The following is a 57,671-nucleotide window of genomic DNA, read 5'->3' as shown; positions in this document are numbered from 1 at the left end:
ACGGATGAATCACCCCTTTTGCCGCACCACCCGCACCGATTAACAGAATTTTTGCGCCCTGCAAAGGCACCTGATACTGCAATAAATCCTGAACCAAGCCTGCACCATCAGTATTGTCGCCGAGAATACCTCCGTCATCGAGCTTCTTGAGCGTATTGACCGCACCGGCAATTTTAGCCCGCTCGGTCAGTTGATCAGCAAACGCATAGGCTTCTTCTTTAAAAGGCACAGTGACATTACAGCCTTTTCCTCCCTGAGAAAAAAAAGTATCCACTGCCGTTTCAAACCCATCAACAGGCGCAAGCTCAGCCGTATAAACCATGTCTTGATTGGTCTGGCGAGCAAACAACGTCTGTATAAAAGGAGATTTACTGTGACCGATTGGGTTGCCGAATACCGCATACTGTTCCTGATAAGCCATGTCCCTGCCTTCACTCAAAGAAAATAGAAAAGAATCATTTGACCCTATCACTCCCGATGAAAACTGTCACCAGTCTCTTGGGGTCAAATATTCCGTCAGTCTTGCTTCTGCACTGCCGGGAGCCGGCTGATACCCATACTCCCAACGCACCAACGGTGGCATCGACATCAGAATCGATTCGGTTCGTCCGCCCGATTGCAGTCCAAACAACGTTCCTCGGTCAAACACCAGATTAAATTCTACATATCGTCCACGTCGGTATAACTGGAACTGGCGTTCACGTTCCGAAAACTGGCAGTCCTTTCGTCGCTCAACAATCGGCAGGTAAGCGCGAGTATAGCCTTCACCAACCGCACGGATATAAGCAAAACAGGTCTCGAAATCCCACTGATTCAGGTCATCAAAAAATAGTCCGCCCACACCACGTGTTTCTTCCCGGTGCGGTAAGAAAAAATATCGGTCACACCATGCTTTATGTTGCGGGTATACCTCCGGTCCAAATGGCTGGCAAATCTCTTTTGCCACTTGATGCCAGTGACAGCAATCATCATCAAACGGGTAGAATGGGGTTAAATCAAAACCACCACCAAACCACCAGACAGGAGACTCCCCTTCTTTTTCGGCAATGAAGAAACGTACATTCATATGAGAGGTAGGCACATAAGGATTATTAGGATGCATCACCAAAGAAACGCCCATCGCTTCAAATCGTCGTCCTTTTAACTCAGGTCGGTGTGCTGTCGCTGACGCAGGCATTTCATGACCCGTCACATGAGAAAAGTTAACCCCGCCCTGTTCAAATACATGACCATCGCGCATCACGCGGCTACGTCCACCACCGCCCAAGCGTTCACCCGGTTCACGATGCCACTCATCTTGCTCAAACTGCGCCAAACCATCAGTCGCCTCAAGCTGTTGACAAATAGCGTCCTGTAGTTGCAATAAAAAAGTTTTAACGGCCTGTTTATCAATCCCACTCATCACGATGTTCCTCGTTGCTACCCTTGTCTTAATATTTCGAGCGTGCGCGCATCTCGAATCTCACTGGGTTTATCCCGCCCACCGGTCTGCCCGGCTAAAATTGCATCCAGACAGTGACCAAGTTGTTGTTGCACCGATTCTGTCGTCATACAAGGCGGTTGCCCGGTTAAATTAGCACTGGTTGAGGTAATCGGTTTGCCATAAGCCTCGCACAATTGCCGGACTTGTGGATGATCAGTCACCCGAACCGCGATGGTCTCAAATAATCCCCGAAGCCAGACTGACGCATACTCACTGGCAGGCATCACCCAAGTAACCGGCCCCGGCCAGCTTGCTTGAACATGCGCCAGTTGCTGTGCGGAAAGCTGACTCTCATCAATGTAAGGCTGTAACTGTTGATAGCCGGATGCTATCAGAATCAACCCCTTTTCAACCGGACGGTTTTTGATTTCCAGTAACCGTTGAATGGCATCCGCTCGATCAGGGTCACACCCGACGCCAAAGACGCCTTCCGTCGGGTAGGCAATCACACCACCTTGATGCAACACATCAAGCACCTGCTCAAAATTATTCACAATACTTCTCATTATGCTTGGATGACGATGCCACTAGTGTACAAACGATCATGCCAGAAAACGAAATCAATTTTGCACGAAAACAAATGATCGAGAAACTCTCTCGACGCAAACGTTTTCCTTAAGCATATTTCCCCGTATAATGCGCGCAAAATTGTCGCATATTGATATCATCAACATACTTGAGCATTGCAACGAACCTGAAGGAATCTGAGATGAAAGTCGGAATTATAATGGGCTCGAAGTCCGATTGGCCAACCATGAAGCTTGCCGCCGAAATGTTAGAGCAATTCGGTATTGAATATGAAACAAAAGTAGTTTCAGCACATCGCACACCTCAGTTACTGGCCGACTATGCTAGTCAGGCGAAAGCACGCGGTCTAAAAGTGATCATTGCAGGTGCCGGTGGCGCAGCTCATTTACCAGGCATGGCCGCCGCCTTTACCAGTCTGCCAGTGCTGGGCGTCCCGGTTCAATCTAAAGCACTCAAAGGCATAGATTCACTCCTGTCTATCGTGCAGATGCCGAAAGGTATCGCTGTCGGCACCCTAGCCATTGGTGAAGCAGGGGCAGCCAACGCAGGGATTCTGGCCGCCCAAATTATCGGTGTTCATGATGAACAGGTCATGCAGAAAGTGGAAGCATTCCGCCAGTCGCAAACAGATACCGTTCTTGCCAATCCCGATCCAACGGAGGAATAAGCCGTATGCATGTACTTGTCTTAGGCGCGGGTCAACTTGCACGGATGATGTCACTTGCCGGTGCCCCGCTCAATATTCACATTAGTGCCTTCGATGTGGTCAGCGGTCAGATGATTCATCCGCTGACTCAGGAAGTGCAAGGCCATAGTCTGGAGAATGCCATCCAGCAAGCGGATGTGATTACCGCCGAGTTTGAACACATTCCTCATGATATCCTGCATTTGTGTGAACAAAGTGGCAAATTACTCCCGAGCGCACAAGCAATTAAGACTGGTGGTGATCGTCGTCTGGAAAAAGCATTACTGGATGAAGCCGGCGTCAAAAATGCCAAATATTTCGTCATCAAAACTCGCGATGATTTTGACAGTGCGATCCGCCATGTGGGTATACCAATGGTTCTCAAGAGCGCGTTAGGCGGCTACGATGGAAAAGGTCAATGGCGATTAAAATCGACAACAGATGCCGATAAGATCTGGCCGGAAATGCAGCAATGCATTGAAGCCAGTGACAACCAAGCGATTGTTGCTGAAGAGTTCGTTCCTTTTGATCGTGAAGTATCACTGGTTGGTGCGCGAGGTCGAAACGGCGAGTGGGTGGTTTACCCACTGTCAGAAAATATTCACACCGATGGCGTGCTCAGCCTGTCGACCTCGATAGATGCGCAAGCGTTGCAGCAACAAGCCAAAACCATGTTTGAAGCCGTTGCCAATACCCTCAATTATGTGGGGGTGCTTGCACTGGAATTTTTCGATGTTCAGGGGCAACTACTCGTGAACGAGATTGCGCCTCGGGTCCATAACTCAGGGCACTGGACACAACAGGGAGCTGATACCTGTCAGTTCGAGAATCATCTCCGCGCGGTATGCGGTTTGCCGCTGGGCAGTACGAAGTTGATCCGACCGACCTGTATGGTCAATATTCTCGGCGAAGATACACTCCCGTCAGAAATTCTGGCCACGGAAGGGTGTCATATTCACTGGTATGGTAAAGAAAAGCGGGCCGGTAGAAAGATGGGCCATATTAATGTCAGTGCCGATTACTATGCCGAGCTAGAGCGCATCATCTGTTCGCTTGCTGATATACTTCCGGCAGACGCATTTCCAGCGGTGCATCAATTCACCAGCCAACACCAATAATCAGAGCGGCACTGGCCGCCTTCGGTCAGACAACCGCCTGTCATACAATGATCGGGGAATGGATTTTCACAATCTAACCGAGCGTTATACATCCCATCAGCCAAGGGTATAACTGCCCTTGGTGCTTCATCCCATCAGTCAGCAATTCAATGATTCACGCTCTTGGAGATGACCACAACGCCGTGCAGCACAAATCAATGTTACACCGGCCGCTGATTTTTTCTCCACGAGGAGCGGAAAGCCACACGCGCTGCATTGGCCCATGACAGGCGGAGAATTGATAGCAAACTTACACTTCGGATACTGATCACAAGCCCAGAAAGTCTTACCAAAACGGGACTTTCGTTCAACCAGATGCCCCGTATGACATTCGGGACAACTCACGTCATGGGATTGCTCATTCTTGGGGGGGTCAGAAGATTCGATATGATGACACTGTGGAAAATGACTACAGCCGATAAACATGCCATAACGGCCCTGCCTTAAGACCAGTTCATGGCCACATTCAGGACAGGGCACACCCAAAGCTTTCACGATATGGCCATCGTGCTGATGACGGGGGCGAATATAATCACACGCCGGATACGCAGAACAGCCCCAAAATGCCCCATGTTTACCATGCCGTAACTGTAACTCGCTACCACATTCAGGGCAGGGCTCAGCTTCGTCTAAAGCATGCTCATGGGCAGAAAATAATTGCTGATCTATATGACGACTCATTGCATCTCTATCAGTGCAAAATGCCTTGCTCTTTGGTATACAGCCATTCTTCCATCAGCGTATAGGCACTCTCATTACCGGGAACATTGAACAGCACCATCAGAATAATCCATTTCAAATCATCCAGTTCAAACTCATTGGTTTCTAATCCCATGACTCGATCAATGACCATTTCTCGGGTTTCGGGCGTCAACACTTTAATCTGTTCAAGGAACAACAGGAATCCGCGGCATTCAACATCAAGTCGGGCTGTTTCCTTCTCGGTATAGACTCGCATTGCTGTTGCAGCACTGATTGATAGCGGAGAATGCACATCACTCTGTTGTAGTGATGCTAATTCTTCCAACCAGTTGAGGGCTTTGTAGATCTCTTTTTGATGAAAACCTGCACGCAGGAGCTCATCCTCTAACTCATCTTGATCAACTTGTAACTCAGCATCGCTATGGATGTAAGTTTCGAACAGATACATAAGAATATCCATCATCATAGCTAGCCCCTCCCCTTACGAATATAGCCACCAGCAACTGCAATCACGTGCCCGGATAATTCCAACTCCAGGAGTTGTCTCATCACTTCATGAACTGGTATATGGGTCCGCGCTGCAAGAATATCAACTGGTGTCGCCTTTACCCCTACGTTAGCTAACAGTTCAGCAAATGGCAATTCTTCGTCGTCAATTAATGGCGGAAAAAGTTCATTTTGCTGAATTTTATCGGCTTGCTTCTCTTCTTCCTTTACCCAAGCAGATAATGTACCAACTTCAGAGAGTATCTGTTCGATATTCTGAACTAAGCAAGCACCATCACGAATTAATGCATTACTGCCCCGATAACCATGCTGATGAATAGCGCCCGGGATCACAAAAACATCCCGATTTTGCTCCGCAGCGTACCTTGCGGTAATGAGCGATCCACTTTTTTCGGCCGCTTCAATCACCAATACTCCCAAAGATAACCCACTGATTATCCGGTTACGGCGCGGGAAGTTCTGTGATTTCGGTGGTGTTGAGGGACAAAATTCTGACACCAAAACACCGGATTGTTGCTCAAGCATCCGTTCAGCCAATCCCCGATGCCGGGCCGGATAGATACGTGCTAAGCCAGCCCCTAACACAGCAATGGTTTTGCCACCACCATCGAGTGCCCCCAGATGAGCCTGTCCGTCAATGCCTAACGCCAACCCACTGGTCACTGCCACCTGATGCTGAGCAAACTCATTCGCAAAATGCCATGCATCTTGCAATCCTTGCATACTGGCATGTCGGCTCCCGACAATAGCCATCTGTGGGACAGACAGCAATGTGATGTCTCCCTGTGCGAATAACAGCGGCGGCGGAGACGGAATTTCTTTCAACAGAGCAGGATAATCGGGTGAAAAATAAGTGAGGATATGACGATGATTGCCACGCTCTTGCCATTCGAGGCAATCTTCAGCCACTTGCTTTGCGGCGCTGGAGAGCAGATAAGTGATCTGGGTGGGCGTCAGCCCCAAAGCAAACCACTCTTGCTCAGAATAATCACTCAATGAATCGAGCGGTACTTTGCTGACTAGCTTTAACAATGATTGAATTCCCAGACGTGGCGTCAAACAGAGTTTTATCCAGATCAATAGTCGATCATGTTCGGTCGTATGCGAGGCTGATGGGTCCATCTACGGAGATATCCTGATACTCAGTGGTAAGTTAGCAAAACAATGGTCTAATCGACGGATAATTAATAATCACTTCGATTTATCACTCACAATGCTGTCAATTAGGTCTTAAAATGTCTAGAATTGGGGCATTGGACTTTTTATTGTTTCGGCACATTTCAACAATTTGAGTGTATATGTCTGTATTACAAGTATTAACTTTTCCCGATGAACGTTTAAGAACGGTGGCAAAACCCGTTCAAGAAGTCACACCTGAAATACAACAGTTCGTTGATGACATGATCGAAACCATGTACGAAGAAGATGGTATTGGTCTGGCGGCAACGCAGGTTGATTTCCATCAGCGTATCGTGGTGATTGATGTTTCGGAAACGCGCGATCAACCTCGTGTATTAATCAACCCTGAAATTATCGAAAAACGGGGAGAAGATGGTATCGAGGAAGGATGTCTGTCAGTTCCGGGCGCAAGAGCACTGGTGCCGAGAGCGGCTGAAGTCACCGTCCGAGCTTTAGACCGAGACGGCAAAGAATATACCTTCGAAGCGGACGATCTGTTGGCTATCTGTGTACAACATGAGTTGGATCACCTGCAAGGGAAATTATTCGTTGATTACCTCTCTCCGCTGAAGCGTAAACGAATTAAAGACAAGCTCGAGAAAATTAAACGCGCCAACGAAAAAAAGAAGAATGAAGCATAAGTGAGGTCACGGTGAGTCAACCACTCAGAATTATTTTTGCCGGAACCCCGGATTTTGCCGCCCGTCACTTGGCGGCATTATTGTCTTCAGCGCATGAAGTCATTGCAGTTTACACTCAGCCTGACCGCCCCGCTGGACGCGGTAAAAAACTGACCGCTAGCCCAGTCAAGGCTTTAGCAATCGATCATCAAATCCCTGTTTATCAGCCGGAAAATTTCAAATCACCGGAAAGCAAACAGCAACTCGCTGACCTCAATGCAGATTTGATGGTGGTGGTGGCTTATGGACTATTACTGCCTCAGGCCATACTCGATGCACCCAGACTGGGTTGTATCAATGTGCATGGATCGATTCTCCCCAAATGGCGTGGTGCCGCACCGATCCAGCGTTCAATCTGGGCCGGAGATGCAGAAACTGGCGTGACCATCATGCAGATGGATGCCGGATTAGATACCGGTGACATGCTGTCGATTGCAAAACTACCCATCGAATCAACCGATACCAGTGCTTCGATGTACGAGAAACTTGCTCACTTAGGACCACAAGCACTAATTGATGCACTCGATGCAATTCGCGATGATCAAATAACCCCCGTTCGTCAGGATGACCAGCTGGCAAGTTATGCGCAAAAACTGAGTAAAGAAGAAGCCCGCATCGACTGGTCACAACCGGCTGATTTTATTGAACGTTGTATCCGGGCCTTTAACCCTTGGCCGGTGAGCCATTTTTGTGTCACTGATAGCAAAACAGACACAACCCCTGCCATTAAAGTCTGGCAAAGCCATGTTGAACACACCTCAACTGATCAGCCAGCCGGAACGATCATCCGAGCCGATAAAACAGGCATTCATATTGCAACGGGCAAAGATGTACTGGTTTTGGAACAGCTGCAAGTTCCCGGTAAGAAAGCCATGCCGGTTCAGGATATCCTCAATGCTCGTGCCGAATGGTTTGAAGTAGGCACACGACTCAATTAATACGATCGATAACCGCACGGTTATCGACTTGATTTAAGGTTCAAATTCATGATGAATGTTCGCGCTGCTGCAGCATCTGTGGTTTTTCAGGTTGTCGATCAAGGCGCATCATTGTCCTCTGTCTTGCCAGAGGCTCAGAGAAAAATAAAACCCCGAGACCACGCACTACTTCAGGAGATCTGTTTTGGCGTACTGCGCTATCTGCCCCGTTTAGAAGCCACAGCACTCGAACTGATGGATAAACCCCTGACCGGGAAAAAACGAGTTTTTCATCATTTAATTCTGGTGGGCCTCTATCAGATTCAATTTATGCGGATTCCTGATCATGCAGCTGTCGGAGAAACCGTCAGTGCAACTCAGGATTTAAAAGGCTCGCGGCTCCGCGGTCTGGTTAACGCTATCCTCAGAAATTATCAGCGCGGCAGCGCGTCGATTGATCAGCGGTTGCAAGAAAGTAAACATGATGCGGTTCAGTATTGCCACCCGAAATGGCTCTTGAAATCACTGCAAGCCAGTTATCCTGAGCAGTGGCAGGCAATTGTGGCCGCCAACAATCAAAAAGCACCGATGTGGTTGCGTATCAATCAGCAACATCACACCACCGACAGTTACATCAAGTTACTGGATGAACAAAACATTGATGTGAGTCTACACCCACAAGCAAAAGACGCCATAAAATTGGCGGCACCTTGTGACGTTCACTTACTTCCCGGCTTTGAGCAAGGCTGGGTGTCAGTTCAAGATGCAGCGGCACAATTATCGGTCCATTATCTGACGCCGCAGGCTGAAGAGCTGATTCTTGACTGTTGTGCCGCTCCCGGTGGCAAGACCGCCCATATACTGGAACAGGTTCCCGATGCACATGTTGTTGCCGTCGATTGCGATTCATCACGATTAAAACGGGTTCATGAGAATCTTGAGCGACTCAATCTGAAGGCAAAAGTGATCTGTGGTGATGCCCGCCACCCGGATAAATGGTGGGACGGTACACAATTTGATCGTATTTTGCTCGATGCGCCCTGTTCAGCGACAGGCGTCATCCGGAGACACCCGGATATCAAATGGCTCCGCCGGGCCGATGATATTGAAGCATTGGTCGCGCTGCAAAGCGAGATTCTGGATGCGATGTGGGCACAGTTAAAACCCGGCGGAACGATGGTTTACGCGACTTGTTCTGTGTTACCTCAAGAAAATAGTCAGCAGATAAAAACGTTTTTATCTCGAACATTAGATGCACAACTGATAAATTCAGAAATTGATAATCCGGGACGACAAATTCTGCCGGGAGAACATGATATGGATGGTTTCTATTACGCAGTCTTACAAAAAACCATCTAGTGTGACTTGAAACGTTATATCTGAGTCATCACGGATTTTAAGCGCACTGTTTTTTCAGTGGTAAACAAGAGATTATGTTATGAAGATCATCATTCTTGGCGCCGGTCAGGTAGGTGGCACACTGGCGGAAAACCTAGTTGGTGAAAACAACGATATTACGATTGTCGATAAAAGTAGTGACCGCCTGAGAGAGCTTCAGGACAAATACGACCTTCGCGTTGTGAACGGACATGCCAGCCATCCGAGTGTTCTCAAAGAGGCCGGAGCTCAGGATGCAGATATGCTGGTCGCGGTGACCAACACGGATGAAACAAACATGGCCGCCTGTCAGGTGGCATTTACTTTGTTTAATACCCCCAATCGGATTGCCCGAATTCGTTCTCCTGAATACCTTGCTGAAAAAGAAACCCTCTTTCATTCCGGTGCCGTACCGGTGGACCATTTGATTGCACCGGAAGAACTGGTAACCAGTTATATCGAGCGCTTAGTCCACTATCCCGGTGCGTTACAAGTTGTTAGTTTTGCCAATCAAAAAGTTAGCCTCGTTGCAGTAAAAGCATATTATGGCGGCCCATTGGTTGGCAATGCACTCTCAGCCCTGCGCGAACACATGCCGCATATCGAAACCCGTGTCGCAGCAATTTTCCGTCAAGGCAGACCGATTCGTCCTCAGGGAACCACGATTATTGAAGCCGACGACGAAGTATTCTTTGTCGCAGCCAGTAACCATATACGTTCGGTCATGAGTGAACTACAACGTCTGGAAAGACCCTATCGCAGAATCATGATCGTCGGTGGGGGAAATATCGGGGCAAGCCTCGCCAGACGTCTTGAACACAGCTACAGCGTGAAACTGATTGAGCGAAATTATCAACGTGCCGAATACCTGTCGGAGCAGCTGGAAAATACCATTGTCTTTTGTGGTGATGCTGCCGATCAAGAACTGTTAACCGAAGAAAATATCGATCAAGTGGATGTCTTCATTGCCCTGACCAATGAAGATGAAACCAACATTATGTCAGCCATGTTGGCAAAACGCTTGGGCGCCAAAAAAGTGATGGTTCTGATTCAGCGGGGCGCTTACGTCGATCTGGTTCAAGGCGGTGTGATTGATGTTGCGATCTCGCCACAGCAAGCGACAATTTCTGCACTACTGACGCACGTTCGTCGGGCTGATATCGTCAACGTCTCTTCTCTGCGTCGTGGCGCAGCGGAAGCCATCGAAGCCATAGCTCACGGTGATGAAACCACCTCAAAAGTTGTCGGCAAAGCGGTCGGCGATATCAAACTACCGCCCGGCACCACCATTGGTGCTATCGTCCGGGGTGAAGAAGTACTCATCGCCCATGACCGGACAATCATCGAGCAGGATGACCACGTGGTGATGTTCTTAGTCAATAAGAAATATGTTTCCGATGTCGAAGCCCTGTTCCAACCCAGCCCATTTTTCCTGTAGTGGTTGACGACCATGCTGAATCTGAAATCGATTCTATTTGTGCTGGGATTGGTCCTGTCCAAACTGGCTTTGTTTATGTATGTCCCGACACTGGTGTCCTTTGTCAGTGGCACGGCTGGATTTCTTGACTTCGGACAGGCTGTTCTCATTACCCATGTTGCAGCCTTTATTTTTCTGACCTTAGGCCGGACCGCTAATTTTAAGCTCAATGTCCGAGACATGTTTCTGATTACCAGTTTAGTCTGGACGGTCGCCAGCGCGTTTGCGGCCCTGCCTTTCGTGTTTATCAATCATATTAGTTTTACCGATGCCTACTTTGAAACCATGTCAGGGATTACCACAACCGGTTCAACTGTTCTGAGCGGTCTGGATAACATGGCACCCAGCATTTTACTCTGGCGCTCGATCTTACAATGGCTGGGCGGTGTCGGATTTATCGTGATGGCGGTCGCCGTGCTACCTATGCTCAATGTCGGGGGGATGAAACTGTTCCAGACGGAATCCTCTGACTGGTCTGATAAAAGCAGTCCCCGGGCCAAAACCGTCGCAAAAAATATTGTGATTGTCTACGTCATTCTGACGCTGTTATGTTGTATTGGCTATGTCATGACAGGGATGACCGTCTTTGAGGCTATCAACCATTCATTCACAACTTTGTCCACAGGCGGATATTCGACCTCCGACGGTTCTATGAACCACTTCTCAAAAGGTGCACATTGGGTTGCGACCGTGTTTATGTTCCTGGGCGGATTACCCTTCTTGCTATTTGTCTCGGCCATCCGTAAGAAAAAACCGATCGAACTGTACAAAGATGCTCAGGTACGCGGCTTCTTCTATCTGTTTCTCGCTGCCAGCGGCATTGTGGCGTTATGGCTGGTTGTCCACAACGGCTACCCGGTAATGGATGCGATTCGAGTGGCCATGTTTAATATTGTTTCGGTCGTGACAACAACCGGATATGGACTGGATGACTTTACCGCATGGGGAGCCCTGCCCAGTACATTGTTTGCATTTTTAATGATGGTCGGGGCGTGTTCCGGTTCGACCGCCGGTGGGATCAAAATTTTCCGCTTTCAAATTGCTATCACGCTACTCAACCGGCAGATGATGAAGCTCATTCATCCTTCCGGGGTCTTTGTCCAGCGCTATAACAACCGGCCGGTCACCGATGATATCGTACGTTCTGTGGTCGCCTTTGCCCTAACGTTTGTGATTACGATTATTATCATTGCCGGTGCATTGAGTGCTATGGGATTAGATCCGACCACCAGTATTTCCGGGGCAATCACCGCGGTTTCAAACGTGGGGCCGGGCATGGGGAATATTATCGGCCCAACCGGTAACTTTGCGCCGCTACCGGATATGGCAAAATGGATTCTGAGTTTTGGGATGTTAATGGGAAGACTGGAAATCCTGACCATTCTGGTGCTGTTTTTCCCCGCGTTCTGGCGACGTTAATACCGTTCAAACAGACCGACGGGCTATCATGACAGTAGACACGGCATGACAATTTTGTCGCATTGAATATCCCGACATTCAATGCGACAACACATAGTAGTAAATCGAGAAAAAGTGACAGGCACAGCCACTGAGTACAAAGCCATGCCAGATAGCATGATTATACGGTATCTTTTTCCCGACATAGAAAATCACGCCGAGCGTATAAATGACGCCACCGGCAGCCAGCAAAGTCAGCCCGCCGACATTCAGGTGAATCGCCAACTGATAGACCACGACCAGAGAAAGCCATCCCATCACGACATAAATCGCTAAAGACAAGCGTTTAAATCGGTGAATAAAAGCAATCTTTAATCCGATGCCAACCAGCGCAATCAACCAGATCACGGTCATCAGTCCAATCGCTAAAGGCGTCCTCAGACTCACCAACAGAAAAGGGGTATAACTACCGGCAATTAACAGATAAATCGCACAATGATCAAATGTTTTCAACCACCGCTTGGCTCGCTGCTGTGGAATGGAATGATAGAGTGTCGAAGCAAGAAACAACAGAATGATGCTGCCACCATAAATCGCAACACTGGTGATCGTCAAAACGTCATCATTTGCTGACGTAGCTTTCACCAATAGCATCACTAAACCAATGATACCCAAAACCAAGCCAACACCGTGTGTGATCGAATTCCAGATCTCTTCTTTGAGCGTATATCCGTGATTCAACGAGGTCATGTGAAACTCCTGAGGATTCATATCATCGCTGAGTATGACACAATTCAACTTACATGTGTACGCTGAATTTTACGTGCTTTCCTCAAGAAAATCGAATACCCGCTCAGCGACCTGTTCAAGCGGCGTAGTTATCGGAATGATCAGGTGGCGTTTCAATGCCCCGCTGCCAAGCAGATGAGACAACATGCCACCGACGCCTCGCTGTTGCCGGTCAATTTCAAACCATAATTCCAATGCCGCCTCGGAGCGGTAAGCAACCACTTCAACTTCACGCCAGCGACCATGATAAGGCCCGGTCGTCGGCACAAACTCAAATTCCTGCACAAACGGTAACTCGAATCCACTGACTGCTTCACATTCAACCTGACGAATTCGAAATCCCTGAGACTCGAAAGCACTGAATACGGCATCGAGTAACGGTTCAGGTCGGACAGTCACTTCATCTTTATCTGTCGGATCAGAAGCAAGGGCAATGTCCAAACCGGTTTCCAGCCAGACTTTTGCATCCCCAATCGTAATGGGCGTGTTCCAGGGAATATTGAATGTCACCAGAAAGTCTCGCGTCTCTCCCGGATGGATCGTAAAGGCATACGGCAAGCGCCATTGATCCAAAACACAGCGCCGATGCACTCTGTGTGTCCGGGATTCTCCCCGACGATCCTCTCCGATCGGCTCTTCATCGATATAGCGACAACATAATTGTGCCTCAATATTATCAATTTCCTGTGCTGTCGCCCCGCCATAAACATGGATCGTGACATTCGCTTGCTGTCCGGGTTGGAGCACCTCTTGTTGTAACACAGCATCAACTTTTGCTGACCCGATACCAAAACTTGCGAGGGTTTTCTTCAAAAAAGACATGTCTACCTCCCCCAGCTTTCTGCGATTAACTTTACCTCATCCAGTGATGAAGTAATGGGTTGTTCATACTAATACTGAACTTTGCCAAAACTCAATTCTCAGCATCAATAATTTAAATTTTATGACATTGCATGAACAAAAGGCTATCGATCAATTCATATGTAAATGCTATGCTTATCCAAGTGTGTATAAAGTGTACATACGAAATTCCTAGACAGCTATTCGGAACGGTTTGCGCCAGATGAGCCCACCTTCAGCAGTGATGATGAAGTCTTGACTCAATAGCTAATCTAGGCCATTGAAATGGCAAGGGAAATGTCTGACCGTTAGGTATATATATGCGCCCAACAGCAGTCAGTTTTTCGCACTCACATGGGAGTGCATCACGGCGTCGAGCAAGCTTTGCAGCTTCTAGACCCAAAGCAAAAGTTGCACCTGTCATGACTCCAGCTGAGAAACGTGTTCATGAACCGGAGATATCAACCGAAGTTAAAGCAGCATAAGTCAACCCAGTAAAAGCGCAGTACAGCAATGCTCTGCGCTTTTTTATTCCCTTTTTCACGTTGGTTTCTTGCTTTCAATTTGTTACTTTACTTGAGTAATCCCACATGAATCTCATGGAGAATCCAATGAAATGCCACCGTATTGAAGAGCTGCTCGAACTGTTAGAACCCGAGTGGCAGAAAGATGCTGAACTCAATCTGCTTGCGTTTCTGGCCAAACTAGCCAATGAAGCGGGTTATCAGGGTGACTTAGCAAATTTAAGTGATGATATCCTGATCTATCATCTGAAAATGCGCCATAGTGCCAAAGATGAGATGATCCCGGGGCTAAAAAAAGATCAGGAAGACGATTTTAAAACTGCGATATTGAAAGCTCGTGGTATTATTCAATAATCATGCATGACCCCATCTGTGGGTCTGCTAATTACCTTCAATTCTGAATTGATTAAAAACAATTAAGCAGCCAGCGTTAAATTAAAGTATATAATCATATGACTGTGTTGATTGGTTTATATTTAACTTAAAAAAAAACCCGCCTATATACACATAACAACTTCTATAAATCATTGGTTAAATATATATAAAACAAATATAAAATCTCTCTAATTAAATCATTTTATGAATCAACTATAGGCATACTTTCTATAGGGTTGTCTATAAAAAATGATCATATCCAACCAGTTAAATAGCTCAACAAATAAACAATCAGCAATGATATGCTCTTAGCACAAACAGTATAAATTTATAAATGAGGTACCTCTGTGAGTGCAAAGGCTAAATTAACATTCTATATTGGGGGATTGTTTATCATTATTGTTACAATCATCTCCATTGTATGTTTTTATAATTTTCGTTCAGCATCCAGTAAAAATTATACAGAAAAATTAACCAACCAATCGACGTTAGTCGCTCAGGTTATCGAACTTGAAACGACAAGAATATTCAATATTCTTGATATTGTCGGTGATACCCTGCCGATAAAAGCAGGACAGATTACCGACGAGAAAAAAATGCTCTCGACCCTCAAAGATCTCTCCAGCAAGATTGATCTCCTCAATGCCTACGTCGCATTACCTTCTGGCGTAACATTTTCCACCAGCGCTAACGGGTTTGTTGCCAACTTCAATGCCGAGAAAACACAACGAGAATGGTTTATTCGTGGTATGAAAGGAGACAAAAATATTATTACAACCCCATTTAAAAGCACGACGGGACGATATGTCATCGCACTCGCGAATCCAATATATCGAGATGGTAAAGTTATCGGCGTATTATCAGTTAATGTTTCGATTAATACGGTAAATGCATTTGTTGATAAAATTTCAGAAAATAAACAAGTTTTTGTTACTCGAACTGATGGCTTTATTTTTTCCTCGAAAAACAAAGACGAAATTGGCAAAAATATATTTAAAATAAGGCCATCTTACGCACCATATCAAAATAAAGAAAAAAGTGTTCACTCTTATACCCATGATGGTAAGGAATATTATGTTACCGAAGTCACTATTGATGCTCTGCATTGGATGATTTGGTCATGGGATTCTTGGGATAATATTCTTCAGTCTTCCAAACATAATTTATACATGACGATGGTCGTCGCAGTCATTTCACTCTGTTTCTCTTTAGGGATCGTTTATTGGCTGGTCATTCAATTGATGTATAAGCCGATTGGCGGAGAGCCGCAACAGATCTCTGATATCGTCGAGCAAATCGCTCATGGCGATCTCTCTCATCAGTCAGCCTCACAAAAGCAGGTGACCGGGATCTATCGCTCCGTACTTCATATGGTGACCAATCTTCGAAATATCGTCACCGAAATCAATGGTGCCGCGGCTGAAATCGACCAAGTCTCTCAAACCCTCTCGTCTTCGGCTCAGTACGTAAATCAAAGTTCTCAGTCCCAGATGAATCAGTTGGAGCAAACTTCAACAGCCATGAATGAAATGACTGTAACGGTGGATGAAGTCGCTCAAAATGCACTGAACGCTTCTTCTGCCGCTGAAGAAGCGTCTGAAAAATCTCGACAAGGGTTAGATATTGTCAAAGAGATGAGTCAAGACATCCGGATTTTGGCTCAGGGTATGGAACAAGTGGTGACAACCACGGCGCAACTAGAGAAAGAAACCATTGATATCGGAGGCATTCTTGATGTAATCAATACCATCTCAGAACAAACCAATCTGCTGGCCCTGAATGCCGCGATTGAAGCTGCCCGGGCTGGTGAAAATGGCCGAGGATTTGCCGTTGTCGCAGACGAAGTCAGGGGGCTGGCCAGCCGAACCCGAGAAAGCACAGAACAAATTCAGACGGTCATCGAACGACTACAGGATGAAACCAAAAAAACAGTTCAGTTGATCGCATCGAATACCGAGGAGGCGAAACATGCAGAAGAACGTTCAGTCAACGCGACCAAGGCATTAGAAGCCATTCAACACTCAGTCGTTGTGATTCAGGATATGAACAGCCAAATCGCAACCGCAGCAGAACAACAAACCCATGTTTCCGCAGAAATCAATGCCAGTATTGTTGAAATCAATGATCTGGCGAAGGCAACAGCAGAAACATCGGATGACAATGCGGATAAAACCCACAAACTCACGGGGATAGCAGCCAATTTGTCACAGTCTGTTAATGCCTTCCGCTTGTCATGAACCATTGAGCGATGATGGATCAATCTCTGTCCTTGAAGAAGGCCGCCAGGCCTTCTTGAACATTTCCCGGTGCAGTTCGGAGGGCGCCTGTTTGGGGATATCGTGAATCAATGTTAGTCTCTTGTCACACATCACAGACCGATAAGCCAAGCTTTCATCATGACACAAGCAACCTTTCACTTCGATGCGCTGACCCCAGACCTCATGTGGTATGCACTCGAGAGCATCGGTATCCGCGCCGAATCCGGCTTCTTACCGTTGAATAGCTACGAAAACCGGGTTTACCAATTTACCGATGAATCCCGGCAGCGCTATGTGGTGAAATTCTATCGACCCGAGCGATGGACAACCGAACAAATCGAAGAAGAACATCTCTTTGCACAACAGCTCATCGAATCAGAAATACCGATTTCTGCACCAATCCGTCTGATGGGCAAGACACTACATGCTTATCAGGGCTATCAGTTTGCATTGTTTCTCAGTGAAGGGGGACGCCAGTTCGAAATTGATAATGCTGAACAGCTTGAGTGGGTCGGACGATTTATGGGACGCATTCACCAAGTCGGTGCCAAACAACCGTTTACTTATCGCCCAACAATCACACTCGACGAATATCTTTATCAGCCTCAGCAACGACTGGAAAATTCAACATTTATTCCGACTCATATCGAAAAGGCGTTTTTCTCCGATCTGTCTTTGTTGATTCACGCCATAGAACAGCAATGGCCGGAACAGACCAACAATATTCGTCTGCACGGTGATTGTCATCCGGGCAATATTCTCTGGCGTGATGGCCCGATATTTGTGGATCTGGATGATGCGCGTAACGGTCCGGCAATTCAGGATTTATGGATGATGCTGCACGGAGATCGCGCCGATCGACTTGCACAACTCGATACTCTTCTTGAAGGTTACCAAGAATTTTGCGATTTTAACCCTTCTGAATTGAAACTAATTGAACCGTTGCGTGGTCTACGCATGGTACATTACATGGCATGGTTGGCAAAGAGATGGCAAGATCCTGCATTTCCGGCGGCTTTCCCTTGGTTTAATGACCCCAAATATTGGGAGGGACAAGTACTAGCTCTGAAAGAACAAATTTCAGCACTGGAAGAAACGCCACTTTCTTTGATGCCGCAATGGTAGCCCCGATACCTAACTAACCTTGAAGGATCGCTTCGATAAAACTCGTTGCTGTCACTTAAAAGAATGTTTCACCGGCATTGAATGGGTGTGGCAGGGAGAGATTTGAAGTTAGGTGGGTATATACAATAATTGAATCATATGGAGTTCATCATGAAAAAGCTTTTTGCTTTATTAACAACTTTACTCGTCAGTCTGTCTATCCACGCCGCGCAGTTTAAAGAAGGCGAATACTACAAAGTGCTTGATCGGCCACATTCTGACAACCCGAAAGTCATGGAGTTTTTCTCATTCTACTGCCCACACTGTAATGCGTTTGAGCCTATTGTGGAAAAACTGGCAGCACAACTCCCAGCCGGAACAGAATTTCAGCGTGTTCACGTTTCATTCATGGGTGGCAATATGGCACATTCAATGAGTAAAGCTTACGCGACAATGGTCTCGCTGAATGTTGAAGACAAAATGGTCCCGGTGATGTTTGATCGTATCCACAACAAACGACGCCCGCCACAGAACGACGAAGCATTGAAGCAAATCTTTACCGATGAAGGGATCGATGCCAAATCATTCGATAATGCCTTTAACAGCTTTGCCGTCGATTCGATGGTACGCCGTTTTGACAAGACCTTTGATGAAAGTGGTCTGCAAGGCGTTCCAGCCCTGATCGTCAACAATAAGTATCTGGTTCAGCCACCGCGCGATATCAAAACCGAAGAGTATTTTGCCTTAGTCGATTACTTACTGAAAAAATAATCAACGCCAGCGGGTCACTCGCTGACTCACACCACAGATAGCAATCAGGGAGCCAAATGGCTCCCTGATACTACCTGATACTAAGTACTAAGTAATCGAATCGGCTGACAGTCACACCTAACATCTCATTGATAGATATCATCTAATAACACATCTTTATCTGCCCAAACATCCCCCAGCCATTTCTGAAACTGCCGCTTATAGGGTTTGTCATTGAAATAATCGCCCGACACCTGTTCATCAACCGGCAAAACCCGGACCCGAACCACAATACGTTGCATTCTACCCATCAACATATCTTTAAATGGCATTGCCTGATTATCCGGATAAGCTAATGTGACATCGATAATCTTCTCAAACTGCTCCCCCATTGCTGCCAGCGTATAAGCGATGCCGCCCGATTTCGGCGGTAACAGATGCCGATAGGCCGACCGGGTTGCACGTTGTTTCTCCGGTGTAAAACGTGTGCCCTCGACATAATTGACGACAGTGGTTGGTGTATGTTTGAACTTGGCACACGAACGGCGAGTCGTCGCCAGATCCTGGCCGCGTTTTTCTGGATTACGCAGCAGGTATTCTCTTGAATAACGACGCATAAATGGCATATCCAGAGCCCAGCAACTCATCCCGATAAACGGCACATACAATAACTGCTGTTTTAAGAAAAATTTTGGCATCGGAATCCGATCTTTAAATACACTGCACAATACAACGATATCCGTCCAGCTCATGTGATTGCTGATCATCAGATACCATCCCTGCCGGTTCAGTTGATCAACGCCTTGAATATCCCATTGGACCGGATTAGACAAATTCAGAATCCGCATATTGACGGTGGCCCACAACCACATAAACCAATTAGCAAGCCGCGTCGCATAAGCTTTCAAAGCGGAAGTAGGCAGTAACAATTTAATCAGGGCCGCCACACAGATCGCAACAGAACAAAAACCAGTATTCACCAACACCAAACAGGCGTTTACAACCAATAAAACGTAAGCCAGCATAAGACAGATATCATTCCGCTCGAAAAATAAAATAGCGTGTGATTATACAAATTTAGTCATTGAATAACATGCTTCTCTTGGTCATCTCTATCGATGGCGAAGTACCTTTTGATGCCGCTTACATGAACCCTGTTGGCACAGGCAAGTTATAGATTGTTCACTGAGGATACCCTTTTCAACTCAATGACCCGCTTTAAACCGCTTGCATCGTCAATTGTTTCAATAATCGATCCATCGCACGATAGCCCAACGCTTCGGCCAGATGTGCCCGCTGGATGTGCTCTTCTTCCGCTAAATCAGCAATGGTCCGGGCAACTTTGATAATACGGTGATACGCGCGAATAGAAAGCCCGAGACGGTGCAATGCATTTTCCAGAAAGTCAGCATCCGGCTTTGCCAATGGACAAAACGTCTCGATTTCCCGACTGGTCAGCAGAGAATTCGCTTTCCCCCGTAAACGAAGCATTAACGCACGCGCCCGAAGCACTCGCTCACGAACGATCTGTGTTGTCTCTCCCCGTCCACCTCCTTCGGCAAGCATACCTTTGGGTAAAGCGGGAATCTCGATCGACAAGTCAAACCGATCCAATAACGGGCCCGATAATCGACTCAGATAACGGAGAATATGTTGGGGATTAATCCGACTTTCCTGACCTTCATAATAGCCGGTCGGACTTGGATTTAATGCACCGACTAACTGAAAACGGGCCGGGAAACGTGTCTTCCCCTGCGCCCGGGAAATGATAATTTCTCCTGATTCCAACGGTTCACGCAATGAATCCAGTACCCGACGTTCAAATTCCGGCATTTCATCAAGAAAGAGCAACCCATTATGAGCAAGCGAAATTTCCCCGGGGCGAGGTATCGAACCACCGCCAACCAATGCAGCCATCGAACTGGAATGATGCGGAGCACGAAATGGCCGCTGTTTCCAGTTGTACTGATGAATATCCTGCTGCGTCAGGGATGCAACGGCTGCAGTTTCCATCGCTTCTTCGTTACTCATCTCCGGCAATAAGTCACATAACCGCGAGGCTAGCATCGTTTTACCCGTCCCCGGCGGGCCGAGAAACAACAAATTATGATGACCGGCGGCTGCAATTTCTAAAGCCCGCTTGCCCTGTTGCTGACCAATAATATCCTGTAAATCTCGTGTGGACGCGGGTTGACTCATATCCGGCTGAGATTGATATAACCCCAATGAAACATCACCACACAACGCCTGACAGACTTCCTGCAAACTACCGGCTGAGAGATGCTGCCCTTGCCCGACCAAAGCCGCCTGATCGCCATTTTCATGCGGCACCACCAGCGCACGGTTTGCCAGCCCGGCCGCCAGCGCAGCAGGCAATACCCCTTTGACTGTCCGTAACTGACCGGATAAAGCCAACTCCCCTAAAAACTCATAGTCGGCCAGATGGTCCGATATGATTTGATCAGAAGCGGCCAGAATGCCCAAAGCGATCGGCAGATCAAATCGTCCGCCCTCTTTCGGTAAATCGGCCGGTGCCAGATTAACCGTGATACGTTTGGGCGGAAATTCAAACCGGGAGTGGATAATCGCACTGCGAACCCGATCCCGGGACTCTTTCACGGTCGTCTCCGGCAGCCCGACCAAAGTAAATCCCGGCATGCCATTACTAATATGCACTTCAACCGTCACGAGTGGTGCTTCCACACCGACACTCGCCCGGCTATGAATGACTGCTAACCCCATATAATTCCCTTGTGATTGATTTATAAATATTCATGGTGTCAATCAGTGAGACACTGAATGTACAGGGGTAGGTATAACGCAGACAGAAAATAAAAGAATATGAAAAAAGAATGATATTTTCCTTGTCATGTAACAGAATTGTATGTTACACACTAGGTATGTCGAGATTTTCATCAATCTTGGAACATTAACTAAAGATAAGATTTCTATTCATGATGCATCTAATCGTCCGTTTACATTCTCTAATTAGCCTGATTCTAGTCGTGGTCATTATTGATTCCGCGCGGGGGCTACTGGACGAAAGATAGCAGCAAGATGGAAAAAACCCCCGCACTGAAAAGTCCGGGGGTTTTTTTTAGTCTGCACCATAATAAAACGCACACCGACCCGGTCGGTAAAGCGATATAACGGGAGTCGCACATGAAGTGCTCACACAACACAACACGAAGCAACAAGAACAATGAATGTACGGGAGGGACACGATGACCGGAGCGCAACTCGTCGTAGCAGCCCTGAAACAACAAGGTATCAAGACCGTATTTGGTTATCCGGGAGGGGCAATCATGCCTATCTACGATGCCCTGTATGACGGTGGTGTCGAACACATTTTATGTCGTCACGAACAAGGTGCAGCCATGGCCGCTATCGGGATGGCAAGATCAACGCAGGAAGTTGCCGTCTGTATGGCAACCTCGGGACCAGGCGCCACGAACCTCGTGACCGGACTGGCAGACGCTTTTCTGGATTCCGTCCCACTGGTCGCCATCACCGGACAAGTCGCCAGCTCTCATATCGGTACCGATGCCTTTCAGGAGATGGATGTCATCGGCATGTCGCTGTCCTGTACCAAACATAGTTATCTGGTGACCGATATCAATGAGTTGGCACCGACATTGGCGGAGGCATTTGAAGTTGCCAAAACGGGACGCCCCGGGCCAGTGATCGTTGATATCGCAAAAGACGTTCAGCTGGCCCAATCCCCAGTGACCGCGCTTACCCCATTCACACCTCCTGCTATACCTCAAGTCAATTCGGATGAACTCACCAAAGCACAAACGATGCTCAATGAAAGCCAACGTCCGGTTTTCTATGTCGGTGGTGGTGTTCAGCTGGCTCATGCGACCGAAACCGTACGCGAATTTTTACGCCTCAATCCCATGCCTTCTGTCAGCACGCTCAAAGGATTAGGCTCGGTTGAACGTCATGACCCGCATTATCTGGGGATGTTGGGAATGCATGGCACCAAAGCGGCCAACCTCGTCGTTCAGGAATGTGATTTGCTGATCACGGTCGGTGCTCGTTTTGATGACCGGGTGACCGGTAAGCTCGATACATTCGCCCCGCATGCCAAAGTGATTCATATTGATATCGATGCTGCAGAGTTCAATAAACTCCGACGTGCTAATGCTGCTCTGCGGGGCGACATCAATACGATTCTGCCCCAACTGGAACTCTCGCATGACATCAGTGCCTGGGTACATCACAGCGAGAGCCTGCGCAGTGGATTCAAGTGGCGTTATGACCATCCCGGCGAACTGATTTATGCGCCACTGCTGCTGAAACAGTTATCCGATATGATGCCTGACAACTCGATTGTCTCCACCGATGTCGGCCAACATCAAATGTGGGCGGCTCAACATATTCAGCCAAGAGCCCCGCAAAACTTTATTTCATCTGCCGGTCTCGGCACTATGGGATTTGGTTTACCGGCCGCGATGGGGGCAGCCGTAGCACGTCCCGACGATCAGTCGATTCTGATTACCGGTGACGGCTCGTTTATGATGAATATTCAGGAGCTGGGCACATTAAAACGTCGCCAGATCCCGGTCAAAATCGTCTTGTTGAACAACCAGCGGCTGGGCATGGTTCGCCAATGGCAATCTCTGTTTTTCGATGGTCGTCATAGTGAAACCATTCTGGACGATAACCCAGATTTCATCATGCTGGCACGCGCTTTCGATATTCCGGGCAAAACCATTACCAAGAAAGAAGAAGTAGAACCGGCTTTACAAGAGATGCTGGCAAGCAAAACCGCTTACCTGCTACATGTTGCGATTGATGAAGAAGAAAACGTCTGGCCACTGGTGCCACCCGGTGCATCAAACAATGACATGCTGGAAAACACATAGGAGACACCAGAAATGCAAAGATACCTACTCGACATCAAAGCAGATGATAAACCGGTGCTGTTAGAGCGTGTTCTGCGTGTCATTCGCCACCGTGGATTCGTGATCAAACAGGTTGCAGCAACCCAAAATCATGAAAGTAAAGTGGCCAGCGTGGAAATTATCGTCGATAGCGATCGACCGATCACCACGCTCACCAATCAAATCGAAAAGTTGTGGGATGTGCGTACCGTTGATGTCATTCAAATCAGCAATAACGAACTACCAAACAACAATTTACAACAAAAAATTTGTGCATAAGGAAGAAATAATGGCTACTAATACTGCGGATTTTATATGGTTCAACGGGGAAATGATGCCGTGGGCAAATGCTCAGGTACATGTTCTGACACACGCAATGCACTATGGAACATCGGTATTCGAAGGCGTGCGTTGTTATGACACCCCCAAAGGCCCGATTGTGTTTCGCCATCAGGAACACGCACAACGTTTAGTCAACTCAGCCAAAATCTATCGCTTCCCGATTCCTTATTCTGTTGAAGAGATTATGGCAGCAACCCGGGAAACCTTACGCGCAAATAAACTGACGTCCGCTTATATCCGCCCGTTAGCTTTTGTCGGTAACGTTGGTCTGGGTGTTTGCCCGCCAAACGGTACTGAACTGGATTTGATTATCGCGGCTTTCCCATGGGGTGCCTATCTCGGCGAAGAAGCATTGGAAAATGGTGTCGATGCAATGATCTCCAGTTGGAACCGCGCTGCTCCGAATACCATTCCGACCGGTGCAAAAGCGGGGGGTAACTACCTGTCTTCGCTACTGGTTGGTGGTGAAGCCCGTCGTCACGGTTATGACGAAGGGATTGCCCTGAGTGTTGACGGCTATCTGTCTGAAGGTGCCGGAGAAAACATTTTTGTCGTCAAAGATGGTGAGCTGCTGACACCACCAACCACCAGTTCAATTCTACCGGGGATTACCCGCGATACGATTATGATTCTGGCCAAAGACCTCGGCTATACCGTACGCGAAGCCAATATTGCCCGTGAATCACTCTATCTGGCAGACGAAATTTTTATGACCGGCACCGCAGCGGAAATCGTCCCGGTTCGCAGTGTAGATCGCATCAGCGTCGGTTCAGGCAAGCGCGGCCCAATCACCAAAGTGATTCAGGATGCCTTTTTCGGCCTGTTTAACGGAACCACTGAAGATAAATGGGGTTGGTTAGATTACGTCAATCCTCAAGATAAAGCCTAACCCCAACAGAATTAAGTAAAGGACAACACAATGCCGAAGTATCGTTCAGCAACAACAACACATGGTCGTAATATGGCTGGGGCACGTGCGTTATGGCGTGCCACCGGCGTCAAAGAAGATGATTTTGGTAAGCCGATCATTGCCGTTGTCAATTCATTCACCCAATTTGTACCGGGCCATGTTCACTTAAAAGATCTCGGTCAGATGGTGGCTCGTGAAATTGAAGCCGCCGGCGGGATTGCCAAAGAATTTAATACCATTGCCGTCGATGACGGGATCGCCATGGGCCATGGCGGAATGCTCTACTCGCTGCCGTCCCGTGAACTGATTGCCGACTCCGTCGAATATATGGTCAATGCCCACTGTGCCGACGCGATGGTCTGTATCTCAAACTGCGACAAAATCACCCCGGGGATGCTGATGGCTTCGCTGCGCCTCAATATCCCGGTGATCTTTGTCTCCGGTGGTCCGATGGAAGCCGGTAAAACCAAGCTCTCGGATCAGCTCATCAAACTCGATTTAGTCGATGCGATGATTCAGGGTGCCGATCCCAATGTCTCTGATGAGCAGAGTGAACAGGTCGAGCGTTCCGCCTGTCCGACATGCGGTTCTTGCTCCGGTATGTTTACTGCCAACTCGATGAACTGCCTGACCGAAGCGTTGGGGCTGTCGCAACCGGGCAACGGCTCACTGCTCGCGACCCATGCGGATCGCAAAGCCTTATTCCTCAAAGCCGGTCAGCGCATTGTTGAACTGACCAAACGCTATTACGAGCAGGATGATGCCTCAGCTCTGCCGCGTAACATTGCCAACAAATCAGCATTTGAAAATGCGATGGCTCTGGATATCGCGATGGGCGGTTCAACCAATACAGTTCTCCACTTACTGGCAGCAGCGCAAGAAGGTGAAGTGGACTTCACCATGGATGATATCGACCGTATGTCACGTCGCGTGCCACACTTGTGTAAAGTTGCACCGTCAACACAAAAGTACCATATGGAAGATGTCCACCGGGCCGGTGGCGTGATGGGTATTCTTGGTGAACTTAACCGGGCCGGTCTGCTCAATACCGAGACCAGAACGGTGCTTGGACTCAGCTTACAAGAGCAGCTGGCGCAATATGACATTATGCAGACGGACTCCGCCGACGTGAAAGCCTTCTACCGTGCCGGTCCTGCCGGAATCCGCACCACCCAGGCTTTCTCACAGGATTGTCACTGGGAGACGCTGGATGATGACCGTGAAGAAGGCTGTATCCGAACCAAAGCACATGCTTTCAGTCAAGATGGCGGCCTTGCCGTTTTGAAAGGCAATATCGCACTGGACGGTTGTATCGTTAAAACCGCTGGCGTCGATGAGAGCAATCTGAAATTCCGTGGCCCGGCGATTGTATTTGAAAGTCAGGAAGATGCGGTTGAAGGAATCCTTGGCGGAAAAGTCAAAGCGGGCGAAGTCGTTGTCATTCGCTACGAAGGGCCAAAAGGCGGGCCGGGCATGCAAGAAATGCTCTATCCGACCACGTACCTGAAATCAATGGGATTAGGTAAATCATGTGCATTGCTGACTGACGGCCGTTTCTCTGGCGGGACATCCGGTCTGTCCATCGGCCACGCCTCTCCTGAAGCGGCAAACGGTGGCGCAATCGGACTGGTTAAAAATGGTGACATCATTGATATTGATATCCCCGGACGCACCATTGAATTAGTCGTCTCAGCAGATGAGTTGGCAAGCCGTCGCGCTGAACAAGATCAACTTGGCTGGAAACCGGCCAACCGTCAACGCGAAGTCTCTTTTGCGCTGAAAGCCTATGCCAGCATGGCCACCAGTGCTGACAAAGGTGCGGTGAGAGATAAATCAAAACTAGGAGACTAGTGGATGACATTCACCAACCAAACCGGCGCAGATTATCTGCGCCAGATATTGCGGGCCCCGGTTTACGAAGCAGCAATCGTCACACCACTTCAGGACATGACACGGCTCTCTGCCAGAATTAATAATCGGGTGCAACTCAAACGTGAAGATCGCCAGCCGGTTCATTCGTTTAAACTACGCGGTGCTTACAACATGATCGCCAACCTGAACGAAGACCAACGTCAGGCAGGAATCATTACCGCATCGGCAGGCAATCATGCACAAGGGTTGGCTTTGTCCGGAACAAAAATGGGCGTCAAAACAACCATTGTTATGCCCAAAACCACCCCGGATATTAAAGTTGATGCGGTGCGCGGCTTTGGCGGAGAAGTGGTGTTATTCGGCAATAACTTCGATGAAGCCAAAGCAGAAGCCGAACGACTGGCCGCTGAGTATCACTACACATTCGTACCACCGTTTGATCACCCGCTGGTGATCGCCGGGCAAGGCACTATTGGTATGGAAATGTTGCAGCAGAATGGTCATCTGGATTACATCTTCGTCCCGGTCGGTGGCGGAGGTCTGGCTGCGGGCATCGCCGTGCTGATCAAACAACTGATGCCAGAAATCAAAGTGATTGCGGTTGAGCCGGAAGAATCCGGCTGCTTAAAAGCGGCACTCGATGCCGGTGAACCCGTGACGCTTGATCAGGTCAGCATGTTTGCTGACGGGGTGGCGGTGAAACGGATCGGTGATGAAACCTTCCGCCTGTGTCAGCAATATCTGGACGGTCATATCTCTGTCTCCAGTGACGAAATCTGTGCCGCTGTGAAAGATATTTTTGAAGATACCCGCGCCATTGCTGAACCATCCGGTGCGCTGGCACTGGCTGGTCTGAAAAAATACGCGGAGCAATACCAACTGACCGGCAAACAGTTAGGCTCGGTACTTTCCGGCGCCAATACGAACTTCCACGGCCTGCGCTACGTTTCAGAACGATGTGAGCTGGGTGAAAAGCGAGAAGGTTTGCTTGCCGTCACCATCCCTGAACGTCAGGGAGCATTTTTCGAATTCTGCCAGATTATCGGTGGCCGGGCGGTCACAGAGTTTAACTATCGCTACAATGATGACTCACTGGCTAATGTCTTCGTCGGGATCCGTCTTGCCGGAGGCCCGGAAGAGCTCAACAGTATCATTCAGGATCTGCGTAAAGCTGGCTACCCGGTCATTGATTTATCGGATGACGAAATCGCCAAACTGCATATTCGTTATATGATTGGCGGTAAACCGTCCAAGCCACTCAAAGAACGGTTATACGCGTTTGAATTTCCCGAATATCCCGGCGCACTGCTGAAATTCCTCAGTACGCTCGGTACACACTGGAACATCAGTCTGTTCAACTATCGCAATCATGGTGCCGACTACGGTCGAGTTCTCTGTGCCTTTGAACTCAATGATGACGATTTGAGCCGTTTTTCAGCGCATCTGGTTGAATTGGGGTATCAGTACAAAGACGAGACTGATAATCCGACCTATCGGTTCTTTTTGTCTTAGTACAACCTCCCCCCATTGTCTGAGTGTCTGTCATGTCAATCATTCCATTGGTTGGCATGACAATCATTGGCAAATAATTCAGGCAAAAAAAATCCCGCATTACTGCGGGGAAGCCCAAGAAAAATGGGATAGTGTCGGAAATGTTGCATTGTTTTTAGTGTTACTTTTCAGTCAATGCTTAGATGTATCGTATTGGTGGATTTCCAGCCAAAGCCCTATCATTGCAGCAATAACTCCCCATACTGGCATGAGTGAGGCTTGTTCCGACGCCGATGTTCTCATCACCAACGCTCCAAAAGAGATGAACCCCATCAGAGCATAGATAGTCAGTCTGTCGATTTTATTCAGCATTCCTTGCTCCTCGACGCTATGTTGCAAACATGTTAAATAAATTAAAACAAAAAGTTTCATTTGCCAAGAGATTATTGAATATTTTTTCTTCGCCAGTATCATTTGATATCCAGATGACTAACAAAGCTACCTGCCATGACCATAGATAAATCATTAGCCGACTACATCCTCGAGGCAGAAGGATTAAGGTGTCCCGAACCAGTCATGATGGTCAGAAAAACCATTCGTTCGATGCAAGACGGTGAGACGTTACTGGTCATTGCAGATGATCCCTCAACAACTCGGGATGTTCCCAGTTTCTGTCGGTTTATGGATCATCGGTTGCTGGAAGCTCAGATTGAGCAAGAACCTTATCAGTTTTTAATTCAGAAAGGTCTGTCTTAGGTAAGTCCGATACCTATTGGCGTACCAAAGCCTGAGATTCAGCCAACGCTCTTTTCAGATTGTCGTGAACGGTTTGGTCATCGGATGGATTTTCATCAATTGCTTGTTGTAAATAAGGAATAGCTTGGTCGGCATGACCCTGAATCATGAGAAAGTAGCCGACACGACTGAGTGCTTGATAGTTTTCCATCTGCATCTGCTGTATGAATACATTCAACGCTCGCTGAATTTTGCCATCTCCCAGATAGATCAAAGCTAGATTATTCTGGGTTCTGCTGTTGTCCGGATCGAGCCGCAATGCAGCAAGTGTGGCGCGTTTTGCCTCCGGATAATCACCGCTCATGTAATAGGAATAACCGATATTCAGCAGTAATTTGCTCGATTCGGGCTGGATATGCAGCGCCTTTTTATAGAGTGCCTGAGCAATCTCATGTTGCGAGCTCATATCATACACAATCCCCAATCCCATATAAGCATCGAGAGGAGAATGTTCATCCAGTTCTAAAGCATTGATCAACTCAATATGGCTTATCGCCTGAGGAACCCGCATCTGGTGATGCAAACGCAACTGATCGGCATCAATCGCTTGAATAAAGAAACGTTTTCCCACATCAAACGCCCCTTTTTTACTGTAATTCATCCCCAACTGCTGCAATACATCAATATTGTGTGGATTCTCCTGCAATGCCATCTGATAGGCTTTCTCTGCCAATACTTCACGCTGATGCCGTTGGTGAATCTGCCCAATCTTATACAGGGTTTTATCCCGGTGCTGCCCTGATTGAAAAGCCAATGCACGAATATATTCAAACAACGCTAAATCATCATTGTGCTCACGTCTTGCAACATCACCACGCACAATCGCTTCTTGTTCCGTTTGTGGTATACCCGTCACATTCAGGCGACTTACCGGACGTCCCTCATACAATTGCGCCATCATCGATGGCCGTTTATGCTGGTTTGCACATCCGGTGAGTAATCCAATCATCAATGTCACGGTGATGCACACAGGTTGTATTCTCATCATTGACTCCTTTCACTTGCGGCATCACGTCGATAACCCAACCCATATTTCCCCATAACAGCTAGATAATCTGATGGGCCAGCTCTTTTCCTTCACCGCGATGGTTATCCAAATCAGGCACCACAGCAGACGACACATTCAACAGATCGCTATAGGCTTGTCTGGTCATAAAATTGAACTTTTCCTGCTCGCTGGCCAGTAAATCCCAATGTTCATTAATGATCCGGGACAGATGAATTAACCGGGCATATTGCGGACTTTTCGTCGCATCATCAGGATGACTGCTGTACTCAATTGCATCAACGACTGAATCAGGAAACTTCCAGCTGGTTGCCAATTTTCCGCCCAAAGCCGGTGCCGTAGTCGCAAGAACTTGTTGCTGAGCTTCCAGAGGCGCCATCCCCGCTTTTATTTTGGCTTGAATCTCCAATGCTAGCTCAGGGACCAATGAATGAATCATTAACTCACCGACATTGTGCAAAACCCCAATCGTGAAGGCTTCATTTTTATCGAGACCAGCCGAAGGTGCCAACTGACTGGCAATCACGGACACTTCAAATGTATCGGACCAATATTGTTCCATATCGAGCGTTTTAACCCGGTTAAAAGCACTCGAAAGTACAGATGCAACCACTAATGTCTTGACGGCACCGATGCCGACCCGAATCAAAGCATCATTCACTGAGGAGATCGTTTTGCTACCCCCAAAATAAACGGAATTAGCCATCCTCAACAACCGGGCACTCAACACTTGGTCCATGGCGATTTTTTTCGATAACGCATTAAAATCAACATCGTCTTGATTGACCATTTCGAGTAACTCTTGCAGTAATGACTCGATTCTTGGCAATTCATTTAAGCGATTGAACATTTCACTTTGCCCCATTGGTAGCTCTCCATATTTGCATCAGGCAATAAAAAGCTTAGGTGAGAACCGACAAAAGATCTTGTGACCCCAAGAGCAAATATAAAAATGAACCCTCAAGATACGTCAATCAAAGGTATCGCATTGGAAGAACAGGTTTTTTCTGGGTGGGATGTCTCTATTTCAGGGGGGAATTGCGGCCAATCTTCGCTGACAGTCAAAGCGCTATCACGAAAAAAATGACTACCACGAACAAAATGAGGATAAAACAGTCGTGATATAAACAATGTTGCCCACCCATCGGTGAGCAACAAGACAATCAAAGCATTGTCGAACAGACACCCACGGTGCCTGTTCATCAGACCATTAAGCTTCGATTGGTTTACGCCAGTCGTCAGCACCTGAAGTACCCGCGTTAACGTGGTCCCAAGTGATCTTACGGTAAGACATTGAGACAGTCAGGTTCTGAGTGAAATCAGCATCTGCTGGGTTTTGGCAATGTGGCATTTCACACTTGATATCAACAATTGTTGCGTTCTCAAGTGTTGTAGTGAAGAAGTTTTCTTGTTTACCTTCGATTGAAGTGCGGTACCACTTCAAAGTAACAGAAGACATTTTCTCGCCAGAAGCCAGTGCGTTATATAGCAGTGGAACGGCTTTGTTGAGGTTCACAGTGAATTTGAAAGGCTTGTGAACACGTTGACCTGCTGGCTGACCAGACTGAGGATCAGTAGGAACACTTACGACGTGGTCGAACTGTTGAACCATCATTTCATCTTCGTGACCTTCAACGAAAGAGTCACCGATAGAATCTGCTGTACAAGCGCCTGACGTGATTAGCCCCTGAGTTTCACCTTCGATAGAGATATAACATGGAGTTGGCATTCTGAATTCCTTCAATTATATATAATAAGTTCATGTTTTTAATACACATAGAACCTTTAGGCTCTTGCACAGTCAGAGCAAAGGGTGTGCCAAGTTGCGCATATCAACAGAATCAAAGGGTTATAAAAACAGAAAGATAGGTACAAGCAAGATCTTGCCCGCAGCCGAGCAAGAAGTTGCCCGGTGAGCAAAAACTTGCCCGATAGAAATGGAACAAGCATCACAAAATATCGCCATGATGAATATAACGACAGATCAGAGATTCTGCTCGTCCTGATAATGATGTTGCAGTTTTTCAACCTGCTTTTTCAAGGCGCGAACTTCCTGATGCAGCGGCACAACATGAAAGATATGCACCCAAGACTCAACGATTAGTCCCATCAGGATGAGAGCCCCCACCACCATTGGTAACCACATATCCGTTAACATCATGCCCAGAACGGTCAGAATAAAGCCAAAAGCATACAGGTAGAATTGACTTTTCAAACTCATGCCAGTGTAACGAGCTAACATACGCCACCTCTTTTGTTGACGATCCTAGCATCACAGTAGCATGAGATTGATGAAGCATGTATGTCAGATATCACGCTTGTCACTGATATCGTTCACCCATTGCCCATTTCATTAGGGGCAGCGCTTAATATAAAACGGAGACCGCAGCCAAACCGACAAACAATACCGCGGTGACTTTCCGAATCAGCGCTAAAGGTAAACGATCCGCAGAGAGCTTGCCGATCAGCACAACCGGCACATTCGCAATCATCATGCCGATCGTGGTTCCCAACACCACCCAAACCAAGCCATCCGCAAATTGGGCACCTAGTACCGAAGTGGCGATCTGCGTTTTATCCCCGATTTCAGCAATGAAAAAGGCAATAAAACTGGCAACAAACGGGCCTCGGCTTGAACAAGCGCCCTCATCATCCAGTTTATCGGGAACCAGTACCCAAACCGCCATCGATAAGAAGCTGGCAAAGATAACCCATTTTAAAATATCCGGAGAAAGGTATTCAGCAACCACGACGCCCAACCAGGCTGCGAGGGCATGATTGACCAGTGTTGCAAGGAAAATAGCGCTGATAATTGGCAAAGGTTTGCGATAGCAACTTGCCAGCATTAATGAAAGGAGTTGTGTTTTATCGCCGATCTCTGCCAGCGTTACAGTTGTGATTGAAATAGCTAAAATATTCACGACATGCTCTCGGGGCGGATAGTGAACCGTAGACAAACATCACGCCCCGCCCCGGTTCGTAATATTTGCCTAAGGTCTTGCTAAACTCGTATGAGCCTCGAACGCCACGGTGATGTGCACCAAATATGTTGACGGACGAACCAATGACACTGCCGCAGAAACTGTCCAATTCTGAGCCAATGGCGTGGTAAGCTACTCCCCAAAGACGAAGCGATTTTAACGAGCTTATGTACGGAAAACAAGCATCGTGTTGATTTTATGCAGTGAAAAGAGCAATGCACAACAATTAAACAAGATTGCCACTACTCGATACGTCAATATATCGGTATAATTCAACGTTATTTTTCATGATTCAAACAACTCGCGCGAACCCGACTATGCAAACAAACTATGATATCAAAACCTTTCAGGGGATGATCCTCGCGCTGCAGGATTATTGGGCCCGTCAAGGATGTACGATTGTTCAACCTTTAGACATGGAAGTGGGTGCAGGTACATCTCACCCGATGACTTGCCTGCGGGCCATTGGTCCCGAGCCGATTGCAACCGCTTATGTACAGCCTTCCCGCCGTCCGACTGACGGCCGCTACGGTGAAAACCCGAACCGCCTCCAACACTATTATCAGTTTCAGGTGATGATCAAACCGTCACCGGATAATATTCAAGAGCTTTATCTGGGGTCACTGGAAGCGCTGGGCATTGATCCGCAAGTCCATGACATTCGCTTTGTCGAAGACAACTGGGAAAACCCGACACTGGGTGCCTGGGGTCTGGGCTGGGAAGTTTGGCTCAACGGTATGGAAGTCACCCAATTTACCTATTTCCAACAAGTCGGTGGGCTGGAGTGTAAACCGGTCACCGGTGAAATTACTTACGGAATAGAACGTCTCGCAATGTACATTCAGGGCGTCGATTCTGTTTATGATCTAATCTGGACTGACGGCCCGCTGGGTCAGGTCACTTACGGTGATATCTATCATCAAAATGAAGTGGAACAGTCCACCTATAACTTTGAACATGCGGATGTGGACTTTTTGTTCAGCTTCTTCGATCAATGCGAAAAAGAGTGTCAGCACCTGCTGGCGCTGGAAGCACCACTCCCTTTACCTGCCTATGAGCGCATTCTCAAAGCAGGGCATGCATTTAACCTGCTCGATGCGCGTAAAGCGATCTCTGTGACAGAACGTCAACGTTACATTTTACGGATTCGTAATTTAACCAAGGCAGTCGCTGAAGCTTATTACGCATCTCGTGAAGCGTTGGGCTTCCCAATGTGCAAAAAGCAAGACCAACAGGCATAAGGGGAGAGAAAAGCATGGCTAAAGAACTTTTAATTGAACTGGGAACAGAAGAACTCCCGCCGACACAGCTTCGCACATTGGCAGAAGCGTTTCATCACAACTTTCAAACAGAACTCAGTACTGCCGACCTATCGTTTGAAGCGATCCAATGGTACGCCACACCGCGTCGTCTGGCCCTGAAAGTTGCCGGTTTAGCGGAAAATCAACCCGATAAAGTCGTTGAAAAACGCGGCCCGGCAGTCAGCGCTGCATTTGATGCTGATGGCAATCCAACCAAAGCCGCCGAAGGCTGGGCACGGGGCAATGGCATTACGGTTGCACAAGCTGAACGGCTGACAACCGATAAAGGCGAATGGCTGCTATTCAAGCAAGCGGTCAAAGGCCAGCCGGCAGAGGCTCTGATTGTAGAACTGGCAGCAAAAGCATTATCCAATCTGCCAATCGCCAAACCCATGCGTTGGGGCGACCAAGACACTCAGTTTATTCGTCCGGTCAAAACCCTGACGATTTTGCTGGATGACAACTTAATCGAAGGCGAAATTCTCGGTGTGAAATCTGATCGGGTTATTCGTGGTCACCGTTTTATGGGTGAACCTGAACTCACTCTGGAATCAGCAAGTCAGTATCCCGAGATTTTGCAACAACGCGGTAAAGTCATCGCCGATTACGAAACTCGTAAAGCAATCATTATCGCGGATGCCAAAAAAGCGGCCGCAGACGTTGGCGGGGTTGCCGATCTGGAAGAAGACTTGGTTGAAGAAGTGGCATCACTGGTCGAATGGCCGGTCGTCCTGACGGCTTCTTTTGAAGAAAAATTCCTCAAAGTCCCTTCTGAAGCACTGGTTTACACCATGAAAGGGGACCAGAAATATTTCCCGGTTTACGACGTTAATAAGAACCTGCTACCAAAGTTCATTTTCGTCTCGAATATTGAGTCAAAAGAACCACGCCACGTCATTGAAGGGAATGAAAAAGTCGTCCGTCCTCGTCTGGCGGATGCTGAGTTCTTCTTCAATAATGACCGCAAGCGTCCACTGATTGATCGTTTGCCAGAACTGGAAACAGCAATCTTCCAGAAGCAACTGGGCAGTATCAAAGATAAAACCGACCGGATTGCAGTTTTGGCAGGTTTTGTTGCCAAAAGTATCGGTGCGGATATCGAGAAAACCACCCGGGCAGCTTTATTGGCGAAATGCGACCTGATGACCTCTATGGTGTTTGAATTCACCGAAACACAGGGCATCATGGGTATGCACTATGCGCGTCATGATGGTGAAGCAGAAGAAGTGGCACTGGCACTCAACGAACAGTACATGCCACGCTTTGCCGGTGATCGTCTGCCAAGTAATGCCATCTCATCGGCGGTTGCCATTGCCGATAAGCTCGACACCATTGTCGGTATTTTTGGGATCGGTCAGGCACCGAAAGGGTCGGACCCATACGCCTTACGCCGTGCATCATTAGGCATTCTGCGTATCATCGTCGAAAACGGTTATCAGCTGGATCTGGTTGACTTAGTTGCCGAAGCAGCAGCGCAGTTCGGTGACAAACTCACCAATGCGAATGTTGAGCAGGATGTGATCGAATTTATGTTGGGTCGTTTCCGGGCTTGGTATCAAGACGAAGGATTCAGTGTGGATGTCATTCAGGCGGTACTGGCTCGTCATCCGACGAAACCGGCTGATTTCGACCAGCGGGTCAAAGCGGTTTCTCACTTCCGTACGCTTGATGCGGCGGATTCTCTGGCGGCGGCCAATAAGCGTGTCGGTAATATTTTAGCCAAGTTTGATGGCCAACTGGCAGAAGACGTGGATCTGGCCTTACTACAAGCCGGGGCTGAAGTGGCACTGGCAGAAAACGTTGCCGTGCTGAGTGAAGCGCTGGAACCTGCATTCGCCAACGGCGATTACCAGTCGGCTTTAAGCCAACTGGCCGCATTGAAAGAACCGGTTGATGCATTCTTTGAAGACGTGATGGTGATGGCGGATGATGAAGCTCTGAAAATCAACCGTCTGACACTGCTGAACAACTTGCGAAATCTGTTCTTAGAAATCGCTGATATTTCGGTCTTGCAGAAATAATCCATTCAGCCAAACGTGTTCATCGACAAAGCCCTGCCGACACGCAGGGCTTTTTGCTCCCCACTCACCGAAACAGTGCAGAAATGCACCAATGCTGTGACCACCCTGTCAGCAATAAACCAATAGATCAATACAAGTAATTGTTATTGATAATAAATTTAATCTTGGCATAGCCTTTGCTGTTTTCTCATCAGTTGCGAAGAGCATAAGCAGTAATATTTTTAATCACAATTTGTCAAATAGATATCTAGGGTTCCGGCTGCCACGGCAGTGACTGGTCCGAGAGATATCAACCTCAACTGAGGTCACACGGCGGGACAAAAGCCCGGGAGGCCAACCAATCTATTATTGGTTATGTCTCTGATGCGCTTGTTCATACCTATGACCCACAGTGGAGGTGGTCTATGAAGTTTTTCCTGAAACCGTATCTCACGGCACTCGTTGTATCTGTCACACTGATATCTTCTCTTACGCTTTCTCGTCCGGCATCCGCCGAAGAAAAATCACAATTTACGTTAGCATGGTCGATTTATGTGGGATGGATGCCATGGGATTACGCGGATTCATCCGGCATTCTGAAAAAGTGGGCCGATAAATATGGGATTCAAATCAACGTCGTTCAGGTTAATGATTATGTTGAATCGATCAATCAGTACACCGCCGGACAATTTGATGCAACCGTGATGACCAACATGGATGCCTTGACCATTCCCGCAGCCAGCGGCGTAGATTCGACCGCGGTCATCGTCGGTGACTTTTCCGCAGGAAATGACGGCATCGTCCTCAAAGGCGCGCATAGAACACTGGCTGATATCAAAGGACAGAATATCAATCTGGTCGAACTCAGCGTGTCACACTATTTACTGGCCCGGGCGCTTGAAGCGATCGGCTTGTCAGAAAAAGATGTACATGTCGTCAACACCTCCGACGCCGATATTGTCGCAGCCTATCAGACACAAGATGTGACATCAGTCGTCACTTGGAACCCATTACTGAGCGAAATTACCGCGCTCCCCGATACATCGCTGGTATTTAATTCAGCGAAAATCCCCGGCGAAATTATCGATTTGCTGGTTGCCAATACCAAAACCCTGCAAGACAACCCCAAGTTTGCCAAAGCCCTGACGGGTGCATGGTATGAAGTCATGTCGGTGATGAAATCACAGCAGGCAGATGCCGCCAAGACCATGATGGCGAAAGCATCCGGTACTGATCTGGCCGGTTATAACGCCCAATTGCAAGCGACCCAAATGTTCTTCTCTCCTGCTGATGCGGTGCAATTTACCAACAGCACGTCCCTGATGCATACCATGCAGAAAGTCGCGCAGTTTTCTTTTGATCACGGTCTGCTCGGCGAAGGTGCTCCGGATGCCAGCTTCATCGGCATCGAAACCCCGGCCGGGATATTCGGTAATGCCGACAATATTAAGCTCCGCTTCAATTCGGCTTACATGCAAATGGCTGCCGAAAATCAGCTGTAATCGAGTCAAGCCGACTATCGCCCCTTACCAACTGTGGATCTGGAGTAGTTATGACCCGACTCATTAACCGGAAACCATCGCCATTATTGCGTCTGATGTTAGGCATGTTTCCCTTTGTGATTGTCCTGATCATCTATCTCGTCGCCTCAGATGCGCGTCTGAGTGTCAATCCGGCCGACAAACTGTTGCCCTCTTTCAACAGTTTTGTTGCGACGATTGATCGACTGGCATTCACCCCCAGTAAACGGACCGGCGAGTATCTGCTGCTCAACGATACGCTGGCCAGTCTGCAACGGCTGGGTATTGGTGTCGGGTTGAGTGCTCTCATCGGTCTCTGTTTTGGGGTCGCCAATGGAATTCTCCCCCTGATCAGGTCTTCGTTGTCCCCTTTCGTGACCGCGATTTCCCTGATCCCTCCCATGGCGATCCTCCCCATTCTTTTCATCATGCTCGGGTTGGGAGAGGTCTCTAAAGTGACCCTCATCGTGATCGGTATCTGCCCCATCATCATCCGGGATATCCAGTTAAAAACCCAGTCACTCCCGGAGGAGCAACTGATCAAAGCGCAGACCCTCGGTGGCAATAGCTGGCAAATCATTGTCCGCGTCATTGTCCCGCAAATTCTGCCTCACCTCATTGATGCCGTCCGACTGACACTGGGCAGTGCCTGGTTATTTCTGATTGCCGCTGAAGCTATCGTCGCCACAGAAGGACTGGGATATCGGATTTTTCTGGTCCGGCGTTATCTGTCTATGGACATTATTTTGCCTTATGTGTTGTGGATAACCCTGCTGGCTTTTGCCATGGATTGGCTGCTCAGGCTGCTCTCCCGACGACTCAGCCCATGGCATCATCAGACTCAAGGAGGATAAGCGGATGACACGCCCTATGTTGCAAATCCGCAATCTGTGGAAAGAATACGACGATAATATTGTCCTTGAACGGCTCAATCTCAACGTCCATGAAGGCGAGTTTATCAGCATTGTCGGTGCCTCCGGCTGTGGTAAAACGACCTTTCTCAATCTGTTACTGGGAACCGAATCGGTCAGTCGCGGCGAGATTCTGCTGGATGGTCAGCCACTCCGGCAAGAACCCGGTGTCGAGCGGGGGATTGTGTTTCAGAAATACTCGGTCTTTCCTCACCTGACCGTTCTGGAAAATGTCATGATCGGACTGGAATTCGGCAACGCTCAATTGAGCGGCCGCCTGTTAGGCCGCACATTTGGTCGCCAGCGGCAACATGCCCGGCAAACTGCCCGAGCCATGTTGGCACAAGTCGGATTGAGCCATGCTGAACATCAATATCCCCACCAGCTCTCCGGTGGGATGCGCCAACGACTATCCATCGCCCAGTCACTGGTCAAACAGCCACGAATCCTGTTACTCGATGAGCCATTCGGCGCGCTGGACCCGGGCATTCGTAAAGACATGCATGAACTGGTCAAGCAACTCTGGCAGGAAAAGCATCTGACCGTCTTTATGATTACCCATGACCTGAGTGAAGGCTTTCATCTCGGCAGCCGACTCTGGGTGTTTGATCATCCGCGCCTCGATCCACAGTCACCGGAACGCTACGGCGCACAAGTAACCTTTGATATTCCTTTACATAAAACTGCGGGCCAATCCGCTCAGCCCCTTGATCTGCTGGCTGAACATTTCAGTCCGATGGCCCCACCGATTCCTGATGCAATCTGAGGAACGCACAATGTCGAATGAAAAAATGATGTCTGATACCACCACAACACCATCGTCAGCACCCGAGATTCTTTTTACTGAAACCATTCCCGGTGCCGGGCACTGGTCGATGAAAATACCTCGCGGTTATACGTTGACGGCAACCGATATCGAAGGCGGCGCGAATTTGAGTGTGTTGTTTTACAACCCGGAAAACCTGCTTGAACGCTACAATGCCCCCGATACACTCAAATGCCAGCACACCTTTAAACTCACCACCGGCCACTGCCTCTATTCAGATATGGGCCGGATTTTTTGCCGTATCGTTCATGATGATACCGGCTGGATCGACACCGTCTGTGGGGTAGCGAACAAAGCCAAAGTCACCCAAAAATGGGGAGAGCGCTCCTATCAGACCGACCGGAATCAATGGAAACAGAACGGCTATGACGCCCTACTGGTTGAAGTTGCCAAATATGGCCTCGGTAAACGGGATCTGGCGGCCAATCTGAATCTGTTCAGTCAGGTGCGTACCGATGCGGCAGGTTCTCTCATCTACGAAGAAAACCACAGTCAGCCCGGTGATAGCATTGCCCTGAGCTTCGAGATGGAAACACTGGTGGTCCTGACCACTTGCCCGCATCCGCTCAACCCGGCATCCGAATATCCGTTTAAGCCTGTACAACTGACCCTGACCCAATCCAGTGCAACCGCCACACCGGTCAACCCCGCACACGGAAAAGATGAAAATCAACGCGGTCTTGAAAACAACCGCCGCTACCACTGCACATCCCCTCAGGAGGTATTCTGATGATTATTGAAAGTTCACTACGCGCTGAAGATGCATGTCGCCGGGACACGGTTGCGGCCGGTGACTACTACATGAAAATCGTCTATCAGGGACAGACGGTCCGTATCCTTGATCTGGAAGGAAATCAGGCGGCGGATACTCTGTTTTACAACGCAAACAATCCGGCGGAACGCTACAGCGCCATCGATACGATTCGCGAACAAGGCAATGTCTATCTGACTGCCGGTAGCCGAATCCTCTCTGATCAGGGCAATCTGATGCTGGAAATTGTCGCTGATACGTGCGGTCGTCACGATACACTCGGTGGTGCCTGCGCGACCGAAAGTAACACCGTTCGCTATGCGATCGACAAAAAATGTATGCACGCTTGTCGTGACAGCTGGCTACTGGCGGTCAGCGAACATGAAGAATTCGCGATGACCAAACGCGATATTACCCACAATATTAATTTTTTCATGAATGTACCGATCACCGAATCCGGCGGTCTGACCTTTGAAGACGGCATTAGTGCACCGGGCAAATATGTTGAGCTCAAAGCAGCAATGGATGTCATTGTGCTGATTTCTAACTGTCCGCAACTGAACAATCCTTGTAATGCCTACAACCCAACGCCGATAGACGTGTTGGTTTGGGACATCTGAGCCCGGCCCGTCTGAAACCTGAGCCGGGGACGACCCCGATTCTGCTCACAATCCCCACGGGACGACCCGAAAATGACGGAATCACTTATGTTGAATAAGGTATTGATTGCTAACCGCGGTGCGATTGCCTGCCGGATTATCCGAACACTCAAGCAGATGAATATCACCAGTGTCGCGGTATACAGCGAAGCGGATGCTGAGAGTCTGCATGTCCTTCAGGCTGACGAAGCCTATTCTCTCGGTGAAGGTGCTGCGGCCGCGACTTATCTCGATCAGCAGAAAATCATCGCACTGGCAAAGTCCTGTCAGGCGGATGCCATTCATCCCGGTTACGGTTTTCTGAGTGAAAACCCGGCATTTGTCACCTTATGTGAACAATCGGGGATCACTTTTCTCGGCCCGACACCGGAGCAGATGACCATATTCGGCCTGAAACATTCCGCCCGGGCGATTGCCTCACAGGCCAATGTGCCTCTACTGCCGGGCAGTGATCTCATCAGCCATCTTGAGGATGCACAAACACAGGCAGAACAAATCGGCTATCCGGTGATGCTTAAAAGTACCGCCGGAGGCGGTGGCATCGGCATGCAGCGATGCAACAATGCTGCGGAGTTGGCTCAGTCGTTTGACTCGGTACGGCGACTCAGCGAAAACAATTTCAGTCATAGCGGCATTTTCTTAGAAAAATTTATTGAACAGGCCCGCCATATTGAAGTACAGATTTTCGGCGACGGACAAGGTCAGGTGATCGCGCTCGGCGAGCGGGACTGCTCGGCACAGCGCCGCAACCAGAAAGTCATCGAAGAAACACCGGCCCCGAATCTGAGTGAAGCCACACGTCAGGCGCTGCGCCAAACCGCTATCCGGCTGGCAGCCGCGGTCAACTATCGCAGTGCCGGCACCATTGAGTTCGTACTCGATCAGCAAAGCGAACATTTCTATTTTCTGGAAGTGAATACCCGCTTACAGGTCGAGCATGGTGTCACCGAGGAAGTCTTCGGCATCGATCTGGTTGATTGGATGGTTCAGCAAGGTGCCGGTACACTCGACTTATCCGCATGGCAACACGACAGACAGCCCAACGGTCATGCGATTCAGGTGCGCCTTTATGCCGAAGATCCGAATAAAAACTTCCAGCCCAGTGCCGGATTAATCAGCCATGTTGAATGGCCGCAACTACCGGGCTTACGCATCGAACACTGGATCGAAGCCGGAGTCGAGGTCTCCCCATACTTCGACCCGATGCTGGCAAAAATCATCGTTCATGGTGAAAACCGCACGCAGGCGCTGGCCCGGATGACCGAAGCGCTCCGCCAGATCAGTCTGTACGGTCCCGAGCATAATCAGCGTTATCTGCAACAACTGATTCAGACCCCGCTATTCCAAGCCGGTCAGATTCTGACCCGCAGTCTGGATGATTTTGTCTACCAACCGCATACCGTCGATATTCTCAATGGCGGCACCCAGACGACCATTCAGGATTATCCGGGCCGTCAGGGTTACTGGCATGTTGGCGTGCCCCCCTCCGGGCCGATGGATTCGCTCAGCTTCCGGCTGGCCAATCAGTTGCTACACAATGATGAACACTGTGCCGGACTGGAAATCATCGTGACCGGCCCGACACTCCAGTTCAACATGACCAAACAGATTGTTCTGACCGGAGCAACCATTCAGGCCACTCTGGATGATCAACCAATCAACATGGGCGCAATCATTCAAGTTCAAGCCGGACAAACTTTACGGCTGGGCAAAATTACCGGTCCCGGAGCCCGCAGTTATCTGGCGGTTGAAGGCGGATTTCAATGCCCGGATTATCTCGGCAGTAAATCAACGTTTACCTTGGGTCAGTTCGGTGGTCATACCGGGCGAGCCCTGCGCAGCGGAGATGTGTTACATCTCGATCCGTCTCCGTCCGTTCGCCAGCCACAAAGCGCGACCAAACATCCGGCCCCCCTGCCGGAACTGTCCGACAACTGGCAGATTCACGTCATGTATGGCCCGCATGGTGCGCCGGATTTTTTCACCGATGCGGATATTCAGGCATTCTTTGCCGCCAGCTGGACGGTACATTTCAACTCCAGCCGTACCGGCGTGCGTTTAGTCGGCCCGAAACCAGACTGGGCTCGCCCGGACGGCGGCGAAGCAGGATTGCACCCCTCCAACATTCATGACAATGCTTATGCGATCGGCACCATCGATTTTACCGGTGATATGCCGGTGATTCTCGGACCGGACGGCCCCAGTCTCGGCGGATTCGTCTGTCCGGCCACCGTGATCAAAGCCGATTTATGGAAAATCGGCCAGCTCAAAGCAGGCGATAAGGTTCACTTTGTGCCGGTTTCGCTGGCCGATGCCGAACATGCCGAGCAGCGACAACATGATCAGATCCGTCAGGGTCAGATTGAACCCTATCCATTCACACCCGCGCAGCCCGATACACCGATTGTGGCTGAAATCCCGGCCTCAGCCAATCAGGAACAGGTTATCTATCGCCAGTGTGGCGAAGATTTTCTGCTGGTGGAATACGGCCCTCAGGTGCTGGATATCCGGCTGCGTTTTCGGGTGCACGCCCTCATGCTCAGACTGGAACAACGCAAACTCTCCGGTGTTCAGGAGCTGACGCCGGGGATTCGCTCGCTGCAAATTCACTATGACAACCTGCATCTGCCCCGTAAACAACTCCTCGACACACTGATCGAGTTAGAGCAACAACTGGGCGATATTGACCAGCTGACCGTGCCTGCACGCATTGTTCACTTGCCGCTGTCCTGGGATGATGAAGCGACCCGACTGGCGATCCGTAAATACGAAGAAGTCGTCAGAAAAGATGCGCCGTGGTGTCCGGATAATATTGAATTTATTCGCCGGATTAACGGCCTGCAATCGGTCGATGAAGTCAAACAGATTGTCTTCGATGCCAGCTATCTGGTGATGGGACTGGGCGATGTGTATCTCGGTGCGCCGGTCGCAACCCCGCTGGATCCGCGTCATCGACTGGTCACTACCAAATACAATCCGGCCCGGACCTGGACACCGGAAAACGCCGTCGGTATCGGTGGCTCCTATCTGTGTGTCTATGGGATGGAAGGCCCCGGTGGTTATCAGTTCGTCGGGCGCACCTTACAAATGTGGAATCGCTACCGCACTACGCCTTACTTCCGACAACCCTGGCTGTTGCAATTTTTTGATCAGATTCGCTTCTATCCGGTCAGTGCCGATGAGCTACAAACCATTCGTCAGCAACATCCGCGAGGGCAGTACCCGTTAAAAATAGAAACCACGACTTTCTCGCTGGGTGAATACCAAAAGCGGCTTGAAAACCACGCTGATGCAATTGCGCAGTGCAAATCCCGTCAGCAAACGGCTTTCGAAGCTGAAAGACAGCGTTGGGCTGAGAGCGGTCAGGCGAATTTTATCGCTGAAGATGTCACTTTGGAAACCGAAGCTGAAGGCTGGGTTGTTGATGAGGGTTGTGAAGCGGTGGAAAGTCATGTCACCGGTAATATCTGGCAAATACAGGTTCAGCCCGGCCAAACCGTCACCGCAGGCGAGACCATTGCGGTGCTCGAAGCGATGAAAATGGAGCTGGAAGTCACCTCGCCGATCAGCGGTATCGTTGAAACCATTTGTCATACCGAAGGTTCACCGATTCAGGCCGGCCAACCAATTTTAACCATTCGTACGGCTGATTCAGCCAACTTGACGACTCACTCTGTCTCATGATGTAAGGAAGCAAACCGATGACCACCCTCACGATGACACAATTACAGACGGCGTACCGCAGTGGAACGCTCTCAGTACGGCCCTTTTTACATCAACAACTGCAGTTGGCTCAGGCAGATACACATCACGCCTGGATCAGTACCATCACCGCCGAGCAGCTCGATCGATATCTGGATGCCCTGTCTGCCTATGATATCGACGAACTCCCCCTGTACGGCGTGCCTTTCGCCATCAAAGATAATATTGATCTGGCCGGACTGGCAACCACCGCCGGATGCGAAGCGTATCGCTACCATCCGGAACATTCGGCTTTTGTCGTCGAACGTCTGATTGCTGCCGGAGCAATTCCGTTGGGGAAAACCAATCTGGATCAGTTTGCAACCGGACTGGTCGGGACACGAAGTCCGTGGGGAGCCACCACCAACAGCTTCGATCCCGAATATATTTCCGGTGGCTCAAGTGCAGGCAGTGCAGTGGCGGTGGCCACCGGTCAGGTTCTGTTTGCATTGGGAACCGATACTGCGGGTTCAGGTCGGGTTCCCGCGGCTTTCAATAATATTTACGGGCTCAAACCGACCAAGGGTGTCCTCAGTTGCCGGGGAGTGGTCCCCGCCTGTCGCAGTCTCGATTGTGTGACCTTTTTTACCTGTCATGGTGAAGATCTGGCGTTCCTGTATCAGGTAGCTGCGAGCTATGATCATCAGGACAGCTATGCCCGCCCGGATATTCATCCGATTCATACCGTCCCGAAAACGACGTTTCAGGGATTACGTATCGGTATACCACAGCCGGATCAATTGAATTTTTTCGGGAATCAGGCATACCAGACCAGCTTTGAACAGGTGATCGAAAAATTGACAGCGCTGGGCGCAGAGTTGGTTCCGTTTGATTTATCACCGTTTCTTGCCGCAGCAAAACTGCTGTATCAGGGGCCGTGGGTTGCGGAACGTTATGCTGCCATTCAGGCGTTTTTTGACCAAGATGCCTCTCGCTGTCTGCCGGTGATCCAAACCATTATCGGTCAGGCTGAACAGTTATCAGCCGTGGATACTTTCCGCGGATTCTATCAGTTAAAAGATTATCAGGTGACTTGTGATGCTCTGCTGGACAATGTGGATGTGGTGCTCACACCGACAGCAGGCACAGCCTACACGATTGAAGCGGTCAATCAGGATCCGGTGACGCTGAACAGCAATCTGGGTTACTACACCAACTTCATGAACTTGCTCGATTACTGTGCGATTGCAATCCCCGGCGGATTCACCGAGACAGCCATGCCGTTTGGTTTTACCCTATTTGGCCCGGCATTCTCCGATCGGACACTGATGGATTTAGCTTGCGAATGGCAACAACAAATCCATTTACCTGTCGGAGCCAGTGGTCAGTATCTGCCTCAGACGTCTCATCTTGATCTGCTGGTCTGTGGCGCTCACATGCAGGGCTTACCGCTCAACCACCAACTCACCCGCGTGGGGGCAACTCTTAAACGACGCACTCATACCGCGGAAAACTACCGCTTATATGCACTGGCCGGCGATCCACCGCAACGTCCGGGTCTCGTCCGTCGTGAAACCGAAGGCACCAGAATTGAGGTTGAAATCTGGTCGGTGCCGGTTCAGGCAATCGGTGCCCTGCTCGCTCAGATTCCACATCCGCTCGGGCTGGGGACGGTTGAACTGGCCGACGGTGACTGGGTGAAAGGATTTATCTGTGAACCCATCGGCCTCAGCAATGCCACAGATATCAGTGACTTTGGCGGCTGGCGAGCCTATCTGAGTTCATCGTCAGTTCAGGGATAGCATCACCGAACGGTCACAACATGAGGTGTCAACAACCAGCCTGTCGAGAAACAGCGGCGACCCAGCGGAAACAAACAGGAGAGAAACAAAGAGGTAAGAGTTGCTTTTCAAGTAAAAATCATTACGGTTAACGCAAGTATCAGGGAGATTGTCAATTAACAATGCAATCGCTCCGACAGATGTCCCGGCGTTATCTCCGGTTATGAAAAGCAATTCTTTTCTATTACAAAAAACATATCAGGTAATTCAGTCATGCAGTTCTCTTCGTTTGGTGAAAAGTTTAACCGATACTCAGGTATCACTCAGCTCATGGATGATCTCAATACCGGTCTTCGGACCCCGGGTGCCGTCATGCTCGGTGGCGGCAACCCGGCAGCCATTCCCGCCATGCTCGACTATTTTCATCAGGCCAGTCAGTCACTGCTCGATAGCGGTGAACTCATTTCAGCGATGACGAACTATGACGGCCCTCAGGGCAAAAATACTTTCCTGAGTTCGCTGGCCGCTTTGTTCAAAGAAAACCTCGGTTGGAACATTACGGAAAAAAATATCAGCCTGACCAATGGCAGTCAGAGTAGCTTTTTCCACCTGTTCAATTTGCTGGCCGGAAAACAACCGGACGGTTCTCATAAGAAAATTTTGCTGCCGTTGGCACCGGAATATATTGGTTATGGGGATGCCGGGATCGATGAAGATATTTTTATCTCTTACCGCCCGGAAATCGAGATGCTTGACGGGGGGCTGTTTAAATACCATGTCGATTTCGAACAGCTGCAAGTAGATGATTCGATTGCCGCGATTTGCGCCTCCCGTCCGACCAATCCAACCGGTAATGTATTAACTGACGAAGAAATCCACAAACTGGATCAACTCGCACGCCAGCACAATATTCCACTGATTATCGATAATGCCTATGGCCTGCCGTTTCCCAATATCATTTTCGAACAAGTCACACCGTTCTGGAATGAAAACACCATCTTGTGTATGAGCCTGTCAAAACTCGGCTTACCGGGGGTTCGTTGCGGTATCGTGATTGCCAATGAAGCCATCACGCAGGCCATGAGTAATCTCAGCGGCATTATTAATCTTTCCCCCAGCAGTATCGGCCCGACAATTGCCAATCATATGATTGAACAGGGCGATTTATTGCGCCTCAGCGCAGAGGTGATTCAACCGTTCTACCGGCAGAAATCCCAACACGCGATTCAGCTGCTCCAACAGGCGATTCCGGATCCGCGTTTTCGCATCCACAAACCGGAAGGGGCGATTTTCCTCTGGCTATGGTTTGATGAACTGCCGATCACCACGATGGAACTCTATCAACGTCTCAAAGATCGGGGGGTGTTAATTATTCCCGGAGAGTATTTCTTTATCGGCCAGCAGGAAGAGTGGGACCATGGTCATCAGTGCTTGCGCATGAACTATGTCCAAGACGACGAGCAGATGCAAAAAGGGATTGCTATCATCGCGGAAGAAGTTGCAAAGGCTTATGGGGAACAAGCTTAATGAACCAAGGGGGAATGGTTTCCCCCTTCGATTCAACGCATCCATCCCTGTCGGTCAGGTAGACAATCATTCATCCGATGTGGTTTGCTGATAAACCTTCATCCCCCGGGACTGATAATTTGCCAGAGCATGTTCATGGTCGAGGGTACAGGTGTGAACCCAGACGCGTTGCGGGTGATCCCATCCCCATGCAGACTGGAGCGCATGAGTCAGCAGATAACCGCCAAAACCATGCCCGATAAAATCCGGAGCCAGTCCAAAATAAGCAATTTCAATATTTCCGTCCGCCTGCTGCTCGAGCTCATAATAACCGGCAATACTCCCCTGACTTAAAGCAAACCAAGTTCGCACCTGTGGTGATTCAGCGTATGCCTGCCACTCGTGGTCGGAAAGCGTCAGTTTATCCCGCCACTGCCACGGTTCACCAACAAGCTGATAGAGATAACGGTTAAAGCGGTAATTCTTCACTTGTACTTCAATCACCTCCACCCCTGCCGGCTTGGCTTTACCATTCAATTCAGCCAACGCATGCATTTCAAGATAGTAGGTGGTGATTTGCTGTTGTTTCATTCCGACTCCGGTGCTCAGATTATCTGCTGACCAGCTGATTGTATCAAAACACGCCAAGCATGTGACCGGTAAGAGGCGTATCACCAGACGGAGACAGCCTCTTGAACCGTTCAGGATAAAGGTTGAATGAGGCTTCATTCACAGGGACTGAGCGATGACGGTCAGCGAAGTCAACGGCGCAGGCGAGCATGATAAAAACGCCCGAGCAGTGGCAAACGAAAACTCAGTAACACCACGCCGATGACGCCATAAAATGCCGCTTCGTAATAACTGGAGCGAACCTGCCAGAACAGGTGAACCCATCCCAGAATCAATGCAAGATAGGCCAGACGGTGCAGTGTTTGCCATCGTCTTCCGAGCCGTTTCATCCAACCTTTGGTTGAGGTAATACCCAATACAATCAGAATCAGCAACGCTGGTGCGCCAACTAAAATATATGGCCGTTTCACCAGTTCCGAGGCAAATAAAGTCAGATTACCGCCGAGAATAAACTGATAGTAAGCCAGCAGATGCAACATCCCATAAAACAGCGCGAACAGTCCCAGCATTCGGCGGTGGGGCATCAGCCAACGCCATTTCAGATAACGGACCAATGGCGAAACCATTAAGGTAATCAGCAGAAAACGGAGTGTCCAAAGCCCGGTTTCCAGCACAATGGTTTTTGCCGGGTCCCCCCCTAAATTCTGCGTAAAAACACCCCAGACCAACAGAAACAACGGGGTACAGCCGAGCATAAAAATCACGATACGACGTAAAGTAACCGGCATCTATTTCTCCAGACTTAAGTGAACGACAGCCACTGAATCATTCCGGGTAGCATCAATCATCAATGCATTGGCCGTGATGAGTTAATAGTAACGGGCTAAATCCATTCCCTGATACAACGAGGCCACTTCGTCATAGCCATTAAATAATCGCGTCGGAATAATATTCGGGCTTAATAATCCTGAAGGTAAACGTCGCTCTTCTTTCTGGCTCCAGCGCGGGTGATCAACCTGTGGGTTGACGTTGGCATAGAATCCATATTCACGCGGTGCTAACTGGCTCCATGTTGTCGGCGGCTGTTTTTCCGTCAGCTCAATTTTGACGATGGATTTAATACTTTTAAATCCGTATTTCCACGGCACCACTAAGCGGAATGGGGCACCATTTTGATTGGGCAGCGTTTTACCATATAACCCCACGGCAATCATCGTCAATGGATGCATCGCCTCATCAATTCGCAACCCTTCGACATACGGCCAGTCAATCGAGCTAAACAAACTGTTCTGTCCCGGCATCTGCTCCGGGCGCTCTATCGTCGTAAACGCGACATATTTGGCTTTGCTGGTCGGTGCAAATCGTTTGAGTAATGTTGCTAAAGGAAATCCGATCCAAGGAATTACCATCGACCAGGCTTCCACACAGCGCAGACGGTAAATACGTTCTTCCAGCGAGATCCCTTTGAGGAGATCTTCTAAGTGATAGGTACCGGCTTTCGCCACTTCACCGCCAATTTCAACCTGCCACGGAAAGGGCTGAAACTCCCCGCTTTCATCAACCGGATCACTTTTCCCGTAACCAAATTCATAAAAGTTGTTGTACTGCGTGACATTTTTGTATGGCGTTAAAGGTTCATGAATGATTTGCTGATTTGCCTGCGCATCCTTGATCTGCTGTTTCAGCCATTGCGGTGCCATGGGCTGAAATTCTCCGGCCTCCTGACTGGGTTTCGCCAGAACATTCAGCGAAGGGAGCAGAACGCTGGCACCGAGAGCGAGCGACCCCTGCATAAACTTCCGGCGCGAACGATAAATGGCTTCCGGTGTCACATCAGCCTCGGTGAGCTGTGGTTTTTTCCTGATCAACATAAGCTATCCTTCCATGCTCTCATGAATACACTTTCATGAACGTTAGGTATATCGCCTGTTCCTGACTGTATCGTGAATGAGGATCGTCGCCAAGACCAATCGTGATCAATCGATAATGGCTCGACAGTCTTGCTGATCATTAGACGGATGAAATCCCAATTGATTACATCTCTCAGAATATTTTTTTGTGAAGTGTGACACGATGAGCCGGGCTGTTGTTTGTTCTCTCCCTGATGTGTGATCTAACGGAGGAATGATCAAAAAGAGCGCCCAAAGGCGCTCTTTCACAACTTTCCCTAACGGATAAACAAATGATTATTCTTTGCTTTCAATTAGGTTTTTACCGTTAATCGCAATTTTGCGTGGCTGCATCGCTTCAGGAATCTCACGCTCTAAATCAACATGCAGCAGGCCATTTTCCATGGTGGCACCAACGACTTTGACATAATCAGCCAACTGGAACTTACGTTCGAAGTTTCGCTCTGCAATGCCTTGGTAGATATAGGTTTTCTCATCTTCAGGTTTGCGCTCACCTTGTACAATCAGGGTATTTTCCTGTTGGGTGATCTCAAGATCCTGCTCAGCAAATCCAGCGACAGCCATCGTAATCCGATACTGATTTTCGCCTTTTTGCTCAATATTGTATGGGGGATATCCTGATGAGCCATTTTTTGCGTTGGCTGTTTCCATTAAATTAAACAGACGATCAAAGCCAATGGCATTCCGGTATAAAGGTGTGAAATCGACAGTTCTCATATATCTATCCTCTCTATGAAGCAATAGTTTCATGAATTTGATTGTGTCCGACTTTCTGTTCAGATGACCCAGAGAGTGAACATTTTTTCTTTGGTTAACTCACCTTCTCACCAGAGCAAGGCGGTCTTCCGCTTCAGAGGCCCGATTGGCATCCTCTTCACTCACAGATATATGGTCGTTCAAATTCGGTTCAAGGGGATTGCAATAATTTTTTTAAAAATTTTTGCGATTGAGTATGTACGATGTCATTCACGGACTGATATCCAGAGTGATAAAGCACAGATAAAAAAACAGCCACCGGACGGTGGCTGCTGTTCCATGAAAGTATCGGATATAAGACGGATCGTTATACGAAAAACCGACTACACATCCAAGTTGGCAACTTTCAGCGCGTTGTCCTCGATGAAAGCACGACGCGGTTCAACTTGATCGCCCATCAGCGTGGTAAACAGCTCATCGGCACCGACTGCATCATCAATGGTGACTTGCATCATGCGGCGGGTTTCGGGATCCATGGTGGTTTCCCACAACTGATCCGGGTTCATTTCTCCCAGACCTTTGTAGCGTTGTACCGCCAGACCACGGCGAGACTCTTTCACCAACCATTGAATGGCTTCGGCAAAGCTGCTCACCAACTGAGTTCTCTCACCCCGCTGGATATAAGCACCGTCTTCAATCAGCCCGTTCAGCTCTTCTGATAAAGAGGCCAGTGAACCGTACTCTTTCGAATTCAACAGATCGACACTCAGCATATATTCGTAAGTCACGCCATGAGTACGAACCGTGACTTTCGGTGAATAAATCCCGGTCTCTTGGTTCTGTTCAATCTTATAGCTGTACTGACTTGCGCCGACTTCTTTGGCATTGAGCTGCTCGATTAACTGCTTGCTCCACGCCTCAACTTTATCGTGCTCACCGCAATCAGCTTCTGTCAGGCGAGGCATATAAATAAACTCACCAACCAAAGCATATGGATAACGACGGCTCATTCGTTCAATCAGCTTCATCGCAGCATTATAACGCTGCACCAATCCTTCCAGTGCGCCACCAGACAGTGCCGGTGCATCCGGGTTCACGTGGAATGAAGCACCATCTAACGCCAGTGAAATCTGGTACTGGGTCATGGCATCTTCATCTTTAATATATTGCTCTTGTTTGCCTTTTTTGACTTTATACAATGGCGGTTGCGCAATATAGACATATCCACGCTCAATCAACTCTGGCATTTGACGATAGAAAAAGGTCAACAACAGAGTACGGATGTGCGAACCATCGACGTCCGCATCGGTCATGATGATGATATTGTGATAACGCAGTTTGTCCGGGTTATATTCATCACGGCCAATCCCACAACCTAATGCAGTGATCAGCGTGGCAACTTCCTGAGAAGACAACATTTTATCAAAGCGGGCTTTTTCAACGTTCAGGATCTTACCTTTCAACGGCAAAATAGCCTGATTTTTCCGGTTTCGGCCTTGTTTGGCAGAGCCACCAGCCGAGTCACCCTCCACAATATAGAGTTCAGAAAGGGCCGGGTCTTTTTCCTGACAGTCCGCCAGTTTGCCCGGCAGACCGGCGAGATCCAATGCCCCTTTACGACGCGTCATTTCTCTTGCTTTACGAGCCGCTTCACGAGCACGAGCTGCATCGATAATTTTCGAACAAACGATTTTCGCTTCATTCGGGTTTTCAATCAGAAACTCAGATAATTTCTCACCCATCGCGGTTTCTACCGCAGATTTCACTTCAGAAGAAACCAGTTTGTCTTTGGTCTGACTGGAGAACTTCGGATCCGGTACTTTCACCGAGATCACTGCCGTCAAACCTTCACGCGCATCATCACCGGATGTCGCGGTTTTCTCTTTCTTGCTGAAACCTTCCTTATCCATGAACGAGTTCAACGTCCGGGTCAGTGCCGCCCGGAAACCCGCCATGTGTGTTCCGCCATCACGCTGAGGAATGTTATTGGTAAAGCAGAAAATACTTTCCTGAAAACTGTCATTCCACTGCATCGCGACTTCAACGGTAATACCGTCTTCGCGCTCTTGGTTAAAGTGAAATACTCGTTCATGGATCGGGGTTTTATTGCGGTTCAGGTGCGAAACGAATGCCCGAATCCCCCCTTCGTACATAAAGTGATCTTGCTTGCTGTCACGCTCATCGATCAGCTTGATCGATACACCGGAGTTAAGAAAAGACAGTTCACGCAGACGCTTGGCAAGAATCTCGTAATGGAATTCGGTATTGGTAAAGGTTTCATTACTTGGCCAGAAGCGAACCATCGTGCCCGATTTTTCGGTATCACCCACCACAGCCAGTGGCGCCTGAGGAACCCCATGACGATAGGTCTGAGAATGAATATGGCCATTTCGATGAATCGTCAGAACAACCTTTTCAGACAGTGCGTTTACAACCGAAATCCCCACACCATGCAAACCACCGGAAACTTTGTATGAGTTATCATCAAACTTCCCGCCGGCGTGCAGCACGGTCATGATCACTTCTGCTGCAGAAACGTTTTCTTCCTCATGAAGCTCCGTCGGAATCCCCCGGCCGTCATCACTGACTGAAACGGAATTATCTTCATGAATTGTCACGATGATGTCTTTACAGTAACCCGCTAACGCTTCATCAATTGAGTTATCTACCACCTCAAAGACCATGTGGTGCAGACCCGTACCATCATCCGTGTCGCCGATGTACATCCCCGGACGTTTTCTGACAGCGTCCAGACCTTTCAGTACTTTAATACTCGATGAATCGTAATTATTCGACATGAGTTACTCTCTTTATTTTTTATCCTTGCTCTATCCGGCCTTGTTCCACATGGAACAATTTGCTGTCTGACATACACATGTCATCCACCTGATCCCGGGTAATAGAGCTTACAAAAACTTGCGCTCCGGTCGCTTTTAAACAGTCCGCCAGCCTTTTACGGCGCTCGCTGTCCAGCTCGGAAGCAAAATCATCAATGAGATAAATACATTGTTTACCCGTTAAGGATGTTAAGTGCTGTCCTTGTGCCACCCGCAGGGCACAAACCATCAGCTTAAGCTGACCACGCGACAGAACATCTTCAACCGGTGTACCGTTTACTTTTATTCTTAAATCCGCTTTGTTCGGCCCACTGAACGTGTAACCCAACATTTTATCGCGTTCAAAATTTCGTTCGAGAAGCGCTTGATATAACGTCTCTTTTTCCCAGCCACGATAGTATTGTAACTGGATTTCAAATTCCGGTAAAAATGACTGACACAATGCTTCTGCCACTGGTTTGATTTGCGCCACATAATCGGCACGCCATGCATCAATTTGTTCAGCCAGATGCGATAACTCTGCATCCCAGTATTTCAATTCCCGGTAGTCCAGAGCTGTCTTAAGTAACGCATTGCGTTGCTTGTTCAGACGCCGAAAACGTCCCCATGCCTCAAAAAAAGCAGGCACAGAATGAAACACACCCCAGTCAAGAAATGCCCGGCGCTGTTTCGGCCCATCCGTCAGCAGCTCAAACCCTTCCGGATGAATCAATTGCAGCGGTAAGACCTGTGCGAGATGAGCCAGCTTTTGTCCGGACTGGCCGCCTATTTTAACCTCAACCGAGCCATCGCGCTGCTTATTAATGCCAATCGGTATCTCAATTTGGTCGGGGTTCAAAAAACGGCCATGGACAAACAGCTCCTGACACTCATTCTGGATCACTCGGCCGGTTAAACTACTTTTAAACGAACGACCGTGACCGAGCATGTAAATCGCTTCAAGGACACTGGTTTTGCCACTTCCGTTGGCCCCGATAAGAAAGTTAAAGCCTGATGATAATGACATATCACAGGCTTTGATATTCCTAAATTGCTGAATCATTAAACGCGAAAGTGGCATACTTCATTTATCACTCGGATGCATTGATGGTCTGCTCAGACTTATAACCGGATCGGCATCACGACGTACATCGCGCTATCGTCTTCAACATTTTCGATCAATGCACTGGCATTCGAGTCTGACATCGAGATACGGACATTATCGCACTTCAAGGTATTGAGCACATCCAATACATAGCTCACATTAAAGCCAATTTCGATGGGTTCCCCTTCAAAATGCACATCCAGCAATTCTTCGGCTTCTTCCTGCTCCGGGTTATTCGCCGTAATCCGCATATCACTGCCATCAATATTCAGGCGGACACCACGGAATTTTTCATTCGATAAAATCGCGGCACGAGAAAACGCGTGACGCAGGACATCACAAGCAGCCACCAGCGTTTTATTGGTACTCTGAGGCAACACCCGACGATAATCGGGAAAACGACCATCGATCAATTTTGAGGTAAAGATAAACTGATTCACTTCAACACGGATGTTGGCGCTACCGATTTGCACAATAACCGGTTGGTCCGGCATATCAAGCAGCTTGACCAGTTCAAGGACCCCTTTGCGTGGCACGATAATTTGTTGTGCTGCTAATGGTTCAGGTAATGCGACTTGGGCAACAGCCATCCGGTGACCGTCGGTTGCCACGGAACGTAATGTTGTTTCTTCAATATCGAACAGCATCCCGTTGAGATAATAGCGAACATCCTGATTGGCCATCGAGAATTGTGTTTTTTCGATCAATCCACGCAAGTCTGCCTGCGACAAAGTGAGTGATAACTCACTCTGCCAGTCTTCAATATTGGGAAAATCTTTTGCAGGTAGCGTTGCCAGAGAAAAACGGCTACGACCAGAGCGAATCTGTAATCGATCACTGTCCAATGTCACAGAGATGACGGCATCATCGGGCAGTCCGCGACAAATATCGAGCAGTTTTCGGGCAGGGACAGTGACTCGTCCCGTCTCCACATCACCTTCCAGAGCTATTTTACCCACCAATTCAACTTCCAGATCAGTGGCTGTCAGCATGAGGGTATCACCTTCAACCGCCAACAACAGATTACCGAGGATCGGCAATGTTGTCCGTCCACCAACCGTTCCGGAAACTTGCTGAAGCGGTTTAATCAAATGGCTACGTTCAATGGTAAATTTCATAGTTCGCTCTTTATTATATGGCCCCACCGAATCGAATCAGGGGGTCTCAACCAACACCGTGATGTTTGTTCTGTATGACGCTATTCATGCGCTATAGACATTAAGAAGAGAGCGTCCGTATCAAATTGGAATAATCTTCCTTGATATCGTGACTTTCTTCTCTTAGCTGCTCGATTTTACGACAAGCATGCAGCACTGTCGTATGGTCACGTCCGCCAAAAGCATCGCCGATTTCGGGTAAGCTGTGGTTAGTCAACTCCTTGGCCAAAGCCATAGCTAGTTGACGAGGCCGGGCAACCGAACGAGAACGACGCTTTGACAGCAAATCAGCCACTTTGATTTTATAATACTCAGCGACAGTTTTCTGGATATTATCAATCGTGACCAATTTTTCCTGTAAAGCTAATAAATCACGTAATGCTTCACGGACAAAATCAATTGTAATTGGCCGACCGGTAAAGTTGGCATTGGCGATCACGCGGTTCAGCGCGCCTTCCAGCTCACGGACATTCGAACGTAGTCGTTTCGCAATAAAGAAAGCAACCTCATCGGCCAGATGAATCTGGTGATCTTCGGCTTTCTTCATCAAAATGGCGACTCGTGTTTCCAGCTCAGGGGGTTCAATGGCAACCGTCAAGCCCCAGCCAAAACGGGATTTAAGACGATCTTCCACACCGTGGATCTCTTTCGGATAACGGTCAGAAGTCAGAATGATTTGTTGGTTCCCTTCAAGCAATGCATTGAAGGTATGGAAAAACTCTTCTTGGGAGCGTTCTTTGTTGGCAAAAAACTGAATATCATCGATCAAAAGTGCATCGACACTCCGATAGTAGCGTTTGAACTCTTCGATAGCATTGTTTTGCAGTGCTTTGACCATATCCTGCACAAATCGCTCTGAATGCATATAAACCACTTTTGCCTGTGGATTATGATCAACAATGGCATTACCAACTGCATGTAACAGGTGCGTTTTACCTAAACCGGTCCCGCCATATAAAAAGAGGGGGTTATAAGCTGCACCGGGATTATCGGCCACTTGTTTTGCCGCTGCGAGACCAAGCTGGTTCGATTTACCTTCAACAAAGTTATTAAACTTATGCTTCGGGTTCATATTAGAACGGTAGTTAATTTCGATAGGTGCCGAATCATCATCCCAAGTTTTATGGACCGGCTTTCTGGCTTGTAACCGGGCAGGTGCAGAAGACTCCGCCGCAACATCAGCCGGTGTACGTACAGGCGCACGCTTTTGCTCAGCAACCGGACGGTTGCCAATTTCAAAACGTAAACTTGGAATATCACTCCCACAATACTCGTTGAGAAGGCGATTGATACTATTGAGATACTTATCCCGGACCCAATCAAGCACAAAACGGTTTGGGGCAAATAAAGTGAGAGTATTGTCATTGAGCTCGGCTTGCAGCGGTCGAACCCACATGCTGAATTCTGTCGCAGGAAGCTCTTCCTGAAGCTGTTGCAAACATTGCAACCAAAGAGAAGATGACAC

51 protein-coding genes and 2 riboswitches (1 of these 53 running past the window's edge) are annotated in these 57,671 nt (G+C 48.5%); of the genes, 27 read left to right on the top strand and 24 right to left on the bottom strand.

Features of this window, described 5'->3' with window-relative positions; all coding sequences use genetic code 11:
- The 3 genes from aroE to OCV37_RS00245 all read right to left on the bottom strand — a co-directional run.
- Positions 1–421, bottom strand: the 5' portion of a protein-coding gene (gene aroE / locus OCV37_RS00255; RefSeq protein WP_038180344.1) for a shikimate dehydrogenase. Its footprint begins 443 nt before the window's first position; 421 of the gene's 864 nt are visible here — the first part of the coding sequence; the start codon lies at positions 419–421; its stop codon lies beyond the left edge, outside the window.
- A gap of 66 nt (positions 422–487) precedes the next feature.
- The gene (gene hemF / locus OCV37_RS00250; RefSeq protein WP_038180346.1) at positions 488–1,402 is read right to left on the bottom strand and encodes an oxygen-dependent coproporphyrinogen oxidase; all 915 of its coding nucleotides are present in this window, start codon (positions 1,400–1,402) and stop codon (positions 488–490) included.
- A gap of 17 nt (positions 1,403–1,419) precedes the next feature.
- Positions 1,420–1,977, bottom strand: a complete 558-nt coding sequence (locus OCV37_RS00245; protein WP_038180353.1) for an L-threonylcarbamoyladenylate synthase — start codon at positions 1,975–1,977, stop codon at positions 1,420–1,422.
- Positions 1,978–2,192: 215 nt separating this feature from the next.
- Here OCV37_RS00245 and purE point away from each other — a divergent pair, with 215 nt between their 5' ends.
- Both purE and OCV37_RS00235 read left to right on the top strand, forming a co-directional pair.
- Positions 2,193–2,678, top strand: coding sequence for a 5-(carboxyamino)imidazole ribonucleotide mutase (purE, locus tag OCV37_RS00240; protein ID WP_038180355.1), 486 nt, complete (start codon positions 2,193–2,195; stop codon positions 2,676–2,678).
- 5 nt (positions 2,679–2,683) lie between these two features.
- Entirely contained in the window at positions 2,684–3,814 is a 1,131-nt protein-coding gene (locus OCV37_RS00235; protein ID WP_038180360.1) for a 5-(carboxyamino)imidazole ribonucleotide synthase, read from the top strand.
- 138 nt (positions 3,815–3,952) lie between these two features.
- Here the strand turns inward: OCV37_RS00235 and OCV37_RS00230 are convergent, their stop codons facing one another.
- Genes OCV37_RS00230 through dprA form a run of 3 tightly spaced genes read right to left on the bottom strand, consistent with a single transcriptional unit; the run spans position 3,953 to position 6,184 of the window.
- Complete coding sequence (locus OCV37_RS00230; RefSeq protein WP_038180361.1) at positions 3,953–4,534, bottom strand: DNA topoisomerase family protein; 582 nt, start codon at positions 4,532–4,534, stop codon at positions 3,953–3,955.
- A 10-nt stretch (positions 4,535–4,544) separates the two neighbouring features.
- Entirely contained in the window at positions 4,545–5,018 is a 474-nt protein-coding gene (locus OCV37_RS00225; RefSeq protein WP_027694359.1) for a DUF494 family protein, read from the bottom strand.
- Between the two features lie 5 nt (positions 5,019–5,023).
- Entirely contained in the window at positions 5,024–6,184 is a 1,161-nt protein-coding gene (gene dprA, locus OCV37_RS00220; protein WP_051680474.1) for a DNA-processing protein DprA, read from the bottom strand.
- 176 nt (positions 6,185–6,360) lie between these two features.
- Here dprA and def point away from each other — a divergent pair, with 176 nt between their 5' ends.
- The 5 genes from def to OCV37_RS00195 all read left to right on the top strand — a co-directional run bounded on the left by def (position 6,361) and on the right by OCV37_RS00195 (position 12,111).
- On the top strand, positions 6,361–6,882 hold the full coding sequence (gene def, locus OCV37_RS00215) for a peptide deformylase (RefSeq protein WP_038180362.1): 522 nt from the start codon (positions 6,361–6,363) through the stop codon (positions 6,880–6,882).
- A gap of 11 nt (positions 6,883–6,893) precedes the next feature.
- Positions 6,894–7,859, top strand: a complete 966-nt coding sequence (gene fmt, locus OCV37_RS00210) for a methionyl-tRNA formyltransferase (RefSeq protein ID WP_038180363.1) — start codon at positions 6,894–6,896, stop codon at positions 7,857–7,859.
- A gap of 51 nt (positions 7,860–7,910) precedes the next feature.
- A complete protein-coding gene (rsmB, locus tag OCV37_RS00205) occupies positions 7,911–9,197 on the top strand; it encodes a 16S rRNA (cytosine(967)-C(5))-methyltransferase RsmB (RefSeq protein WP_038180529.1) in 1,287 nt (428 codons plus the stop codon).
- A gap of 79 nt (positions 9,198–9,276) precedes the next feature.
- Positions 9,277–10,653, top strand: a complete 1,377-nt coding sequence (gene trkA / locus OCV37_RS00200) for a Trk system potassium transporter TrkA (RefSeq protein ID WP_038180364.1) — start codon at positions 9,277–9,279, stop codon at positions 10,651–10,653.
- Between the two features lie 12 nt (positions 10,654–10,665).
- Positions 10,666–12,111 carry a TrkH family potassium uptake protein gene (locus tag OCV37_RS00195; protein WP_038180373.1) on the top strand — a complete coding sequence of 482 codons (1,446 nt, stop codon included), beginning with the start codon at positions 10,666–10,668 and terminating at the stop codon, positions 12,109–12,111.
- Between the two features lie 78 nt (positions 12,112–12,189).
- Here the strand turns inward: OCV37_RS00195 and trhA are convergent, their stop codons facing one another.
- Positions 12,190–12,840 carry a PAQR family membrane homeostasis protein TrhA gene (trhA, locus tag OCV37_RS00190; RefSeq protein ID WP_038180376.1) on the bottom strand — a complete coding sequence of 217 codons (651 nt, stop codon included), beginning with the start codon at positions 12,838–12,840 and terminating at the stop codon, positions 12,190–12,192.
- A gap of 69 nt (positions 12,841–12,909) precedes the next feature.
- Positions 12,910–13,701, bottom strand: a complete 792-nt coding sequence (locus tag OCV37_RS00185; protein WP_038180377.1) for a sporulation protein — start codon at positions 13,699–13,701, stop codon at positions 12,910–12,912.
- A gap of 629 nt (positions 13,702–14,330) precedes the next feature.
- On the opposite strand from OCV37_RS00185, the gene OCV37_RS00180 reads away from it, so the two are divergent.
- From OCV37_RS00180 to OCV37_RS00165, 4 genes are all read left to right on the top strand, one after another.
- Positions 14,331–14,597, top strand: a complete 267-nt coding sequence (locus OCV37_RS00180; protein ID WP_038180381.1) for a YihD family protein — start codon at positions 14,331–14,333, stop codon at positions 14,595–14,597.
- A gap of 368 nt (positions 14,598–14,965) precedes the next feature.
- Positions 14,966–16,855 carry a methyl-accepting chemotaxis protein gene (locus tag OCV37_RS00175; protein WP_038180384.1) on the top strand — a complete coding sequence of 630 codons (1,890 nt, stop codon included), beginning with the start codon at positions 14,966–14,968 and terminating at the stop codon, positions 16,853–16,855.
- A 159-nt stretch (positions 16,856–17,014) separates the two neighbouring features.
- A complete protein-coding gene (locus OCV37_RS00170) occupies positions 17,015–18,001 on the top strand; it encodes a serine/threonine protein kinase (RefSeq protein WP_038180387.1) in 987 nt (328 codons plus the stop codon).
- Between the two features lie 150 nt (positions 18,002–18,151).
- Positions 18,152–18,751, top strand: a complete 600-nt coding sequence (locus OCV37_RS00165; protein ID WP_038180389.1) for a thiol:disulfide interchange protein DsbA/DsbL — start codon at positions 18,152–18,154, stop codon at positions 18,749–18,751.
- A 125-nt stretch (positions 18,752–18,876) separates the two neighbouring features.
- Here OCV37_RS00165 and OCV37_RS00160 read toward each other — a convergent pair whose 3' ends face one another.
- Positions 18,877–19,755, bottom strand: a complete 879-nt coding sequence (locus OCV37_RS00160; protein WP_038180391.1) for an acyltransferase — start codon at positions 19,753–19,755, stop codon at positions 18,877–18,879.
- 193 nt (positions 19,756–19,948) lie between these two features.
- Positions 19,949–21,472: a YifB family Mg chelatase-like AAA ATPase gene (locus OCV37_RS00155; RefSeq protein ID WP_038180394.1), complete on the bottom strand. Its 1,524-nt coding sequence runs from the start codon at positions 21,470–21,472 to the stop codon at positions 19,949–19,951.
- Positions 21,473–21,954: 482 nt separating this feature from the next.
- Between OCV37_RS00155 and ilvG the strand changes: the two genes are divergently transcribed.
- Genes ilvG through ilvA form a run of 5 tightly spaced genes read left to right on the top strand, consistent with a single transcriptional unit; the run spans position 21,955 to position 28,255 of the window.
- The gene (gene ilvG, locus OCV37_RS00150) at positions 21,955–23,601 is read left to right on the top strand and encodes an acetolactate synthase 2 catalytic subunit (RefSeq protein ID WP_038180395.1); all 1,647 of its coding nucleotides are present in this window, start codon (positions 21,955–21,957) and stop codon (positions 23,599–23,601) included.
- Between the two features lie 12 nt (positions 23,602–23,613).
- A complete protein-coding gene (ilvM, locus tag OCV37_RS00145) occupies positions 23,614–23,898 on the top strand; it encodes an acetolactate synthase 2 small subunit (protein ID WP_038180398.1) in 285 nt (94 codons plus the stop codon).
- Between the two features lie 10 nt (positions 23,899–23,908).
- On the top strand, positions 23,909–24,850 hold the full coding sequence (locus OCV37_RS00140; RefSeq protein WP_038180401.1) for a branched-chain amino acid transaminase: 942 nt from the start codon (positions 23,909–23,911) through the stop codon (positions 24,848–24,850).
- A 30-nt stretch (positions 24,851–24,880) separates the two neighbouring features.
- On the top strand, positions 24,881–26,722 hold the full coding sequence (gene ilvD, locus OCV37_RS00135; RefSeq protein ID WP_038180404.1) for a dihydroxy-acid dehydratase: 1,842 nt from the start codon (positions 24,881–24,883) through the stop codon (positions 26,720–26,722).
- A gap of 3 nt (positions 26,723–26,725) precedes the next feature.
- Positions 26,726–28,255, top strand: a complete 1,530-nt coding sequence (gene ilvA, locus OCV37_RS00130) for a threonine ammonia-lyase, biosynthetic (RefSeq protein WP_038180405.1) — start codon at positions 26,726–26,728, stop codon at positions 28,253–28,255.
- A 171-nt stretch (positions 28,256–28,426) separates the two neighbouring features.
- Here the strand turns inward: ilvA and OCV37_RS19775 are convergent, their stop codons facing one another.
- Positions 28,427–28,708: a hypothetical protein gene (locus OCV37_RS19775; RefSeq protein ID WP_390902267.1), complete on the bottom strand. Its 282-nt coding sequence runs from the start codon at positions 28,706–28,708 to the stop codon at positions 28,427–28,429.
- Between the two features lie 33 nt (positions 28,709–28,741).
- Here OCV37_RS19775 and tusA point away from each other — a divergent pair, with 33 nt between their 5' ends.
- Complete coding sequence (tusA, locus tag OCV37_RS00120) at positions 28,742–28,990, top strand: sulfurtransferase TusA (RefSeq protein ID WP_038180407.1); 249 nt, start codon at positions 28,742–28,744, stop codon at positions 28,988–28,990.
- A 13-nt stretch (positions 28,991–29,003) separates the two neighbouring features.
- Here the strand turns inward: tusA and OCV37_RS00115 are convergent, their stop codons facing one another.
- The 5 genes from OCV37_RS00115 to OCV37_RS00095 all read right to left on the bottom strand — a co-directional run bounded on the left by OCV37_RS00115 (position 29,004) and on the right by OCV37_RS00095 (position 32,956).
- A complete protein-coding gene (locus tag OCV37_RS00115; RefSeq protein ID WP_261888109.1) occupies positions 29,004–30,017 on the bottom strand; it encodes a tetratricopeptide repeat protein in 1,014 nt (337 codons plus the stop codon).
- A 58-nt stretch (positions 30,018–30,075) separates the two neighbouring features.
- Complete coding sequence (locus tag OCV37_RS00110) at positions 30,076–30,900, bottom strand: HDOD domain-containing protein (RefSeq protein WP_038180412.1); 825 nt, start codon at positions 30,898–30,900, stop codon at positions 30,076–30,078.
- A gap of 345 nt (positions 30,901–31,245) precedes the next feature.
- Positions 31,246–31,764, bottom strand: coding sequence for an Hcp family type VI secretion system effector (locus OCV37_RS00105; protein WP_261888108.1), 519 nt, complete (start codon positions 31,762–31,764; stop codon positions 31,246–31,248).
- Between the two features lie 255 nt (positions 31,765–32,019).
- Positions 32,020–32,277: a hypothetical protein gene (locus OCV37_RS00100; protein ID WP_038180416.1), complete on the bottom strand. Its 258-nt coding sequence runs from the start codon at positions 32,275–32,277 to the stop codon at positions 32,020–32,022.
- A 124-nt stretch (positions 32,278–32,401) separates the two neighbouring features.
- Positions 32,402–32,956, bottom strand: coding sequence for a TMEM165/GDT1 family protein (locus OCV37_RS00095; RefSeq protein ID WP_038180419.1), 555 nt, complete (start codon positions 32,954–32,956; stop codon positions 32,402–32,404).
- Between the two features lie 5 nt (positions 32,957–32,961).
- A riboswitch (yybP-ykoY riboswitch) is annotated at positions 32,962–33,169 on the bottom strand.
- Between the two features lie 164 nt (positions 33,170–33,333).
- On the opposite strand from OCV37_RS00095, the gene glyQ reads away from it, so the two are divergent.
- The 10 genes from glyQ (at position 33,334) to OCV37_RS00045 (ending at position 47,973) form a co-directional block, all read left to right on the top strand.
- Complete coding sequence (glyQ, locus tag OCV37_RS00090; protein WP_038180421.1) at positions 33,334–34,257, top strand: glycine--tRNA ligase subunit alpha; 924 nt, start codon at positions 33,334–33,336, stop codon at positions 34,255–34,257.
- A gap of 14 nt (positions 34,258–34,271) precedes the next feature.
- The gene (gene glyS / locus OCV37_RS00085; protein ID WP_038180423.1) at positions 34,272–36,338 is read left to right on the top strand and encodes a glycine--tRNA ligase subunit beta; all 2,067 of its coding nucleotides are present in this window, start codon (positions 34,272–34,274) and stop codon (positions 36,336–36,338) included.
- Between the two features lie 236 nt (positions 36,339–36,574).
- Positions 36,575–36,672: riboswitch (guanidine-I (ykkC/yxkD leader) on the top strand.
- Between the two features lie 70 nt (positions 36,673–36,742).
- The gene (locus OCV37_RS00080) at positions 36,743–37,819 is read left to right on the top strand and encodes a putative urea ABC transporter substrate-binding protein (RefSeq protein WP_038180426.1); all 1,077 of its coding nucleotides are present in this window, start codon (positions 36,743–36,745) and stop codon (positions 37,817–37,819) included.
- 50 nt (positions 37,820–37,869) lie between these two features.
- Positions 37,870–38,691 carry an ABC transporter permease gene (locus OCV37_RS00075; protein WP_038180428.1) on the top strand — a complete coding sequence of 274 codons (822 nt, stop codon included), beginning with the start codon at positions 37,870–37,872 and terminating at the stop codon, positions 38,689–38,691.
- 4 nt (positions 38,692–38,695) lie between these two features.
- Positions 38,696–39,514 carry an ABC transporter ATP-binding protein gene (locus tag OCV37_RS00070; RefSeq protein ID WP_051680476.1) on the top strand — a complete coding sequence of 273 codons (819 nt, stop codon included), beginning with the start codon at positions 38,696–38,698 and terminating at the stop codon, positions 39,512–39,514.
- Positions 39,515–39,524: 10 nt separating this feature from the next.
- Positions 39,525–40,304: an urea amidolyase associated protein UAAP1 gene (locus OCV37_RS00065; protein WP_245609119.1), complete on the top strand. Its 780-nt coding sequence runs from the start codon at positions 39,525–39,527 to the stop codon at positions 40,302–40,304.
- The gene (locus OCV37_RS00060) at positions 40,304–40,945 is read left to right on the top strand and encodes an urea amidolyase associated protein UAAP2 (RefSeq protein ID WP_038180430.1); all 642 of its coding nucleotides are present in this window, start codon (positions 40,304–40,306) and stop codon (positions 40,943–40,945) included. The genes OCV37_RS00065 and OCV37_RS00060 overlap by 1 nt, the downstream gene beginning before the upstream one ends.
- An 87-nt stretch (positions 40,946–41,032) precedes the next feature.
- Positions 41,033–44,668: an urea carboxylase gene (gene uca / locus OCV37_RS00055; protein ID WP_051680478.1), complete on the top strand. Its 3,636-nt coding sequence runs from the start codon at positions 41,033–41,035 to the stop codon at positions 44,666–44,668.
- Between the two features lie 17 nt (positions 44,669–44,685).
- Positions 44,686–46,467 carry an allophanate hydrolase gene (atzF, locus tag OCV37_RS00050; protein ID WP_038180431.1) on the top strand — a complete coding sequence of 594 codons (1,782 nt, stop codon included), beginning with the start codon at positions 44,686–44,688 and terminating at the stop codon, positions 46,465–46,467.
- Positions 46,468–46,719: 252 nt separating this feature from the next.
- Positions 46,720–47,973 carry a valine--pyruvate transaminase gene (locus OCV37_RS00045; RefSeq protein ID WP_038180432.1) on the top strand — a complete coding sequence of 418 codons (1,254 nt, stop codon included), beginning with the start codon at positions 46,720–46,722 and terminating at the stop codon, positions 47,971–47,973.
- 66 nt (positions 47,974–48,039) lie between these two features.
- Here OCV37_RS00045 and OCV37_RS00040 read toward each other — a convergent pair whose 3' ends face one another.
- From OCV37_RS00040 to dnaA, 8 genes are all read right to left on the bottom strand, one after another.
- Positions 48,040–48,543, bottom strand: coding sequence for a GNAT family N-acetyltransferase (locus tag OCV37_RS00040; protein ID WP_038180543.1), 504 nt, complete (start codon positions 48,541–48,543; stop codon positions 48,040–48,042).
- Between the two features lie 170 nt (positions 48,544–48,713).
- Positions 48,714–49,310: a protein-methionine-sulfoxide reductase heme-binding subunit MsrQ gene (locus tag OCV37_RS00035; protein WP_038180433.1), complete on the bottom strand. Its 597-nt coding sequence runs from the start codon at positions 49,308–49,310 to the stop codon at positions 48,714–48,716.
- An 81-nt stretch (positions 49,311–49,391) separates the two neighbouring features.
- Entirely contained in the window at positions 49,392–50,393 is a 1,002-nt protein-coding gene (msrP, locus tag OCV37_RS00030; RefSeq protein ID WP_038180434.1) for a protein-methionine-sulfoxide reductase catalytic subunit MsrP, read from the bottom strand.
- A 315-nt stretch (positions 50,394–50,708) separates the two neighbouring features.
- Positions 50,709–51,149: an Hsp20 family protein gene (locus OCV37_RS00025; protein WP_038180435.1), complete on the bottom strand. Its 441-nt coding sequence runs from the start codon at positions 51,147–51,149 to the stop codon at positions 50,709–50,711.
- 362 nt (positions 51,150–51,511) lie between these two features.
- Positions 51,512–53,926, bottom strand: a complete 2,415-nt coding sequence (gyrB, locus tag OCV37_RS00020; RefSeq protein ID WP_038180438.1) for a DNA topoisomerase (ATP-hydrolyzing) subunit B — start codon at positions 53,924–53,926, stop codon at positions 51,512–51,514.
- Positions 53,927–53,945: 19 nt separating this feature from the next.
- Positions 53,946–55,025: a DNA replication/repair protein RecF gene (recF, locus tag OCV37_RS00015; protein WP_038180441.1), complete on the bottom strand. Its 1,080-nt coding sequence runs from the start codon at positions 55,023–55,025 to the stop codon at positions 53,946–53,948.
- A gap of 41 nt (positions 55,026–55,066) precedes the next feature.
- Positions 55,067–56,167, bottom strand: coding sequence for a DNA polymerase III subunit beta (gene dnaN / locus OCV37_RS00010; RefSeq protein WP_038180442.1), 1,101 nt, complete (start codon positions 56,165–56,167; stop codon positions 55,067–55,069).
- 100 nt (positions 56,168–56,267) lie between these two features.
- Complete coding sequence (gene dnaA / locus OCV37_RS00005; protein WP_038180447.1) at positions 56,268–57,671, bottom strand: chromosomal replication initiator protein DnaA; 1,404 nt, start codon at positions 57,669–57,671, stop codon at positions 56,268–56,270.

Origin of the sequence: Vibrio rhizosphaerae, from assembly GCF_024347095.1 — a bacterium.
Taxonomy (GTDB): Bacteria; Pseudomonadota; Gammaproteobacteria; order Enterobacterales; family Vibrionaceae; genus Vibrio; species Vibrio rhizosphaerae.
The sequence above is the reverse complement of the archived record's forward strand: the minus strand, read 5'-3'. Positions and strand labels throughout refer to the sequence as shown.

Bases quoted from the DNA above. Each gene is read 5' to 3' on its own strand.
- hemF (WP_038180346.1), bottom strand. From the start codon at position 1,402: ATGAGTGGGATTGATAAACAGGCCGTTAAAACTTTTTTATTGCAACTA.
- purE (WP_038180355.1), top strand. From the start codon at position 2,193: ATGAAAGTCGGAATTATAATGGGCTCGAAGTCCGATTGGCCAACCATG.
- OCV37_RS00235 (WP_038180360.1), top strand. From the start codon at position 2,684: ATGCATGTACTTGTCTTAGGCGCGGGTCAACTTGCACGGATGATGTCA.
- OCV37_RS00230 (WP_038180361.1), bottom strand. From the start codon at position 4,534: ATGAGTCGTCATATAGATCAGCAATTATTTTCTGCCCATGAGCATGCT.
- OCV37_RS00225 (WP_027694359.1), bottom strand. From the start codon at position 5,018: ATGATGGATATTCTTATGTATCTGTTCGAAACTTACATCCATAGCGAT.
- dprA (WP_051680474.1), bottom strand. From the start codon at position 6,184: ATGGACCCATCAGCCTCGCATACGACCGAACATGATCGACTATTGATC.
- def (WP_038180362.1), top strand. From the start codon at position 6,361: ATGTCTGTATTACAAGTATTAACTTTTCCCGATGAACGTTTAAGAACG.
- rsmB (WP_038180529.1), top strand. From the start codon at position 7,911: ATGAATGTTCGCGCTGCTGCAGCATCTGTGGTTTTTCAGGTTGTCGAT.
- trkA (WP_038180364.1), top strand. From the start codon at position 9,277: ATGAAGATCATCATTCTTGGCGCCGGTCAGGTAGGTGGCACACTGGCG.
- OCV37_RS00195 (WP_038180373.1), top strand. From the start codon at position 10,666: ATGCTGAATCTGAAATCGATTCTATTTGTGCTGGGATTGGTCCTGTCC.
- trhA (WP_038180376.1), bottom strand. From the start codon at position 12,840: ATGACCTCGTTGAATCACGGATATACGCTCAAAGAAGAGATCTGGAAT.
- OCV37_RS00185 (WP_038180377.1), bottom strand. From the start codon at position 13,701: ATGTCTTTTTTGAAGAAAACCCTCGCAAGTTTTGGTATCGGGTCAGCA.
- OCV37_RS00180 (WP_038180381.1), top strand. From the start codon at position 14,331: ATGAAATGCCACCGTATTGAAGAGCTGCTCGAACTGTTAGAACCCGAG.
- OCV37_RS00170 (WP_038180387.1), top strand. From the start codon at position 17,015: ATGACACAAGCAACCTTTCACTTCGATGCGCTGACCCCAGACCTCATG.
- OCV37_RS00165 (WP_038180389.1), top strand. From the start codon at position 18,152: ATGAAAAAGCTTTTTGCTTTATTAACAACTTTACTCGTCAGTCTGTCT.
- OCV37_RS00160 (WP_038180391.1), bottom strand. From the start codon at position 19,755: ATGCTGGCTTACGTTTTATTGGTTGTAAACGCCTGTTTGGTGTTGGTG.
- OCV37_RS00155 (WP_038180394.1), bottom strand. From the start codon at position 21,472: ATGGGGTTAGCAGTCATTCATAGCCGGGCGAGTGTCGGTGTGGAAGCA.
- ilvG (WP_038180395.1), top strand. From the start codon at position 21,955: ATGACCGGAGCGCAACTCGTCGTAGCAGCCCTGAAACAACAAGGTATC.
- ilvM (WP_038180398.1), top strand. From the start codon at position 23,614: ATGCAAAGATACCTACTCGACATCAAAGCAGATGATAAACCGGTGCTG.
- OCV37_RS00140 (WP_038180401.1), top strand. From the start codon at position 23,909: ATGGCTACTAATACTGCGGATTTTATATGGTTCAACGGGGAAATGATG.
- ilvD (WP_038180404.1), top strand. From the start codon at position 24,881: ATGCCGAAGTATCGTTCAGCAACAACAACACATGGTCGTAATATGGCT.
- ilvA (WP_038180405.1), top strand. From the start codon at position 26,726: ATGACATTCACCAACCAAACCGGCGCAGATTATCTGCGCCAGATATTG.
- OCV37_RS19775 (WP_390902267.1), bottom strand. From the start codon at position 28,708: ATGATACTGGCGAAGAAAAAATATTCAATAATCTCTTGGCAAATGAAA.
- tusA (WP_038180407.1), top strand. From the start codon at position 28,742: ATGACCATAGATAAATCATTAGCCGACTACATCCTCGAGGCAGAAGGA.
- OCV37_RS00115 (WP_261888109.1), bottom strand. From the start codon at position 30,017: ATGATGAGAATACAACCTGTGTGCATCACCGTGACATTGATGATTGGA.
- OCV37_RS00110 (WP_038180412.1), bottom strand. From the start codon at position 30,900: ATGGGGCAAAGTGAAATGTTCAATCGCTTAAATGAATTGCCAAGAATC.
- OCV37_RS00105 (WP_261888108.1), bottom strand. From the start codon at position 31,764: ATGCCAACTCCATGTTATATCTCTATCGAAGGTGAAACTCAGGGGCTA.
- OCV37_RS00100 (WP_038180416.1), bottom strand. From the start codon at position 32,277: ATGTTAGCTCGTTACACTGGCATGAGTTTGAAAAGTCAATTCTACCTG.
- glyQ (WP_038180421.1), top strand. From the start codon at position 33,334: ATGCAAACAAACTATGATATCAAAACCTTTCAGGGGATGATCCTCGCG.
- glyS (WP_038180423.1), top strand. From the start codon at position 34,272: ATGGCTAAAGAACTTTTAATTGAACTGGGAACAGAAGAACTCCCGCCG.
- OCV37_RS00080 (WP_038180426.1), top strand. From the start codon at position 36,743: ATGAAGTTTTTCCTGAAACCGTATCTCACGGCACTCGTTGTATCTGTC.
- OCV37_RS00075 (WP_038180428.1), top strand. From the start codon at position 37,870: ATGACCCGACTCATTAACCGGAAACCATCGCCATTATTGCGTCTGATG.
- OCV37_RS00070 (WP_051680476.1), top strand. From the start codon at position 38,696: ATGACACGCCCTATGTTGCAAATCCGCAATCTGTGGAAAGAATACGAC.
- OCV37_RS00065 (WP_245609119.1), top strand. From the start codon at position 39,525: ATGTCGAATGAAAAAATGATGTCTGATACCACCACAACACCATCGTCA.
- OCV37_RS00060 (WP_038180430.1), top strand. From the start codon at position 40,304: ATGATTATTGAAAGTTCACTACGCGCTGAAGATGCATGTCGCCGGGAC.
- uca (WP_051680478.1), top strand. From the start codon at position 41,033: ATGTTGAATAAGGTATTGATTGCTAACCGCGGTGCGATTGCCTGCCGG.
- atzF (WP_038180431.1), top strand. From the start codon at position 44,686: ATGACCACCCTCACGATGACACAATTACAGACGGCGTACCGCAGTGGA.
- OCV37_RS00045 (WP_038180432.1), top strand. From the start codon at position 46,720: ATGCAGTTCTCTTCGTTTGGTGAAAAGTTTAACCGATACTCAGGTATC.
- OCV37_RS00040 (WP_038180543.1), bottom strand. From the start codon at position 48,543: ATGAAACAACAGCAAATCACCACCTACTATCTTGAAATGCATGCGTTG.
- OCV37_RS00035 (WP_038180433.1), bottom strand. From the start codon at position 49,310: ATGCCGGTTACTTTACGTCGTATCGTGATTTTTATGCTCGGCTGTACC.
- msrP (WP_038180434.1), bottom strand. From the start codon at position 50,393: ATGTTGATCAGGAAAAAACCACAGCTCACCGAGGCTGATGTGACACCG.
- OCV37_RS00025 (WP_038180435.1), bottom strand. From the start codon at position 51,149: ATGAGAACTGTCGATTTCACACCTTTATACCGGAATGCCATTGGCTTT.
- gyrB (WP_038180438.1), bottom strand. From the start codon at position 53,926: ATGTCGAATAATTACGATTCATCGAGTATTAAAGTACTGAAAGGTCTG.
- recF (WP_038180441.1), bottom strand. From the start codon at position 55,025: ATGCCACTTTCGCGTTTAATGATTCAGCAATTTAGGAATATCAAAGCC.
- dnaN (WP_038180442.1), bottom strand. From the start codon at position 56,167: ATGAAATTTACCATTGAACGTAGCCATTTGATTAAACCGCTTCAGCAA.